This window comes from Alicyclobacillus hesperidum (assembly GCF_900107035.1).
GTDB lineage: Bacteria > Bacillota > Bacilli > Alicyclobacillales > Alicyclobacillaceae > Alicyclobacillus > Alicyclobacillus hesperidum.
Window position 1 is genome coordinate 115,343 of the sequence record NZ_FNOJ01000006.1, and the last position, 54,657, is coordinate 169,999.

General features: G+C 52.3%; 42 protein-coding genes and 3 pseudogenes (1 of these 45 running past the window's edge). 22 read left to right on the forward strand and 23 right to left on the reverse strand.

The features are described 5' to 3' along the window. The 4 genes from BLU70_RS06540 to mctP form a co-directional block, all read left to right on the forward strand. A protein-coding gene (locus BLU70_RS06540) for a DUF5317 family protein (protein ID WP_074692785.1) crosses the window boundary here: on the forward strand, window positions 1-66 show its end. Its footprint begins 453 nt before the window's first position; the window shows 66 of its 519 coding nt (coding positions 454-519); its start codon lies off the left edge, out of view; it ends in the stop codon at window positions 64-66. After that, a complete protein-coding gene (locus BLU70_RS06545) occupies window positions 47-1,732 on the forward strand; it encodes an ATP-binding protein (protein WP_074692788.1) in 1,686 nt (561 codons plus the stop codon). Before BLU70_RS06540 ends, BLU70_RS06545 begins: the two co-directional genes overlap by 20 nt. A 225-nt stretch (window positions 1,733-1,957) precedes the next feature. Next, window positions 1,958-2,170, forward strand: coding sequence for a DUF3311 domain-containing protein (locus tag BLU70_RS06550; RefSeq protein ID WP_006445457.1), 213 nt, complete (start codon window positions 1,958-1,960; stop codon window positions 2,168-2,170). Between the two features lie 30 nt (window positions 2,171-2,200). After that, entirely contained in the window at window positions 2,201-3,712 is a 1,512-nt protein-coding gene (mctP, locus tag BLU70_RS06555) for a monocarboxylate uptake permease MctP (protein WP_074692791.1), read from the forward strand. Window positions 3,713-3,855: 143 nt separating this feature from the next. On the opposite strand, the gene BLU70_RS06560 is transcribed toward mctP, so the two are convergent. The 15 genes from BLU70_RS06560 to BLU70_RS06630 all read right to left on the reverse strand — a co-directional run bounded on the left by BLU70_RS06560 (window position 3,856) and on the right by BLU70_RS06630 (window position 26,304). Beyond that, window positions 3,856-4,497 carry a DUF2306 domain-containing protein gene (locus BLU70_RS06560; RefSeq protein WP_074692793.1) on the reverse strand — a complete coding sequence of 214 codons (642 nt, stop codon included), beginning with the start codon at window positions 4,495-4,497 and terminating at the stop codon, window positions 3,856-3,858. 304 nt (window positions 4,498-4,801) lie between these two features. Beyond that, complete coding sequence (locus BLU70_RS06565; RefSeq protein ID WP_074692794.1) at window positions 4,802-8,323, reverse strand: AAA family ATPase; 3,522 nt, start codon at window positions 8,321-8,323, stop codon at window positions 4,802-4,804. Then, window positions 8,320-9,618 (reverse strand): metallophosphoesterase family protein, encoded by a 1,299-nt coding sequence (locus BLU70_RS06570; RefSeq protein WP_074692796.1) that lies wholly within the window; start codon window positions 9,616-9,618, stop codon window positions 8,320-8,322. The genes BLU70_RS06565 and BLU70_RS06570 overlap by 4 nt, the downstream gene beginning before the upstream one ends. A 28-nt stretch (window positions 9,619-9,646) precedes the next feature. Then, on the reverse strand, window positions 9,647-11,728 hold the full coding sequence (locus tag BLU70_RS06575; protein WP_074692799.1) for an alpha-glucuronidase family glycosyl hydrolase: 2,082 nt from the start codon (window positions 11,726-11,728) through the stop codon (window positions 9,647-9,649). A gap of 47 nt (window positions 11,729-11,775) precedes the next feature. After that, entirely contained in the window at window positions 11,776-13,872 is a 2,097-nt protein-coding gene (locus BLU70_RS06580) for a glycoside hydrolase family 52 protein (protein WP_074692869.1), read from the reverse strand. 40 nt (window positions 13,873-13,912) lie between these two features. After that, entirely contained in the window at window positions 13,913-14,680 is a 768-nt protein-coding gene (locus BLU70_RS06585) for an SDR family NAD(P)-dependent oxidoreductase (protein ID WP_040288239.1), read from the reverse strand. 24 nt (window positions 14,681-14,704) lie between these two features. Then, window positions 14,705-15,949 (reverse strand): enolase C-terminal domain-like protein, encoded by a 1,245-nt coding sequence (locus BLU70_RS06590; protein ID WP_218129481.1) that lies wholly within the window; start codon window positions 15,947-15,949, stop codon window positions 14,705-14,707. A gap of 32 nt (window positions 15,950-15,981) precedes the next feature. Further along, on the reverse strand, window positions 15,982-16,701 hold the full coding sequence (locus BLU70_RS06595) for a GntR family transcriptional regulator (protein WP_074692802.1): 720 nt from the start codon (window positions 16,699-16,701) through the stop codon (window positions 15,982-15,984). Between the two features lie 246 nt (window positions 16,702-16,947). After that, on the reverse strand, window positions 16,948-18,831 hold the full coding sequence (locus BLU70_RS06600) for a S53 family peptidase (RefSeq protein WP_074692803.1): 1,884 nt from the start codon (window positions 18,829-18,831) through the stop codon (window positions 16,948-16,950). Between the two features lie 139 nt (window positions 18,832-18,970). Then, window positions 18,971-19,993 carry a DMT family transporter gene (locus BLU70_RS06605; RefSeq protein WP_074692806.1) on the reverse strand — a complete coding sequence of 341 codons (1,023 nt, stop codon included), beginning with the start codon at window positions 19,991-19,993 and terminating at the stop codon, window positions 18,971-18,973. Between the two features lie 136 nt (window positions 19,994-20,129). Then, entirely contained in the window at window positions 20,130-21,842 is a 1,713-nt protein-coding gene (locus tag BLU70_RS06610; RefSeq protein ID WP_074692872.1) for a glycerol-3-phosphate dehydrogenase/oxidase, read from the reverse strand. A gap of 164 nt (window positions 21,843-22,006) precedes the next feature. Further along, window positions 22,007-23,551, reverse strand: coding sequence for a glycerol kinase GlpK (gene glpK / locus BLU70_RS06615; protein ID WP_074692809.1), 1,545 nt, complete (start codon window positions 23,549-23,551; stop codon window positions 22,007-22,009). A 41-nt stretch (window positions 23,552-23,592) separates the two neighbouring features. Then, entirely contained in the window at window positions 23,593-24,426 is an 834-nt protein-coding gene (locus BLU70_RS06620) for an MIP/aquaporin family protein (RefSeq protein ID WP_074692811.1), read from the reverse strand. A gap of 318 nt (window positions 24,427-24,744) precedes the next feature. Further along, window positions 24,745-25,296, reverse strand: coding sequence for a glycerol-3-phosphate responsive antiterminator (locus BLU70_RS06625; RefSeq protein ID WP_074692814.1), 552 nt, complete (start codon window positions 25,294-25,296; stop codon window positions 24,745-24,747). A 3-nt stretch (window positions 25,297-25,299) separates the two neighbouring features. Then, window positions 25,300-26,304, reverse strand: a complete 1,005-nt coding sequence (locus BLU70_RS06630) for a LacI family DNA-binding transcriptional regulator (protein WP_244885137.1) — start codon at window positions 26,302-26,304, stop codon at window positions 25,300-25,302. A 301-nt stretch (window positions 26,305-26,605) separates the two neighbouring features. On the opposite strand from BLU70_RS06630, the gene BLU70_RS06635 reads away from it, so the two are divergent. Next, window positions 26,606-29,983, forward strand: a complete 3,378-nt coding sequence (locus tag BLU70_RS06635; RefSeq protein WP_074692817.1) for an alpha-L-arabinofuranosidase — start codon at window positions 26,606-26,608, stop codon at window positions 29,981-29,983. Window positions 29,984-30,039: 56 nt separating this feature from the next. Here the strand turns inward: BLU70_RS06635 and BLU70_RS06640 are convergent, their stop codons facing one another. Continuing rightward, on the reverse strand, window positions 30,040-30,663 hold the full coding sequence (locus BLU70_RS06640) for a LysE/ArgO family amino acid transporter (RefSeq protein ID WP_074692818.1): 624 nt from the start codon (window positions 30,661-30,663) through the stop codon (window positions 30,040-30,042). A 185-nt stretch (window positions 30,664-30,848) separates the two neighbouring features. Here BLU70_RS06640 and BLU70_RS06645 point away from each other — a divergent pair, with 185 nt between their 5' ends. Continuing rightward, window positions 30,849-31,271 carry an acyl-CoA thioesterase gene (locus BLU70_RS06645; protein ID WP_074692819.1) on the forward strand — a complete coding sequence of 141 codons (423 nt, stop codon included), beginning with the start codon at window positions 30,849-30,851 and terminating at the stop codon, window positions 31,269-31,271. Window positions 31,272-31,317: 46 nt separating this feature from the next. Here BLU70_RS06645 and BLU70_RS06650 read toward each other — a convergent pair whose 3' ends face one another. After that, entirely contained in the window at window positions 31,318-31,950 is a 633-nt protein-coding gene (locus tag BLU70_RS06650; protein WP_074692820.1) for an MBL fold metallo-hydrolase, read from the reverse strand. A gap of 30 nt (window positions 31,951-31,980) precedes the next feature. Then, entirely contained in the window at window positions 31,981-32,547 is a 567-nt protein-coding gene (locus tag BLU70_RS06655) for a cysteine hydrolase family protein (protein WP_040288266.1), read from the reverse strand. A 225-nt stretch (window positions 32,548-32,772) separates the two neighbouring features. Between BLU70_RS06655 and BLU70_RS06660 the strand changes: the two genes are divergently transcribed. The 4 genes from BLU70_RS06660 (at window position 32,773) to BLU70_RS06675 (ending at window position 37,589) form a co-directional block, all read left to right on the forward strand. Then, entirely contained in the window at window positions 32,773-33,861 is a 1,089-nt protein-coding gene (locus BLU70_RS06660) for a BMP family lipoprotein (protein ID WP_040288248.1), read from the forward strand. A gap of 139 nt (window positions 33,862-34,000) precedes the next feature. Next, entirely contained in the window at window positions 34,001-35,527 is a 1,527-nt protein-coding gene (locus tag BLU70_RS06665; protein ID WP_006445481.1) for an ABC transporter ATP-binding protein, read from the forward strand. Further along, on the forward strand, window positions 35,524-36,597 hold the full coding sequence (locus BLU70_RS06670; RefSeq protein WP_074692821.1) for an ABC transporter permease: 1,074 nt from the start codon (window positions 35,524-35,526) through the stop codon (window positions 36,595-36,597). Before BLU70_RS06665 ends, BLU70_RS06670 begins: the two co-directional genes overlap by 4 nt. Window positions 36,598-36,668: 71 nt before the next feature. Further along, a complete protein-coding gene (locus BLU70_RS06675; RefSeq protein ID WP_040288249.1) occupies window positions 36,669-37,589 on the forward strand; it encodes an ABC transporter permease in 921 nt (306 codons plus the stop codon). Between the two features lie 97 nt (window positions 37,590-37,686). Here BLU70_RS06675 and gndA read toward each other — a convergent pair whose 3' ends face one another. Continuing rightward, the gene (gene gndA / locus BLU70_RS06680) at window positions 37,687-39,120 is read right to left on the reverse strand and encodes an NADP-dependent phosphogluconate dehydrogenase (protein ID WP_074692823.1); all 1,434 of its coding nucleotides are present in this window, start codon (window positions 39,118-39,120) and stop codon (window positions 37,687-37,689) included. Window positions 39,121-39,361: 241 nt separating this feature from the next. On the opposite strand from gndA, the gene BLU70_RS06685 reads away from it, so the two are divergent. The 3 genes from BLU70_RS06685 to BLU70_RS06695 all read left to right on the forward strand — a co-directional run bounded on the left by BLU70_RS06685 (window position 39,362) and on the right by BLU70_RS06695 (window position 45,590). After that, a complete protein-coding gene (locus BLU70_RS06685; protein WP_074692825.1) occupies window positions 39,362-40,204 on the forward strand; it encodes a methyl-accepting chemotaxis protein in 843 nt (280 codons plus the stop codon). A gap of 272 nt (window positions 40,205-40,476) precedes the next feature. Then, window positions 40,477-42,222 carry a peptide ABC transporter substrate-binding protein gene (locus tag BLU70_RS06690; RefSeq protein ID WP_074692875.1) on the forward strand — a complete coding sequence of 582 codons (1,746 nt, stop codon included), beginning with the start codon at window positions 40,477-40,479 and terminating at the stop codon, window positions 42,220-42,222. A gap of 194 nt (window positions 42,223-42,416) precedes the next feature. Beyond that, a complete protein-coding gene (locus tag BLU70_RS06695; protein WP_074692878.1) occupies window positions 42,417-45,590 on the forward strand; it encodes a DUF3427 domain-containing protein in 3,174 nt (1,057 codons plus the stop codon). On the opposite strand, the gene BLU70_RS06700 is transcribed toward BLU70_RS06695, so the two are convergent. After that, the gene (locus tag BLU70_RS06700) at window positions 45,580-46,014 is read right to left on the reverse strand and encodes a (deoxy)nucleoside triphosphate pyrophosphohydrolase (protein WP_244885132.1); all 435 of its coding nucleotides are present in this window, start codon (window positions 46,012-46,014) and stop codon (window positions 45,580-45,582) included. The two genes, BLU70_RS06695 and BLU70_RS06700, sit on opposite strands and share 11 nt — an antisense overlap. Here BLU70_RS06700 and istA (BLU70_RS06705) point away from each other — a divergent pair. The 6 genes and pseudogenes from istA (BLU70_RS06705) to BLU70_RS14720 all read left to right on the forward strand — a co-directional run bounded on the left by istA (BLU70_RS06705) (window position 46,013) and on the right by BLU70_RS14720 (window position 49,820). After that, on the forward strand, window positions 46,013-46,750 hold the full coding sequence (istA, locus tag BLU70_RS06705; RefSeq protein ID WP_083341178.1) for an IS21 family transposase: 738 nt from the start codon (window positions 46,013-46,015) through the stop codon (window positions 46,748-46,750). The genes BLU70_RS06700 and istA (BLU70_RS06705) overlap by 2 nt on opposite strands. A 98-nt stretch (window positions 46,751-46,848) precedes the next feature. Next, entirely contained in the window at window positions 46,849-47,688 is an 840-nt protein-coding gene (istA, locus tag BLU70_RS06710; RefSeq protein WP_218129482.1) for an IS21 family transposase, read from the forward strand. Between the two features lie 53 nt (window positions 47,689-47,741). Further along, a pseudogene (locus tag BLU70_RS06715) lies at window positions 47,742-48,086 on the forward strand (IS66 family transposase); the annotation flags it as partial. A 146-nt stretch (window positions 48,087-48,232) separates the two neighbouring features. Next, a complete protein-coding gene (locus BLU70_RS06720) occupies window positions 48,233-49,108 on the forward strand; it encodes a DMT family transporter (RefSeq protein ID WP_074692828.1) in 876 nt (291 codons plus the stop codon). Between the two features lie 112 nt (window positions 49,109-49,220). After that, a pseudogene (locus BLU70_RS14945) lies at window positions 49,221-49,325 on the forward strand (transposase); the annotation flags it as partial. 345 nt (window positions 49,326-49,670) lie between these two features. Then, a complete protein-coding gene (locus BLU70_RS14720) occupies window positions 49,671-49,820 on the forward strand; it encodes a hypothetical protein (RefSeq protein WP_244885133.1) in 150 nt (49 codons plus the stop codon). A gap of 23 nt (window positions 49,821-49,843) precedes the next feature. On the opposite strand, the gene BLU70_RS14725 is transcribed toward BLU70_RS14720, so the two are convergent. Both BLU70_RS14725 and BLU70_RS14730 read right to left on the reverse strand, forming a co-directional pair. After that, window positions 49,844-50,179, reverse strand: coding sequence for a tyrosine-type recombinase/integrase (locus BLU70_RS14725; RefSeq protein ID WP_244885134.1), 336 nt, complete (start codon window positions 50,177-50,179; stop codon window positions 49,844-49,846). 23 nt (window positions 50,180-50,202) lie between these two features. Then, window positions 50,203-50,406 carry a site-specific integrase gene (locus BLU70_RS14730; RefSeq protein ID WP_244885135.1) on the reverse strand — a complete coding sequence of 68 codons (204 nt, stop codon included), beginning with the start codon at window positions 50,404-50,406 and terminating at the stop codon, window positions 50,203-50,205. Between the two features lie 419 nt (window positions 50,407-50,825). Here BLU70_RS14730 and BLU70_RS14355 point away from each other — a divergent pair, with 419 nt between their 5' ends. Then, window positions 50,826-51,065, forward strand: coding sequence for a hypothetical protein (locus BLU70_RS14355; protein WP_143027492.1), 240 nt, complete (start codon window positions 50,826-50,828; stop codon window positions 51,063-51,065). 428 nt (window positions 51,066-51,493) lie between these two features. Here the strand turns inward: BLU70_RS14355 and BLU70_RS06745 are convergent, their stop codons facing one another. Beyond that, window positions 51,494-52,582: a citrate synthase/methylcitrate synthase gene (locus BLU70_RS06745; protein ID WP_074692836.1), complete on the reverse strand. Its 1,089-nt coding sequence runs from the start codon at window positions 52,580-52,582 to the stop codon at window positions 51,494-51,496. Between the two features lie 149 nt (window positions 52,583-52,731). Between BLU70_RS06745 and BLU70_RS06750 the strand changes: the two genes are divergently transcribed. Next, complete coding sequence (locus BLU70_RS06750; protein ID WP_074692839.1) at window positions 52,732-53,676, forward strand: LysR family transcriptional regulator; 945 nt, start codon at window positions 52,732-52,734, stop codon at window positions 53,674-53,676. Window positions 53,677-54,130: 454 nt separating this feature from the next. Then, window positions 54,131-54,316 (forward strand): annotated as a pseudogene (locus tag BLU70_RS14735) (hypothetical protein); the annotation flags it as partial. Window positions 54,317-54,657: the final 341 nt, after the last annotated feature.

Below are 54,657 nucleotides of genomic sequence, written 5' to 3' on the forward strand. Positions count from 1 at the left end.
AGTAGGTTTGTGCTGACAGAATCGCAAACGAGAGCGAGCTATCAAAATGAGTCAAATTCGCAATAGCTACCGTACTTTGTTGTTCATAATTGGCATCACGGTTCCAGTTTGCGCAGTGCTCGCAAGCGCCCTTTACAAGATGCCTAGTGTTGGATTTGTTGCAATCTTGGCTTGTATATTAGATTATTATCCCTTATATCTACCTGGCGGGGTGCAGTGGAGCACCTCAATTTTATGCTATATATGGGCAGGTACCGAGTATGGCACGATGGCGGCGGATATAGTCATGACGATGAGTTGCCTTGTTACATTCCTCCGTGCATATCATTGGAACTTGCGCGACATCCGGTGGTTTCGCTATTTCGTGACCCTTGGCATGTTTCAGGTATCCCTGTTCACAAGCGTGGCCGCCTTTCGCATTGCAAAGGGACTTCCTGACGTGCTCCAATCTGCTTTAGTTTTCAGCACTTTTGAGGGAGTGAATATACTCCTTTTCCTAGGTGTCCACTGGTCACTCGGTAGAACCTCATCCGGGTGGTCGACAATCCGTGGCTTTAACTTCCTTTCTGTCGCCATCAGTTCCCTTTTGTTTGTCCTCATCGGACGCTATGACCACGTAGTAGTTTCCTTACTTCCCATAGGTTTACTACTCATCTGCTTCATTCTCATGTGGCAGCAGTATTCCAGGGCCGTCAAATCCTCATCAGAGGTCTCGAAGAAATACCAATTAATAGCTAATCATACAGATGATCTCATCCTGCTTGTCAATACGAGTGGGGACATCACCTTTGCATCACCGTCACATGCCCGCCTATTTAACAAACCACTTGATGAAATCGTTGGCCAATCATTGTATACATTTATTCAAGATCCGACATCGGTGCGTGCAGCGTTGCACGCACCCCATGCCTGTACGTCGCAACACTTGATACGCCTACAATTTGGCGACAAGGTGATCCCGACGGAAACCAAGATCTCCCCAGTTTATTCGATAAATGACGAGATCGAGTGTTTTATCGTTGTCTCACGTGACATATCGGAGCGCCTACGCCAACAGGAATATCTGTTGCAAACCGAAAAATTGGCTGTAGCTGGGCAATTGGCTGCAGGGATTGCTCATGAAATTCGCAATCCGTTGACTTCGGTGATGGGGTTTCTACAACTGTTGCGGGAACACTTTGATCAGGTAGCCCCTGAATCGTACCGCATCGTCTGGTCTGAGCTTGTTCGAATATCGGACATTGCAAGCTCGTTACTCGTTCTCGCAAAACCGGAACCAGCCAACTTCCGCGACTGCACCCTGGACAACTTGATCCGCGACACGATCACGCTGCTCGAAGGACAGGCGCACAAAGCCAATGTCTACTTTGAAGCGATGGAGACACCAGATGTCACGTTGCACTGCAACCCTGGTCAACTCAAACAGGTCTTTCTAAATCTTTTCAAAAACAGCATAGAGGCCATGGAAGAACAAGGTGGACTGATACAAATCTCATATGATGTTCAACCTGAATCTGTGAGAATAGAGATCACCGATAATGGACCTGGCATACCCAAGCACCTTCTCGCCACCCTAGGTCAACCTTTCTATACAACAAAGGAAAAAGGTACTGGCCTCGGGTTAATGGTCGTATACAACATCATTCAAGAGCACCATGGAAGTATACAGTTCGATAGCGACGGAATCCGTGGAACGCGAGTAACAATTAAACTTCCAATCATACAATCATAACTCGAACGCTACCCAGATTCCCTGATCGGTAATCATTGCTTCAACGAACACTGGGGTCGTGAAGTCACAAACCTATCCCCTCATGTGCGCACGATAGGTTGGGGCTTTGACACGAGCATTCCTTTTAGATATAAATATTTTGACAGCGGTGTAAGCGGTACCATGTTAACTTCCAAACAACGTTCTTCAACGGCGAAAGCTGTCTGGTAAAAGGAGGTGTCTAGTATGAACGAGCCAAAACAAGTTGTATCGCATCGTCGTCGCTGGTGGTATTTGCTCGTCCTTGTCCCACTTATCGGCACGCTTTTTCCACAGTTCTATGCGACCGCGTCACCTGCCATCTGGGGAATTCCTCTCTTTTATTGGTACCAGATGATGTGGGTCATCATTAGTGCCATTGTTACAGGCTTTCTATATTTCATACTTAAAGATGACTGATGAGTTTGAAAGAAAGGGGGCGATCCCGTCATGAACTGGACCGCGTTTGCTGTTTTCATTATCTTCTTTATATTTGTTACAGTTCTAGGTTTTATCGCCGCGAGATGGCGACGAGCAGATTTAAATCACTTGGAAGAATGGGGATTAGCAGGACGGCGTTTCGGAACCCTGATCACATGGTTTTTGGTCGGCGGTGATCTTTACACCGCCTATACGTTCATCGCCGTTCCCGCACTTATGTATGGCGCGGGCGCGCTCGGTTTTTATGCCGTACCTTACACCATCGTCGTGTACCCTATGTTTCTATTGATCCTGCCGCGCTTTTGGTCTGTGGCCAAACAGCACGGCTATGTGACTGCTTCTGACTTTATTGAGGGACGCTTCGGCGATAAACTTCTCTCGCTTGCCATCGCTCTCACGGGTATTGTCGCAACGATGCCATACATTGCACTACAGTTGACCGGTATGCAAGCCGTGATTAGCGCCATTGGCATCGGCGGCGACTGGCCGCTCATCATCGCCTTCATTATCCTCGCCCTGTACACGTACACCAGCGGCTTGCGGGCTCCTGCGATGATTGCGGTGGTAAAAGATTTGATGATTTATATCACCGTGATCGTATCGGTCATTGTCATTCCCATGAAACTCGGCGGTTTCGGCCACATCTTCCATGCAGCTGCAGTGGCATTGCCGACACACAATCCGCCAGGCACCGCCATCCTGTCACCAAAACAATATGCAACCTACGGTACACTGGCTTTTGGCTCTGCACTTGCGCTGTTTCTCTACCCGCACGCCCTGACTGGCGTTTTCAGCGCTTCCAGCCGTCGTGTGGTGAAGCGCAATATGGCGCTCCTCCCAGCCTATTCGTTCGCGCTCGGCATCGTCGCACTGTTGGGCTTCATGGCGCTAGCCGCGGGCGTGCATGCCAAATCCACAAGCCAAGCGGTTCCATTGCTTTTTCTTAAGGAATTCCCAAGTTGGTTCGCCGGCTTCGGGTTTGCAGCAATCGCAATCGGCGCCCTTGTACCAGCGGCCATCATGTCCATCGCTGCGTCCAACCTATTTACACGCAATATCTACAAAACCTACTTTGCCAAAGGCGCTTCATCAGAACACGAAGCACGCGTGGCAAAAATTGTATCACTGCTCGTTAAGGTCGGTGCCCTTGTCTTTATTCTGGGCTTCCCGCAGCAATACGCCATCAGTATGCAACAGGTAGGTGGCATCCTTATCCTGCAGACAGTCCCCGCACTTGTGCTGGGATTGTATACGCGCTGGTTCCACAGACGCGCATTACTGATTGGTTGGCTGGTCGGTATCGTCTACGGCATCTATATGTGGGGAACCACCGGTTATAAGTCAACCACGTACACACTGCACTTGTTCGGTGATAGCGTCGCTGGCTATGCGGGTATTTGGGCCCTAGTCCTGAATGTTGTCGTTGTTGTCGTCCTTACACTGCTGTTCCGCGCGGCAAACCTGAGCAACGGCTCAGATCAGACAAGCCACAGCGATTACCACGTAGAGGCTTCACTTTGATGCAAAAGTAACGCAAAAACGGGCGAGCAAACGTGACTACCGTCTGCCGCCCGTTTTGTCGAAACGTCCCTATTTCATGCGAAAAGCCCCGGTCACCACCGAGAACAGTCCATTATCCAGATAGCACATGCCCTCCACATCCATTAAGCGACTTGCCGATGTGCCCTTCTTTGCGCAAACAGCCAACATTCTACAGCGGCGACATTGACCACGATACTCAAGCATACTGCGATGGTGTAGGCAGTCGCATAAGGCAAATGTCCTACATGTCCACCGAGGTAGGTAAACGCCCGATTAAGGACGTTTGTATCACAAAACACATAGCTACGTAACATCCATGCACGATGTCGCGCTACATCGCCCTGCCGTATCCGGATGTAAGCAAGTACAGTAACGATCAGCCAGTACACGTTCAACGTATTGAACGCCACGGTCGGGAGTTCACCGCCTGTGGCAAAGGGCGCTAAATAACCCGATGTTCCGTCCACGCCAAGTACAGATGCGATATATAGATAGCCGACCATGCGATGCACACTCGGTTGACGGCGTTCTCCGGTCAGCGTCCAATTGAGCATGCCGCTGACAATGGCAATAACAGCAGCCACAATGTGAATATGCAACATCATGATCCATATAGGATGATTCACGTGGCGCGCAATTCCGACCTTATGGGAAAGGAACGATACATCCTGCGGATCAGCAATCAAACTGCTAAATAGCATGTACAGGGCATATGCGAGCGCGATGCCAATTGCAGCATCTCCCAGGTAACGTCGTCGCAACATACCAACGCCTCCAATGGAAATCATGATACCGCAGGTTGCCAAATTGTGCACGAACAAGCGTAACCATCTGTTCGACGACACCTTGATGACGAGGCCCGTCGTTTGTGCATACCCATGGCCAGCCGAGCGGACTTATCACGCTGGGCTTATAAAGAAAAGGCCCTGCCATTTTGGGCAGAGCCTTTTCTTTATGGGTCTCTCGGGCGCACCACAGAAGCAGATGTGGCAACGTCCGTGTCAAGGTATGCGCTATTTGACGCCTACAAACATGCAGTATCACAAACACCTACAAAACGAATCTCGCTCACACCGTAGACTCCTCGGGTACCTCCACCAGATGGTGAACCACAACGCGATGGCCGAACATCCTTTTGGCGGCATCGACTAAAAACTGATGATGCGTAAAGTAAAACACCTGCGTATGAGCAGACAACTCGCTCAACACTTCAAGCGTTGCCAACGTCCGCTCATCATCAAAATGGACGAGGATATCATCCATCATAAGCGGCAGTCCAGGTGCAAATTGGAGGTGATTCTCGATAAAGCCCAGGCGCAGTGCCAGATAAAGCTGGTCTCGTGTACCATCGCTCAGTTGCGCAACAGATCTCGCTTTGCCTGACGCATCCTCAACGACAAGTCGCGATCCGCCTACTTCATACGCAATATCGATCTTTTCGTAGCGACCGCACGTCAGACGCCGAAAGAACATAGAAGACCGATCCAGAACCGTGGACGGATTTTGCTCATGGAACCATTCGATGGCTCTTTGCAACAAGCGCCGAGCCAACTCTACGCGCAGATATTCGCGCCAGTAGCGATCCGCCTCGGCCAACTTGGCCTCTGCTTCTTGGCGTTTTGTTGCGGCATCCGCACGCTCCCGATTCATCTCTTCGAATTGGATTTCACACTCGCGCAGTGCATCGCTGGTATGTTCCAGTTGCTCTCGCAAATCGCGCAAGCTGTCGACATGTTCTTGAAGTGCACGCTCAAGTTCGTCCGGATCCGGATACTCAGCCAGTTCGGCCTGTAACTTTTCAAGTGGCACACCATCCGCTACGGCAACGACACTCGTCTGCAAAGTGCGCATCTTTTCCTCCAAATGTCGATACCGCCGCGATTTAGCAATCACGTGCCGACACGCCTCAGGGGTCACATCGCCGGTGATCCGGCTGTAACGTTCCATCTCCTGTAAACCAAACTGCAAACTTGACTCCGTATTTCGCAATTGCTCATGGGTCTTCGTCAATTCCTGCTCCACGCTGTCTAACCGATTCAGCGCTTCTATTGCCTGGCTGACTCGCGCCTGTAGCCGACGAACAACCGTGCCGTACGATGTCCCGGGAGCCACCGGCTCACTCAGTTCCTCAAGAATGCTGTGTACGTCCTTTTCAAAGCGATGGCGCGAAGCCTTTGCTTCCTGCAATTCTCTTGCGAGCCGCTCAACCTGTGCGGCCTGTGTTTGCCATTCAGAGAGCAGACGAACAAATGTCACATCTGGTGTTTCCGGAAGAAGTCGCAACTCTGCGCGCAAGGCCTGCCACCGCTCAGCATATTGAGCGGCCTTTTGCTCCTGCACCGCAAGTTCCTGCACCCTGTGCTGCTGCCGATCCCGCTCCTCGTCCAACGCCTGTTTTGCGGCTTGTTTCTGCTGTGCTAACGCGGCAAAGTCGTGACACTTGCGCAGGATCTCTTGCATCCACTCAGCAATCGTCCATTCCGGGCGAATCGCCACCTGCAAGTCGGCCGCTGCAAGTTCTAGGCGGGATCGCAATTGCTGGCGAAGCTCCTCGTAGTGTTCAAGCTTAGCCATCTGCTCCAGCAATGTCGCATATCGATCGCGCACAGGTTGCTGAAACTCAATCAACCACTGTTTCATTTCCCTTGGCGAACCAGGAACCAGTCCACAATCCGCCCAGGCGGCCACCCAATCCTTCGTAAGCTGATCCCTTGTTTCCAACAGACTTTGCATGCACTGGTGCCGCTGCTCGATCCGCCGAAGTGTCTGTTCCTTCTCCAGCGTCTTGGCCGCGCGATCCGCAAACCGAGCAGCGTCTTGCAGCATCTCATCCACAAGCTCGTCGGCATTCGCGATTGCCCGTTCAAACGCCGACGACAACGACGTTTCACCCATTTCGTCAAGATAACGAGCGACATCTGCTTCGGTCGAAACGCCACCGGTGATCATCGCCTTGATCAATGCCCAGCCCGTGTCCCGCTGGGCACGAGCTGCCTGCAAGTCCTCCGCGGTCGGCACGGACGCGAAGCCCTCCAGGCGTTCCAATTCATCTTCCAAGTCGGACACACGCCGCCGTTCCTTCTCCAACTCGCGACGGCATTCCCGCAATTCCTCGTCGATTCGCGAAAAGTCCTTCTCGTATTGGTTTATGGTCTCCTCAAGGGGGATCGGCAACTTGGCCACATGCTCGATGTCTGTCTGAACGAGTCGTTGCCGACTGAGGAGCTGTTCCAGTTTTCTGCGCTCAAAGCACATCGCTTGCTGCAACTCTTGAATGTCTGTGTCGATCCGATTGTGACCAGCCTGTAAAGCGTCCTCCAGCCATGTTTGCCAGCGTGCAATGTCTGGGACATCGCCAAATGCCAACCAAGCATCTTCCCGACGTTTGACCTCGTCCGTGGACACATGCAAATCGCCGCGAACGCGCTCGGCATCCTGCATGGCCCTTTGCCATAGCTCGGCGACTTCATATAGCTCGTCAAGCATCAGCGTTTCGTGCAACAGCTCCGTCGCCCCATCCTCAAGGCGAATGGTCATCCTTTCCAACATTGCATCGCAACGGCGAACGGCTTCTGTATATTCTTTCTCCAAACGCGGTAGATCGCTCTCGAGGAGGTTTTCATACTGGCCCACCCGTTCAAGAAGTGCGTTTACCTCATCTGCGTAGCGCAATGCCAGCTTGTCGATGACAATCGCTTTGCGTTGCTCCTCCAGTTGTTCAATACGCGTTCGTAACCCATGAAGGGACTGAGCGGATTGTACGCGAAGCTCAAGAATTTGCTCGAGTGCCCGTTCGTCCTCTTCGGTCAGCGGCGACATGTCCGCAAATGAACGCAATTCTTCTTGCAGTGCAGCCAATTCGAGCAAGGAACCCCGAACTCGTTTCAGCCGCTCGAGCCGTGCCCGCTCGCGTTCGATCACGCGTTCCTGTTCCCGACCGTCAACGCGCATCTGACGCAATTTCTCTATCTCTTGTTGAAGCCGTGTAAAGTCCTGGCCCCGCAAGGCTTTTTCGTCAATTTCACGCATGAGCTGGCGATAGAGATTCATTGCTCCCGTGAATTTTCTCGTGATCGCATTGTTCCTTGGACCAACCAATTCCCCCGCCCGCTGGCTCAATGTGTCGATGTGCCGCTGCAACATGGCGACCCCGCCACCAGCCGCAAACAGAGAGGTGGCGGCATCGCCTTGAGTGGACAACAATCCTTCGCCACCTTCCCGCAGGCGCTCGTGATTCAGTCCATAAAGCAGCTCGTACCGGCTGCGGTCATGCCCTTGCAAGCATGCTTGCAAATCTTGCTCCAGGGTGGCATCGGCCATGGCGGCGACCAGCTTGTTGCGTTGTATCGTCCGTGTGAAGGCAAGCTCACGGCCATGGGCATTCACCACCGTACCCATGATTCTCGAGGACTTGGTGTAGCCAAGCGATGGTGTGCCGCCAAACAACCAATCGAGAACAATCTGCAACAGTGTGGTCTTTCCCGCCTCGTTCGGTCCATACAACACGTGAAAATTGACATCGCCGCGAAAATCGAAAGCGAGATCATGAAAATGTTGTACGTGTTGAACGGTAAGTGTCTGTAGTTTCATCGCTGGTCACTCCCCCTCGCCAACTGTGCGTACAACATCGCCTCAGCCTCGTCCAGCAAGCGTAGAACGTCGTCGCGAGAGCGAATATACGAAGTGTCAGCTCCGTGATCGAAATAGCCATGGCGATCCTGTGTGGACTGCATATCCCTGACAAATTGGTCCAGGAGATGCACATCGCCACGCGCGGCCTGTAATGCGCTGACGAGCCAATCCGAGGTCGCTTGATCCAGACGCTGCTCTGCCGTAGCAACTGGCCTGGTGTCGATACGGACCTGCTCAATCCATATGTGTGACCCGATATCTTGTGCGATGCCTATCACTTCGGCATAGACGCGGTCTTCATCGCCAAGCAAGGCACCGTGTATCTCGGTTTCACCAGTCAGCACTGCGCGCACGGCCAAGGGATACCCCTGATGTGCATGCGTCAGCTTCGCCAATGAGCTTGCAGTCCGATCCACCACTTCATGGAGATCCGTCACGCCGTCGATCGCGATTTCGCACACTTCCCAACGCAACACGTCCAAAGGTTGTTGCCGCAAATCGACGACGCGCCCGCCATCGACCCGCACAACGGTACAACCCTTGGCTCCTGTTTCGCGAATATGTCTTCCTTGCAGATTTCCGGGATACACAATATGAGGGTATTCATGGAGGATTTGGCGCATGTGAATGTGGCCCAAAGCCCAGTAGTCGTAGCCCTTGTGCCGGAGATCGTCGATGCGGCAAGGGGCGTATGTGTCGTGCCCGGCTTGTCCCTGCACTGCCGTATGCAAGAGACCGATGTTGAAATAACCTGGAACAGGATCCGGATATGAAATGGCAAGATTTTCGCGAACGTCGCGCTTCGCAAAACCTTGGCCATGGATGGCCACGCCAATGTCCTCAAGATAGTGGGTCTCTGGCTCCAATACGGAAAACTCGAACACGTTATCCGGCAAGCGCAGTTCGCGCGTGATGATGCTCGCTGCGTCGTGGTTACCGCGAATGAAAAACACGGGGATCCCGGCTTCGCCGAGGCGCGCCATGCATTTGCGGAAAAACAGGCCTGTATGATAGTCCTTCCAATCGCCATCGTAAACGTCCCCGGCGATCACGACAAAGTGCACCGATTCGCGAACACAAAAATCAACCAGGTTCTCAAGGGCGCGCCTCGTCGCTGACCGCAACTGGTCAATCGGGGCGTCCGCGCGCCCCGACAACCCATGCAAAGGACTATCCAAGTGCAAGTCTGCACAGTGTACGAACGTAAACAGATGAACCCCTCCTGTCCCGATCAAGCTGATGAGTTGATCCATTCGCGAGATCGGACAAGTGTTCCTTTTGTTAGAAGATGGTTCTTCCCTGCTCGTCTGGAATGCCTGACTTTCGATAAAAGTACGTGTTGATCACGTCTCGCCACTCGATGGCGTCTTGCAACTGCGTGTCTAAGCGAGCACACACGGCGTGATGGCGCTCCGGATCGACCTTATCGGCAAGTTCCGCCCAGACCCTGCGCATCCGCTCCACGGCCTCAACGCCGCTGAAGTGAGTGTCGTAGATGTGTTGAATCACCGTTTTCCCCGACTGCAGACGATGTGTATAGGGCACGTGGTGGAAGAACAGCAACAACTCGTCTGGGCAGGTTTCGAGGTTCTCGTATAGGCTCCGATTCGGTTCGTGATATTGCCCTGTGTAACCGGTTCCCGTCGCCATCGTACGATCGACGCCAATGCCGTAGCAGTCTGCAAAGTGGTACGTCCCCCATTTGGAATACTCGTACCCGTCGACGTTTGGACCATAGTGATGGCCAGGGTTGACCATCCACCCGACGCCAAGCGGGGCGGTATAGTCTTCATAAGTGCGCCATGACGTCAGGAGAATGTCCGTAAGCGCCTTGACGACGTCACAATCATCGCCATACGTCAACCGAACCCACTCGGCCGTGATGGTTTCCACAGACAGGGACGGATCCCAAGCGAGGCGCCCAAATCCGTACAGATTTGCCTGCGCGAAGGAGTGCCCCGTCCAATTCGGATCGTCGCCGACATTCACGACGCCGGCGATGCCACCATGGGCACGCCCGAACAGTTCGCCTGACGCACAACGAGCGACGGTTGATCCCTGCCCGCAAGCGTGAGTATCAAAGTCCAAAATCTCTTTCCACTGTGGGATGAGATAGCACACATGTTTCTGTTGCCCGGTATATTCTTGTGTGATTTGCAACTCGAGCATCTGATTCGTTCTGGACAACCCACCAAACAACGGCGAGACTGGCTCCCGGACTTGAAAGTCCATGGGACCATTCTTGATCTGCAAGAGGACGTTGTCGGCAAAGCGCCCATCGAGCGGTGTAAAGTGATCAAATGCCGCTCGTGCGCGGTCCGTTTTTCGATCTCGCCAGTCCTGCAGGCAGTTGTACACAAAGCAGCGCCAAATGACGAGACCGCCGTGCGGTTTAAGCGATTGCGCCAACATGTTCGCGCCGTCGGCGTGATCGCGCCCATAGGTGAAAGGCCCGGGCCGGAACTCGGAATCAGCCTTGACCAGAAATCCACCGAAGTCCGGAATATACCGATAAATTCGATCCGCCGCCGCATTCCACCAAGCCTGCACCTCAGGATCAAGCGGATCGGCTGTCGCGAGGTGACCCAGTTCGACTGGGCTGGCAAAGTTGACGCTCAAGAAGATACGGACGCCGTAATCGCGAAACAAATCTGCCAATCTTGCCAAGGACGGAAGGTATGCGTCTGTGACAAACTGGGTTTCCACCCGATGCACGTTCACGTTGTTGACCGCGATGGAATTGATGCCCACAGACGCGAGTAGGCGGGCGTAGTCGCGCACGCGCACCGGATCGAATTGCACCGTGTTGGAACGATAGAACAGCGACTTGCCTGCATACCCGCGCTCAATACTGCCATCGGCGTTGTCCCAGTGGTTGATCATGCGCAGTTCATTCTGCGGCGACTGCACGATGGGCTCTGCCAGTGGCTGCCCCATGCGGATGATCCGCATTAGGTGAAAGGCGCCATACAAGCAGCCTGCCTCGGTATGACCGGCGATGGCAAGGGAACCATTCTCGACCGGCACGATGGCATAGCCGTCACCGTGAACTTGCTGAATATACGCGGATACTTGGTGGGCAACAGAGTCTGGAAGGTCACGTACGAGACCCAGGTAGAGGCGGCAAGGAGCCGTCCGCGCGGCCTCACCCACTTTCGGCTCGATGGCAAACGCCTCCTCGATACCTTGGCACAACTCCGCCGCTGCCGTGTCCAGCACACGGGTGCCTGCTCGCCAAACGATGGCTTGCGTAAATGGATACGTCTCTGCATCCACTGCGACAGGTGTCGCCTGTAACCACGCGGCGTAGTCGCGGTTGACCGCCGTCGTTGACGCACGATGGTCTTGCGTTGTCTTCACCAAGAATGCCCTCCTTTCGACACAGGCGGTTGTCACGTGCCATCCGCCAATTACTCGTCGAGCCAGAGAATACTCGTCACGCCACGCGGGTAGTACTTACTGCCGTGAAATTCGCCACGGACAATCTGGTCGCTCCAGCTCCAAACCGACCATGTCGGGTGTGTCAACCACTGAACATGCGCTGCATCAGCCCGGCGCCCCGCCTCTTCCCAAGGCAACCCGAAGACCTTGCGGGCAATAAACTGGCACAGATAAATTTTGCTTAACCACGAGTTGTCGCTGGTCGATGAAATTTTCCAGCCGCCGTCCGGGAAGAGACAAACACCTTCGACCAAAACGGTCTCCAAATGGCGGCGCAAAGCTTGGATAAGTTCTGCGTATGCGCCATTTTCGTCGAGAACCTCCGGGCACCCCATGTAGAGCGGGAAGACCAGACCCTCGATGGCAGGTATGATGCGTGAATCGTTTCCTTCGCCCATCACGGCCGGGATATACCCGTCTTTCGTCTGGTGGCTGACAATCGTCTGCGCTGTGCGCTCTGCCTGTGCTTGCGCCGTCTGTGCCAAATCAGTGCGGCCTGCTCGCGCAAACGATCGCGAAAGGGCTAGGTACGCTGCCCAAGTCTTGCTGGCCAAGTACAAGTTGTTACGGGCCTGCCCCAAAGACACATCCAGGCTGTCATACGTCGTGATTTCGCTACCACCCATGGTTCGGTCGCTGTCTAAGCCCATCACACCATTGCGTTTTTCCGGATCTGGATGATCGCGATGGAGCAAGCTCGTCAAGCACTGTTCATAGATAGGCAAACGGCGTGTGAACCACGCTTGGTCCCCCGTTTGCTCGACGTACACTGCGGCGCACAAAATCCAGTTGACCAACTGCTCGTGCGTCATATGCGAAAAGCATCCGGTCAATCCATATTCCTCATAGGATGAATAATGGGGACGCGAAAACGCATTGGCCACACCCATGTCGTGTGTGAAACTGATCCCACCCGGATGCAGCGCTTCTTCACCCGGGAAACGGACGTGATCCTCGTAGCTGTAACGATCGACGAATAAATCGAGTTCATTGCGCACGGTCCACGGGTTCATCTTCAACTCGAAGAACAGTTGATCGACGGTGAGATCGAACGTATTCATCATTCGATACTCGCCCTCGTTGACAATCCAAACTGGCTTTCCATCGACATCCAGCAATTCGGTCGATCCGTAGTAGCTCCGAATGGCATGTGCCATCATGAATTTCTGATCGTCATTCAGATCGGCTTTGGCCAGACGCTCGTTCGCCTGCAGTGCGCAAGCACGTATCTCGCTAAAGGAAGCTATGGCTGCCTCTGCTACCTCTTCAATGTTCCGATAGTATCGCGTGTACCAATACGAACCGTCCAAGCCGGTGGTCACGATGCCACCGCGATAAAAACAGATGACGAACGTATACGTCCGCACTTCACCAGGTGGCACATCCATGATCAGCGCACCCGTGCGGCCGAGGCCAAACGTCCAGTTTTCCTCAAGCTCAGTCGTCAGGATATCCTCCATACTGAAATGCGTCGCAGGTCTGACATCGGTATGTGCCGTCGCAATCGCGGTGATCCGCCCTTGTCCGACGCCCACCAATCCATGGCCCGTTATGTGGCGCATGGCCGAGTATGGATCGCCACCTTCGTAGCCGAAGAAAGCGCGACGCGCTTTCGTTCCTGTGCGATTATCGACCGTCATTTCTGCGATCACGGCCGGAAGGAGCACTCGGCGAAGTTCCTGGGTATCGCCTTGTTCCGGATCCGGTACACCTGCCACTTGGTTGTACAGGGTAAACGTCAAATCCCCTGCTTGCCAAGTATCACTACCAATTTGAAAGTTGCGCGTCACGTCGGATCGCCCAAATGGACGCAACCGCCGAAGCGCATTTGGGTTTACTTCTTTTTCCACATCATAGCGCAAACTCTCGTCTTCTCCGACTTCGAAGAACGGCAAAGCTTCAAACTGACCACCTGCACGCGTCTCCAGACCGATGTATACGCTGGTCTGCGGTGGTCGTCCAAGTTCCAGATCAAAACCGGCATTTGCTCCCGGAAAGCCGAGTGTAAAACTAGAAAACGCGCCAATCGGACTGTGATGTGCATTAAAATACATATTCTTCGGCATCTTCGTCGATTCACTCCATTGTTTGTTGTACTCGCTGTCGTTACACGTATCCGTTCGCCAAGAATCCGCCGTCCACAAGGAGGGTCGTCCCCGTGATGTAATCGCTATCGGGTGACGCAAGAAAGACCGCTGGGCCTGCGATGTCGTCAACTTCCCCCATTCTGCCAGCCGGGATGCGCGCAACCATTTTCTCCGGCTTGTGAATGCCACGAGCAATGTAATCGCGCACAATTTCGGTCATGATGAATCCTGGACTAATGGAATTGACCTGTATGTTGTACTTCGCCCACTCCAAGGCCAAGTTTTGCGTCAACTGCTTGACGCCACCCTTACTCGCGGCGTATGCTGCACGTTCAGGAATCGCCGCATGGGCGACCAGTGAGGTAATGTTGATGATTTTGCCACCCTGCCCGCGCTCAATCATCCGCCTGCCGACCGCCTGACAATATAAAAATGTGCCGTCGAGATTGACGTTGAGGCACTGCTTCCACCGTTCGAAGGGCAGGTCTACCGAAGCGTGCGCCACCGAAATACCAGCGCAGTTGACGAGGATATCAACGTGCCCAAAATGTGCAATGGCCTCAGCGACCGTGCGCTCCACATCCTGTGGGTTGCTGACATCACCAACCGCGACAGCAACAGCTGCGGCTGTGTGTTCGCGGATCCACGCCGCCTGTGCCTGTAGCTCCGAGTCCGTCCGACTCACGACACATACATTCGCGCCTTCTGACGCCATCCTCCGCGCAATAGCCGCGCCGATACCACGGCCTCCGCCAGTGACCAGAGCCACTTTACCTTGCAATCGCATAACGTTCCCTCCTGCCCCTATCGATCACGCCCGATGGTCTGCCCAACGCGTATTCGGAATCAATGGGAACCAGTCCGCGCGCGCTGGGTCGCGATCGTACGGATATCCACCTAGCCGTTTGTAAAGTTCCGCATATTCGCTTACTTTATCGCGATCAAGCACTACACCAAGGCCCGGGCCATCTGGCACACGGATGCACCCGTTTTCATAGTGAAGCTTGCCTCCCTTAATGACGTCGTCAAGCAGATGATGATAATGTGCGTCGGCGGCATAGGTCAGGTTGGGCAAGACGGCGCCCAGATGAAGCATGGTTGCCAACTGAATGCCAAGCTCCCCGGACGAGTGAACCGCAATCGGCAGTTGGAACGTCTCGCACACCGCGGCGGCCTTGACACACGGGCGGATGCCACCCCAAAACGTCGTATCGAGCAAAATCACGTCGATAGCCGGCTGCAAAATATTTGCCGCGAGCTGCTCGAAGTTGATGACAAACGTATTCGTGGCAATTGGAATCCGGACAAATTCGCGAAGTCGACGGTTGCCATGGAGTCCAAACGTCGGATCTTCAAAGTAATCGTTATGAACATGTTCGATGGCCTTCCCAAAACGAATGGCATCCTCCAGACTTAACGCCGCATTCGGATCGTAACGAAGCCGGTCCTCTGGGAAAGCGTTTGCGAGCGCTAGATAACATTCTAACTCATAATCCGGGTGAAAGACTCCACCTTTCAACTTGTGTACGCGAAATCCATGCATGTCCCGCAATCGCTCCGTGTACTGGATGAGCTGTTGCACTGTGCGAATTTCGCCTTCACCCGTCTGTTCGTTCGGCAAACGAAAGAACAGGTAGCTTGCAAATTCAACTTCGTCTCGCAATTTACCTCCTAAAAGATCATAGACCGGACGCCCGAGGTGTTTGCCGATAATATCAAGACACGCAAACTCAATCGCGGCCAGCAATTGCGTTCGATTGTTATACAAGCTGGCGGTCGGATTGGCAATTTTGAACCGAAGTTCCTCCAGCCGATACGGATCATGCCCGACCAAATAAGTTTTCAGCGCGGCGAAGGCTTGTTCCGCACTCTCGCCGCCGCCGCCCATTTCACCAATACCCACGATGCCCTCATCCGTGTGAACTTCAACAATGGTGCGCACAAACCGCCCCCAATGCGCGCCGTTACTATGCCGCAACGGAGCTTCCAGCGGCACGGTAACGGTTGTCGCGATGATATCCGTGATGCGCATCGCTTCATCCTCCCCGGTCTTCATGTCATTTGCCTCATGGTATGAGGCGGCAAATCTTAACGAGCTGTTCCATTCGATGCATCGAAATAATCTGGATAGCGCGCCTTCACAATCGGAAGATCTTCCATCAAGCGGCCAAGATGTGCCCGCATCGCGCGTGCTGCTTGGTCTGTATCTGCGGAGAGCACAGCCTCGACAATTTGTTCATGCTCGCGCACCAATTCAATCATGGCCTCAGGCTCAAAAAGGGACAACATCCGAACACGATTCAAGTGTCCCCGCATTTGTGTCACAATGGACGCCAATGTGATATTGCCTAGGACCTGCAAAAAGACTTGATGAAATTGGTCATCTGCGTGTAGGAAACGAACGGCATCCTCTTGCTGTACACAACGTCGTTGTTCCTCAAGAGAGCGGCGCAAAGCCTCTTCAAGATTTGCCCTTACTTCAGGACAACCACTCTTGTCCGCAAGACAAGCGACCGCACTGACCTCGAGACTCTCCCGCACAAAGCGCGTTTCCTCAACTTGGCGCTCCGAGATGAGGGCAATCTTCATGCCGCGCTGTGGAAGCACCTCGATAAGGCGTTCCATGGACAATGCCCGAACAGCCTCGCGAACGGGTGTCCTGCTCATGTTGAGCATGCGTGTAAAATCCGACTCATAGACCGTTTGACCTGGATAAAGCCGGAGAGATAAAATTTCTTCACGAATCGATTCATAGGCTTGTTCGCCCAGTGTCTTTTTTGCTTCCCCATACGAGATTCCAGCAATCACACCTACACCCCCTCGGCCTAACGCAAGGATGATCTTAGCGTATACTTGTATACAAGTCAATACAAACGGTAAGAAACAACCCCCTAAACGCGGTTGCAAATTCGCCACATTCCTGATTTTCCGAAACTCTTGACTCTCTTGTAGTCCTCGCTGCAAAAGACACAGCGGGCTGCCCATGCCACACGTGAAGTAGCTTGGGACAGCCCGCAGTGCTTCATCACCCATGAGCCATGATGACCATTGAGCTCAGTGCAAGAGTGCAAGCGCCGTAGCTAGGTTCGCCACATTGGGCGTACCGATACCCGTTGCCGGATCATACCCAGGTACCGCTTGGTAGTACCAATTCGTGCTTCCGTCCTTCAAATCGTTAAACGGCTTGTTCGGTCCATATCCCACTGTTCTTTGCAAGTCATAGAGCATCGGGTTCATAAATCCCACGCGTGAGCCTGTGAATTGGTCAACCAACGCTGCAATCCCGTTCAATTGTGGTGCGACGAAGCTCGTTCCGCCGTATCCGGCAATCCACCCGCCATCCGCGCTGTCATAGACAAGGTACCCTGTCTCCGGATCCGCATCCATCGACAAATCAGACACATTGCGTCCAGCAAAGTTGGCCGGTAACTGATATGTGAATGGCGTTCCAAACAATAAACCTTGCGAATCTGTAAACGCCTGTCCAGGTGCGCTATTTTGCATGCCTGAGATACCCATTTGGTACCACGGGCGAGGCCAGATAACACTCACACCGCCACCCGTGCCAATCGGGAACAAACCTGTGTAGCCGAGATTCTGCAGATAATCCCATGCCCATGGCCGTTCCTTTTGGATCTTGACGCTGCCCAAAGAAAAATTCGCCGAGAATGGAACGGTTGTCCCACCCGCCGCCGTGATATACGGATCAGAAGCCGGGAAGTCGACGGTCAAAGGCGTCGTGAACCCATCAGAAGGCGGGAAATCACGAGCGGTGTCGTAAGCACCGGAATCGCCAGCCGCGGCGAACATGGAAATACCCTGCGCCGCAGCCTCCATAAATGCTTGATTGAACGCCGCAAGCTCATCGGTGTAATCGACACCGTTGTTCATAGCCGCCAAATAGTCGATTTCAGGCTGTCCCCAGCTGACGGACAGCGAATCTGCCACGTTATCGGAGACGGCTTGATAAAACGCATCAATAAAACCAGCATCCGTGTTCGGGGCGTCGTAAACGACAATGTTTGCATCTGGTGCGATGCCACCTGCCTGTTCGACATCCAGCGTCGTTTCGTCCGATCCACTATCGATTTGGCCACCGCCATCGACCTGCACTTCGCGAATCCGATTGGCTGGTGTCTTCAACCCAATGGTACTCCAGTACGTATACGCATCGGAGGGATTGAAGTCGGAGAGCGTAACGATGCCCACGGTTTCTCCCTTACCTGTAATCCCTTTCTGATAGAGAGGATTGATGTCGTACATATTGGCCGTGTCACCTACAGTATAGCTCCCTGGCGTATTAGTCGCCGTACTTCCGCTCTGAGGCAACACCACCTTCGGACTTGGTGCCCCCTGTACATTCGGCGTCTTTACCGTCAACGACTGTGCCGCCTGTTCAGTATCCAAACCAACGACCGCCAAAACGCTGTTCAGCAAGACGTTTGGAATGTGTGGAATGTGCTTGGGTGCTCGGAATTCTCGACCTCCCGCCCGGAAGTTGTCGATGGTTGTGTTGAGCGCGTTATCAAATTGGGCGACAGTACCACTGATTTGCATATCAAGTCCATCCGCATCCACCTGATCTACATGCAGACCCAATTGCTCGACATAACCTGTAATCTGTTCAATCACTTGCGGGGATGGCGCATATTCATCCGCAAATTGGCTCGTGGTTAGGAATTTGTGATAGTTTGGATTCCCTGGTGTCTCTGTCTGTTGAATATAGTTCTCAAGCCCTTGTTCATTTTGCACCTTAAGGATAAGCGACGCTGTGATAGTCTCACCGGGACTAGCCGGACCCAAATCCTGAGCGTTCTGTGTATCGGGATTCTGCACCGTGTCGGCCGGCACGGTTGCCGCATCAACCCCTGTCACTTGCCAAGCCAACAGTCCGATGGTTGCCGGCAAGCCAACTGCTATACGTTTCCAGAAACCCACGATTTATTCCCCCACTCTGGCTGTACACATCGTTTTCATCATGACTCGTACTCTAGTTTCTGCATCGCCTGTTACTTTCCTCTCGCGAATCCTCATAACTTTTTCTGAATAGCGGAGTTTTCTGGCGAAGGTGCCTAGGTTACGAATTCAGCGACTCTTGACCATCATCCAACTCAACCGAAGGCGCGCTCGCCCCCATATGATACTTGGCTCGCCCTATCTGCCAACTGTGCACACATAGTCCTGCGATCACGACTGCGACCCCGACATATCCAACTGGGGTCGGCGCCGCCCCAGGCAAAAACAACATCTGCCCTACGAGCGCAAATACCACCTCACCGGACTGGGTCGCCTCCACGATAGCCAACCACCTCGGGGACCCCATCGCCATATCCGTGGCGGCGAAAAACAACGTCGTCGCGATCACGCCAGACGACACAGCCACCACCAAGGATCCAAGAATCTGACTTGTCGACGGCCAACCTGCAAACGGGACACCTGTCACACAAAGGATAAGCCAAAACGGCACGCTGCCAATCGTCATGCCTAGCAAGCGCTGGTACGTATCGAGCGAAGACGAAAAGAGGAGCATCGTCTTACGATTGCCTAGTGGATACGCAATCGCCGCCAGAACCACGGGCAAAAAACCAGCGAAGAATCCCCCCACACGCACGTGTGTGGACTGTGCTGCTTCCATGAGCACGACACCCAGCAAGAGGATTACAGAAGTCACCAATTCTCGACGCGGTACACGGGTGCGCATACCTGCTGTGTCCCTCGGCGAAAGCCAAGGCGTAAGCAATACTCCACAAACAATGGTAATTTGCCAGGATCCCGCCACGAGCCAAGCTGGTCCGTAATCAGCGCTGAAACAAAGCGGTGCATAAAACAAACCAAAGCCGATAGTCCCCCAGACCAACCACTGTAGCCAGTTTTGACGGATGGATTTTGACAATTCAGGCAAGCCGCCGCGTAACCATACGATGACTACGAGAAATGGAAGCATAAAAAAGTAACGTAACGCCGCGCTCCAAAACCAAGGGCCTCCACGTAAACTCATCGCCTCATTAAACACAAACGTTACGGCAAAAAAGAGGGAAGCGAGGATGCCAAGCCACATGGGCTTGAAACCTCGCACGTATGTTGCCTGTTCGGACTGCATGGGGCAAACAACCTTTCCTGCGAAGCGGGGAGAGTGGCACGCCAGCCCCGCTATGGTTTCAGCGACCGAAGGAATCCGGACCCCATTTTACGTGATTCATCCCACAGGTATGTTACACCCAAACGCGCCTTCTTGGTCACGCCCCGACATATGCTCCCTGATCCATCTCCGGTGAGGCCCCGGAATCTCCTTCAACCGTCGTCGCTTCATGTATATAACGAGCCAGATCAGCCGCATGCCGTTCCACTTCCCGTTCCGTCCAATCAAGGGCCCGAGCCATATAGCGAACGACAGGATCCTGCCAGCGGCGCACCCAATCGATGTCGAAATATAACGCCCCAGTGCGCCGGATCATGAAATCGGACGGTGTCATTGCCATCTCGTACGCCAAAGCATATTGCAATGCCCCATACACTTCAAGCGATAAGCCCGCCGACGCCGCCTCGTCGCGGCCAGCCTCAATCAAAGCGTACACCACATCGACATTCGTGCCATAACGCGACGCGAGTCTGCGCGCCTCTCCTTCCGTCAAACCTAATGCCATGCCTCGCTCGACGCGCGCCTCGATAAAAGTAGGCATCTTCTCCGATCCGCCGAAGTCACCGCCGGAATACGGGATGTGATCCGTTGCACACGGAGCGAACGAACCGCCGCGACGGGCAGCTAAATCCGCCGTGATCATGGAAACGACTTTCTCCGCCATTTTTCGGTAACCCGTCAGCTTACCACCGGCAATCGTGATGAGCCCGCTATCCGAGACAAACACCTCGTCTTTGCGGGAAATCTCAGATGGATCCTTACCTTCCTCATGAATCAGCGGGCGCACACCTGCCCAACTGCTCTCGATGTCAGCAGGCGTCAGTTGCACAGATGGAAACATCGTGTTCACGCAGGCAATCAGATAATCCCTATCTTCTTGTGTCATTCGTGGGTTCTTTAAGTCACCATGGTAGTTGGTGTCCGTCGTTCCGATATACGTTTTTCCTTCGCGTGGGATGGCGAAAATCATGCGGCCATCTGGGACATCAAAATAAACCGAATTCCGAAGTGGAAAACGCTTGCCATCGACGACGATATGCACACCCTTCGTATGATGCAGGGTCTTTCCTTGTTTGGAACCGTCCATCTCCCGCAACTCATCCACCCATGGACCCGTCGCATTGACTACCTTTTCCGCGTAGATATCGAACGTATCTCCCGTGAGCACGTCTTCAACGGACGCGCCAACGACACGACCATCGCGATACAAAAGCTTCGTCGCCTTTGCGTAATTGAGCGCTTTGGCACCGCGTTCGACCGCCGCCTTCAGAATTTCAAGCGTCAACCGCGCGTCATCTGTCCGATATTCAACATAATAGCCCGCACCTTTTAACCCTTCGCGCCGCAACAAAGGCTCCTTGGCGAGAGCCTCTTGCACGCTCAACATCTGCCGCCGTTCCGAACGTTTCACACCCGCGAGCTTGTCATATACATAGATGCCAAAACTCGTGGCCAAGCGGCCGTATGTGCCGCCCTCAATAATCGGGAGCAACATCCAAACAGGTGTCGTGATGTGTGGGCCGTTCTCATAGACAATGGCCCGTTCCTTGCCGACTTCGGCGACCAAACCCACTTCAAATTGCTTCAGATAACGTAACCCGCCATGTACCAGTTTCGTCGAACGATTCGAAGTACCAGCGGCAAAATCCTGCATTTCGATAACCGCGGTACGGAGTCCGCGAGCCCTGGCATCGAGCAGAATGCCTGCCCCAGTGATGCCGCCACCGATGATCAACACATCGAGCTTTTCCATAGCCAAAGAGCGTTTGATGTCCTGCCGATTCCGAAACGAAAAGGCACTCTCTCTCACTGCCGCTTCCTCCCCCAAAAGAAAAAACCACAAACCAAGCGCACCCGCGTGCACCTGACTTGTGGTTTTCTCATGATCTCAACCATTCACCTATGAACTTGGCAAGTGACAATCTGTACCGATTGTCTGTCTACTGGTATCATACGCCGAATCCGCGTACTTTGCTATACCTGTGCAACAGGATTTCCTGCTATGGCAAACACTTCGTTTTCGTCCTCACGAGCCCAGCCCATCGTCCGTTTGACTGCCTTTTGCCAACCACGATAGAGTTCATGCCGAGTCTGTTCATCCATTTCAGGCTCAAACTTGCGTTCGATCTCGCCATTTTGAGCAATCTCATCCATAGTCCAAAAACCAACGGCCAGCCCCGCCAAATAGGCTGCACCCAGGGCCGTCGACTCCGTGACAAGTGGCCGTTCGACCGGTACGCCGAGGATATCCGCCTGGAACTGCATCAAGAGATTGTTTGCCACCGCACCGCCATCGACGCGTAACGATTTCAAGTGAATGCCGGAATCCGCCTGCATCGCGTCGAGGATATCCTTCGTCTGGTACGCAAGAGACTCCAATGTTGCCCGGGTAATATGTTCCTTACGTGTTCCGCGCGTGAGACCGAAAATCGCGCCACGCGCGTACATGTCCCAGTACGGCGCTCCAAGTCCGGCAAAGGCAGGAACGACATAGACTCCTTCGGTATCTTCAACTTTTCCTGCGAAATACTCGGAGTCTGGCGCTGCATCAAAGAAACGCAATCCATCGCGCAACCACTGAATGGCCGCTCCGGCAATGAAGACGCTACCCTCTAGCGCATAGGTCACTTTGCCGTGCAACCCCCACGCAATGGTCGTCAACAGTCCACTGGGCGATGCCACAGGCTTTTCGCCAGTGTTCATTAACATGAAACATCCCGTGCCATACGTGTTTTTAACCATGCCTGGTTCGAAACACGTCTGGCCAAACAAGGCGGCTTGTTGATCGCCTGCGATCCCGGCGATAGGAATCTGCGCCCCGCCAAATGTCCGTTCGTCCGTGTGCCCATATACCTCACTCGATGGCCTTACCTCCGGCAACATCGCGCGCGGAATATCCAATATCTCGAGCATCTTGTCATCCCAGTCAAGGGTATGGATATTAAACATCATCGTGCGTGAAGCGTTGGTATAATCCGTAACATGGACCTTGCCGCGCGTCAAATTCCAGACGAGCCAGGTGTCTACCGTGCCAAACAGAAGCTCGCCGCGCTGTGCCCGCTCGCGCGCGCCCTCGACGTGATCGAGAATCCACTTTAACTTGGTACCCGAGAAATAGGCGTCAATCACAAGTCCTGTCGTATCGCGAATATAATCTGTCAAACCCTGTGCCTTTAGATCGTCGCAAATCGCAGCTGTACGCCGATCTTGCCAAACGATAGCGTTATAGATTGGCTTGCCAGTCTCTTTATCCCAAACCAGTGTCGTCTCCCGCTGATTGGTGATGCCGATAGCTGCCACTTCGTCCGGCGAGACGCCTGCACGTTCGAGGACTTCGCGAGACACGCCACTCTGACTGCCCCAGATCTCCATCGGATCGTGCTCAACGAAGCCTGGTTTTGGATAAAATTGTTGAAATTCTTTTTGCGCCACACTGTGAATACGCCCCGCGCGATCGAACAAAATGGCCCGCGAGCTAGTTGTGCCTTGGTCAAACGCCAGAACATAAGATTTTTCCATCCCGGTTCCTCCTCACATGCTCTTCCCAGGTTTTCTTTCGATCACGCCTGCACAGTCGTCTGCACGGGACCTGCCACTTTTGCGCGTTTCGGATTACCCGGCATAAATGGGCGCAAAAGGAAGTTATAAATGGCCCCCGCCACAATTCCGCCGAGAATCGGTGCGACAATCGGCACCCACCAATAACCATTGGGGCCTGGAAACGCATTTTGACCCCAGCCAGCGAACCAAGCGAAAATGCGAGGCCCGAGGTCACGCGCAGGATTGAGCGCCCATGCTTCCAACTCACCGCCAAAACCGCCGACCATCGCGACGAGCAATCCAACAATCAACGGCTGAATCTTGCCCAGTTGTCCGTTTGAGTTGTACGCATCGCTCAGGGCAAGAATGCCTATCACCAATGCACCGGTTAAAATCACTTCATCCATGAATGCGTGGCCTGTCGTAATGCCAACATTCGGATGTGTAAAGAAGATACCGGATGTCGTAAGGCCGGACGCGGCGTTGCGAACGGCATGATGCGTTGCGTTGTACGCGTTGATGGCGGGGCTAAACAACGCGTATGTCAACGCACCGCCAAGAAAGCCGCCAATGACTTGCGATACAATAAAACCTGGTACCTTCCTCCACGGAAAACCCCCGTAGACTGCAAACGCCACGGTGACGGCCGGATTGAGATGCGCGCCCGAAATGGCCCCCACCAAGTAGCAGGCCATCGTCACCCCTAAGCCCCACAAAATGCAAATTCCCCAGTAGTCCCCCGAAAACGCGTTATACACGATAGCCATTGCAGCGACGCTGTCGCCGACCATCAACAGAAATGCCGTACCAATCATTTCGGCCAAATACTCGCCCCAGACGTTTTCTCTCACCATGTACCCCCCTATGCTCGGCCGTGTTGGTCCAACGTCCGGATCGATGAACCAACGGACTGGTCTGTCGCTTCGCGCAGCCAGTTGAACGCCGATGCTTCTCCGAGACACAAATAGACGGCAAACAACGCGAAGCGGTAGTCGATACCACTCTCTCATTGCTGCCGTCTCCATATCTCAGAGGCATGATATGAACTTGAGCACATCATACCTGGTTTCATTCAATTTGTAAAGGCTTTCATAAAAACTTTTCTATTGCATTTCCATCCGGCTGCCGGATGTACAGCCCCTATCTCCAGCCCTACTTCATTTGCACTGCCTTCATCGCGCCTCCCACAGCTCTTTGACGGACGATGTGACAGCCGTGGCACCCGCGTCCAAGGCCGCCTCCACTTCGGCCCTCGTGCGAATAAAACCACCAGCAAGAATAGGGATTTTCGTCTTCTCGCGAATCTCGGCAATTAAATGCGGCAGCAATCCCGGCAACACCTCCAAATAATCCGGATTTGCCTGTTCGAGAATGCGGTAACTCGTGCGCAGGCTGTGCGAGTCAATGAGAAAAACGCGTTGCACCGCTAGCACGCCTTGCCGCTTCGCCGTGGCGATGACCGAAGCGTGCGTCGAGATTACACCAAATGGGCGGATCATTTGGCACAGAAATTGCGTGGCAGCCTCGTCATGCTTTAACCCTTGGATTAAATCAGCGTGCAGAATCACCTTTTTCTGATGCTTGTTGGCCATACGCACTAAACTTGGCAAGGCTGACAGATTGCTCTCAAGCAATACGACGTACGCTGAATTCCCAGCCATCAAAGACTCATAGTCTTTTATACTACGCACAGCTGGCAATACCGTTTGCCCGTCAAAATGCATAGTTTACGATCCCACCCTTTCGACCGACGCACGTTCCACGACCATGGGTGAAATCCACTCCACCTGAGCGGTCACTTCTTCTTGCTTAATCATGCGCATCAACAGGTTGGCTGCCCTCTGCCCCTGATCGAATACCGGCTGTTGAATCGTCGTCAAGGCTGGACTACTGGCCTCTGCAACATCGGTATCGTCAAAACCCAAGATGGAAATGTCATGCGGTACGCGTAGACCAACATGCGACGCGGCTCGCAGTGCGCCAATCGCCATGTAATCGTTAAAGCAAAATACGGCACTCGGCTTTTTCGCAGCTGCTAGAATGTGTTTCATACCAATATATCCGCTCTCGATGTCAAACTGCCCTTGCTGCACCCACGCGCGTTCCCAAACCAAATGGAGATCTTGCATCGTTTGATAGGCGGATCGCATCCGCAGAACGTTGTCGACGTGTTCTACCGGCCCCGTGATCATGCCGATGTCGCGATGCCCCTGCGCATACAGATAGCGGATTGCCAAATCGGCGCCTTTCATTTGATCGATCGCGACGCAATGAGGTGGCTTTGCGGCCGGATCAGACTGCATGAACACAACCGGAAAGTCCTTTGGGAGATCCTCCATCAGCTGTTCGGTAACGCCCGAGAACTGCGGGAGTACAAGCATGCCGTCGACGGAATGCTCCAATGCCTTTTTGGTTAATGCGTCGACAGTGGACGGGGTGATGATATCAAATTGCATAGAGTAGCCATCATGGGCCAAGACCTTTGAGATACCTGCCAACATAGGGAATAGGTATCCATTGAGTCGCGGATCAAGGCTTGGATTCACAATATAAAAACCGATTGAAAATACTTTTCCGGCCCGCAAGCTGCGCGCGCTGAGCTTCGGATGGTAGTTAAGAGCCTGCGCCGCCTCCAAGACGCGCCGCAGTGATTCTTCACTGACGCGCTTGCCGTTTAGTGCCCACGATACCGTTGTCGGAGACACGCCCGCCAAACGCGCGATGTCCTTCACCGTCGCCAACTGCCAACCCTCCTTGCTTGATTGTTCGTTTCAAGACTGACCCGTTGTCCATCCTGCAGGGTTATAGCCTTGACGATGGCGATGGTGAACCCATACAGGTTTACTAATTGACATTATAGACAACTGAGGCTATAACGAAAGTAAATCGATTTGACCAAATCGATTTTGACATCGATGAATCCGCTTACAATTCCCCTATTCTCTCTTCTAAGGGGTGATTCAATCTTCCCTATAGCCTTGCATGAAGTCAACTCCATTTTGACAAATCCATACCCATCCAGGGGGGGTACATTTGAAACGACAAATCGCAACGGCCGCAGCCGCTTGGTTGGCCATCGGGACAATGCTGATTCCAACCGCATTTGCGTCTGAAGCGGCAACCAAAGGATCTTTACATGCTGCAAACCAGGCACGGACAGGGCGGGCATCTTCACATATCGCCAACAAGAGGGCCCTCGACAACCAACCGAATTCATCCACAGGAAACGCGCTGGTCAGCTCTTTTACGACGGACATCTCTGCCATTCACGATGCTCTGATGTTGACAGAACTACAAGCAGTCCGAAATGCTGCATCAAACACGCAAAACCTGACCAGTTCTGACTGGGCGGCCATCGTCTACCCAGGCAACGCTTCCCTTTCGGCTTCGCAGCAAGCGACGGTGCAAGCACTCAACGCTATCATCAATCTCTTTACGTTCAGCTCTGTCGCCGCTGACGGCCAAAACGTGCAACAATGGCTGACGTCAATCCAAACTGTCGTGCCACAACTCAATCCACAAACGGTTTATCGCCTGTACATCAGCTTTCTTGCAAGTATCGGCAGCCAATCAAAGGCGATTCTCTCTGGCCAAGCCAACTCACAAGTGATGGATCAAGCTTGGAAGACCGCGGTCACGGTGAACCCGGACATCCTCGTACTCCTTCAGAAAGCCGGTATCACGCCGGATGGACTTGGGCAAATTTGGACTGCCTATGAGAGCAAGGTCGATCCGAATGGCACTGCCCAAGCGGGCTTCCTGACCCGGGTGGTTACAAACTATCTCAAAATCGGTGCACCAACTGCAAATGCCACGGTGACGGTGAATGCAGCGTCCAACACCGGCACCATACCGTCCACGGCATTTGGCATCAACGCCGCCGTCTGGGACAGCGGTTTTGAAAGTCCAACCCTGATCTCCCTCACCAAAGCGTTGGCGCCCGACTTGCTGCGCTATCCAGGCGGATCGATCTCTGATAATTACGACTGGCAAACCAACACGCGCAACGACGGTGGTTATGTCAATCCAGACGACACATTCGACCACTTTATGACGTTCGCCCACAATACAGGCGCACAGCCTATCATCACCGTCAACTATGGCACCGGCACACCCGCAGAGGCGGCGGCATGGGTGAAGTATGCAAACGTCACCAATCACTATGACGTTAAGTACTGGGAAATTGGTAACGAGACTTACGGCAACGGATACTACAACGGAAGCGGTTGGGAAGCGGATGATCACGCCGTACAAGGCCAACCTGAAAAGGGCAATCCGGGATTAAGCCCACAGACCTATGCAAACAACGCGGAACAGTATATCCAGCAGATGAAGGCGCAGGATCCATCCATTAAGATTGGCGCCGTACTCACGATGCCGTATAACTGGCCCTGGGGTGCGACAGTGAATGGCAATGATGATTGGAACACAACCGTGCTCAAGGCCATCGGCAAAGACATCGATTTTGTCGATGTCCATTGGTACCCGGAATCGCCTGGTCAAGAGACCGATGCGGGGCTGCTTGCCGACACCGATCAAATCCCAGCTATGATCACAGAGTTGCACAGGGAAATTGACGAATACGCAGGATCAAACGCGAAAAACGTGCAAATCTTTGTGACGGAGACAAACAACACCTCGTCGACACCTGGACAGCAGTCGAACAACCTGGTCAACGCTCTCTATTTGGCGGACGATCTCACTGGATTCGTGCAAGCTGGCGTAGCGAACGTCGACTGGTGGGATTTGCTCAACAGCGCTGGCGATGGCTACAACAGCCCCACGTTGTATGGCCAAAATTTATTTGGCGACGAAGGATTGCTGTCATCCGGCCAGACCTCTCCGAAGGGAGCCGTCGAACCTCCAGCCGACACGCCATTGCCCACATACTACGGCTACCAAATGGTTGCAGACTTCGCAAAGCCCGGTGACACCATGTTGGGAACCCTGTCGTCGGCAAGCGCGATCGACACGCATGCCGTAAAGCTCCCGAATGGCGATCTCTCGCTCATGCTGGTCAACCGAGACCCTAACAACGTTTACAACGTGACGCTTGATCTGGAGGGTTACTCGCCAGCTCTCGTCGAAAAATCAGAGATTTATGGAGAGGGTAGCCCGGCGGTGACCAATACGGCCCAGATTCCGTTCACGAACACGGTTAAGCTTCCGCCCTACTCGGTCACAGACCTGCTACTCAAACCTGCTTTGCCCGGAGTTGCAAAGCAGCAAGTATCGGATCAAACAACAGTCGGTGCAAGTAGCATCGCAGCTGGGCAAACCGAGACCATCACGTCCACCTTTACCAACCATGGTGGCTATTTGCCTGATGCCACGCTCGATCTCGAAGTTTATGATGCGACGGGCGATCTCGTTGCACAGCAAACTGTGCCCCATGTCTCACTGCCCGCCGGCGGCTCGAAGCAAGTGACGTGGAACTGGGTTGCGCCAAACAACCAACAGACGTTTACCGTGGAGGCATACGCATTTAGCGGGATCGGCGGTTTTGTGTATGACGCAGACAGAAACGCCGCGACGTTCACCGTCACACCGCCACCTCTAGCCAAGTACGGAGACATCGTCGCCACCGGCACACAAGTGACCGTATCCGGGGCAGATCAGGGCACATACAGCATCTCAGACAACAACGGCCAGTACCAAAACGGCCCAACCATCAAAGTTTCACCTGGCGATACGGTAACGATCACGACGACGTTTAAAAACGTCTCAGCGTCTGATTTTCTTCAGAATGCCATTCTCGACATGGAAATTGACCCGGGCGCGTTCCAATACTTTACGCAAAGTAATAACTTGGCCCCCGGACAGTCGATCACGCTGACGAAAACATGGACAGTGCCATCAACGTTGGCATCAGGAACCTATCAGCTTGGGTTCCAGGCGGATAACAACAACACTTGGGGCGGATCGAACAACTGCTATTATCAGCCGAATGTTGCAACGTTTGCGATGACCAACACAAGTGAAGCCAAGCCTGCCGCGAAGTATGGCGACATTGTCACGGGTAATACGACCGTTAGCGTCAATGGAACCACCTACAATGTTCCGGCACCTGATGGTAGCGGGCATTATCCAAGTGGAACCAACATCTCGGTTCAGCCTGGCGATACGGTGACCATCACCACGACGTTCCAGAATGTTTCGTCCTCCGATTACCTTCAAAATGGATTATTGGATATTGAGGTCGATGGTTCATCCGGGAGCGTGTTCCAACAAACTGCACAAGATGTCACACTGAATCCAGGCGACACGAAAACGGTATCCGTAACTTGGAACGTGCCATCGTCACAGGCGAGCGGTACCTACACTCTGATGTTCCAAGCGTTTGACAACAGCGATTGGACAGGGAACTGCTACTATACAAACGGTGGCGTAGCAGATATAGACGTAGGATAAGCGCGAGGGATAACCTTAGTATGGGGCTGGCCACCATGTGGTCAGCCCCTTTCTGACTACTGAAAGGAATACAGGATGTACCCGAGGTAGACCGCTGAAGCCCACATCATCAACGCTGACAGACGATTGATGATGCGTTTTGCACCCATGCGTGCAGCTGTACGGCTGGTCACATGTCCTATGGTCATGAGGACGAAAAACCAAATCCACGAAACAGCCGCACACGCCGCACCAAACGCGATTTTAACCGGCCATGTTGTGTATACGGATGCGCTGCCGCCGATGACAGCCAAGGTATCAAGCAACGCATGCGGGTTGAGCAATGAAACTGACGCAGCAAACGTCACTTGGCGCTTGATGGTCCAAACACCTTGGTTCGTTGACTGTGTTTCACTTGGCTCATCCCGCCATGTCGTCCAGCCCATGTAGATTAAAAAGCAGATGCCGATGATCCCGAATATCCAGCGTAACCAGACGATGTGAAAGGCGGCGGCTGACACCCCTATCACCGCCAACGTGATGAGCAACGTGTCACAAAGTGCAGCTGTGATCACGGCTGGTACCGCACCTAGCCAGTGCTTATGCAGGGCACCCTGACTAAGCAAAAAACCATTTTGCATGCCGATGGGCATAATGAGCGCAATCGAAAGAAGAAAACCGTGTAGGACGGCTGCGAGCATTGGATACATCCTCCACAGGCCTAAGTCCAACAGACCCTCATATCGAACCAGCATTGAATATATCATACAAAAGTGTGATGCTAAGTAGGGATGAAAGTCGAATGCCAAGTCCGTTACAATATCCCTGATAACGGAATGTCGTGAACGAGAGTTCGAAGCTTATCATTCAAAAGGAGGGCAACGTCTTGAAACATGAAACTCGCATTCGCGTCCGCTTTAGTGACACAGATCTAAATGGTCATGTCAATAACGCCGTCTACGCGACGTACATGGAAGAGTCCCGCATCGCCTTCGTGCGCGAGGTATTTCCTAATGACCGACTTTCATTAGTCCTGGCATCGCTCCACATCGACTATCGAGCCCAAACTCATTATCCAGAACACCAATGGGTCGTTGCGACGACGTGGCTTACTCGTATAGGACGTTCTAGTTTTGAGTTTTACTGTGAAATCCGAAGCGAAGAGGGTATCCTGCTCTGCGAAGGCACGGCTGTAGTCGTGAACTTTGACTTTGTGACGCAAACAAGTCAACCGCTATCTGATGAAGTCAAGGCGCGTTTATCCCAGTACCTCGTCCAAAAAGAGGATTGCGATTCGACTCGCGTATAAGATTAGAAACCACGACAGGCTGCGTCGTGGTTTTTCCTCTCACCAACTATTCAATTAAGGTCTCCCATAACGAACCCCGCCGAACCGGTTCTCCGTGTGCGGGACAAACCCAATCAAAAGGTAATCTACCCACTGCAGCCAACGATCGTTTAAGTGCTGACTTATCCCAAGTCAGGATCCCTGGAGACTTCTTCAGCTTGCCCCCACGGGACGTGACAAGATCGCCCGCCAAAAGAACGTCGCCAGTTCGCAGGCAGATATGACCCGGCGTATGACCCGGCGCCGGAATCACCTCGAGATCGCCGACGAGCCGACCGGGATCTAAAGCTTGATCGATCCGCGGCCTATCCACTCTCATCACACGACTGATCAAACGGCGCAGGCCGGGAGCACGCTCAGCACCGTGTATATACGGAATATCATCAGCAGGTGCCCACAACGTTGCGCCGGATATCTCCTTTAGATGTTTGGCATTGCCAATGTGATCGACATCCTGATGGGTCAAGACGATGTGCGCGAGATCGCTCGGCTTTATACCTAGCCCCGCCAATGCGGATACGATGTCACTGCCTTTGCCTGGCATGCCCGTGTCGACGAGGACTGGCTCCTGGCCAAGTACCAGATAACAATAACTCCCCTTCGTGCACTCGAGCAGATGCACATTTGGTGCGATCTCCATCCTCCGCCCCTCCTCAGAGACCGAACTCACTCAAACCAACGTATGTGCCCACTCGTCGACCGTCATCACGTCGGCTTGACGCGGGAACACCTTTTCCACGAGCACCTGGTGCACCTCAGGATCCCCATCCAAACAAGCGTCTTTCAGAACCGTGAGCGCATAGTCCTTGTCGGCCGCTTCACGCACGGTCGAGAGCACGACACCACTCGTGGCAATGCCACACAAGACCAAGTTTGTCACGCCTTTTGCGCGCAAGATGACTTCCAAATTGCTTCCGGCAAAAGCACTCACGCGATATTTCGTGACGACAGGCTCACCCGGCTGTGGTTTCACCAAGTCGTGAATCTGTGTGCTGTTATCGTTGACCGTCATGCCTCCCGCCTGTGACAAGCGCGAAAACATTTTATTGCGCGGACCAGCCTCGGGATATCCTTCGCTAAAGGCTACACGGACAAAGATGACCTGCATCCCAGCTTTGCGCGCCGCATCGACTGCAAGGCGAAAAGGCTGTAACGTCGTCTCATCCTTCATATAGCGGCCTGCGATGCCATTTTGCACATCCATGACAAGGAGTGCTGTTTGCGCGTGTTGAGTCATCACGTCACGACCTTTCACATCTCGTTCTTTGTACTGAGATCTCAACACCTCATAGTGTACGCCTTTGCCGACAAGGGTTCAAAATCATTGAAGTTTACGAGTCTGCTCCGAGCTTGTAGGAGTTTTGTCTTCTAATGTCGAAATTAAGGGCGCAATTTGCGCGAATTGAATGCGAGCGAGAAACAAATTCTTCTTGTATGTACACATTCAGAGGGGGCTTTTGTGATGAAACAGAAATTTTTGGCCGTAGCAGCATCAGTTTTGGCTCTGACTGCGATGGTTACGGGCTGTGGCACAGGCGCGGCCAGCAACACTGCTGCAACAAACGGATCCAATGCGACAAATAGCGCTGGAACGTCAAACGGTACAGGAACCACGAATGGTAAGACCATCAAGATTGGCTTGGTCACAGACACTGGGGGATTGAATGACAACGGCTTTAACCACCTCGCCTACGTTGGCATGACCAACGCACAACATCAATTGAATGGTGTGTCCACAAGTGTGGTACAGTCGCAATCAGAGTCCGATTATGTGCCGAACTTGAGTCACTTCGCGCAAAACGGCTACAACTTGGTCATTGCCGTCGGTTATCTGATGGAAGATGCGGTCAAACAGGTCGCAAAAGAATATCCGAAGACAGATTTTCTGATTATCGATGACAACATCACAGGCATTCCGAACGTCGCGAGCGCCATTTTCCAATCTGAGCAGGCTGGCTATCTTGCCGGTGTAGTGGCCGGACTCGTGCAAAAGAACCATCAACTCAAGGGGTTGAATACGAAAAACGTGGTGGGTGTGATTGGCGGTCAAGATATTCCACCCGTGGACACCTATATTGCAGGTTTCCAACAAGGCTTCAAAAAGGAGGACCCCAACGGGAAAGTCCTCTTGCAATACACCAACAGTTTTTCGGATGAGGCACTCGGCAGCCAATACGCACAAAATGAAATCTCGCAGGGCGCCGACATCATCTTTCCGGTTGCTGGCGGTTGCGGCATTGGTGCCATCAACGCGGCCCAAAGCGCAAAAGTGTACGCCATCGGCGTCGATACCAATCAGGCTTACTTAGCACCTGGAACCGTCATTACAAGCGCCACAAAGGGCGTCGATACGGCGGTATTCGATACCATCAAGGCTGTCCAAAACGGTACATTTAAGGGTGGTGTATCGACGTTTAATCTGGCGAACAACGGCGTCGGGATCGCCCCGCTCATGAAGGGTGTACCACAGTCGGTGCAGACGACCGTAAATCAGATTAAACAACAAATTATCAGCGGCCAAATCAAGGTTTCGACGACGGTTCAACGATAATCGCATCTCTTCGTCAACATCGCAGACGGGATGGCGGCCTTTTGCTACAAAGCGCCGCCATCCGCTATGCATATATACAGCTTGAACAAGTGGATGACAATCATTGTTTGGTCACAGGAAAGAGAGGTCGGCACCGCGATTGGAGAACTTTTTGGAGATTGTCGACTTGAAAAAGTGGTTTCCTGGCGTCAAAGCCAATGATGGCGTGAACTTGACGCTACGCGCTGGAGAGGTACATGCGATTCTTGGCGAAAATGGTGCGGGCAAGTCGACGCTGATGAAAATGATTTATGGACTCCTTGAACCCACATCCGGGGAGATTCGGTTTATGGGGAAGGCCGTACATTTTCGCAGCCCTCGTGAAGCCATTCACGCAGGAATTGGCATGGTTCACCAACACTTCATGCTGATACCCGCATTGACCGTCGCCGAAAACGTCGTGCTTGGTGATGAACCAGGGCGTATCAAGTTCAACCGAAAAGAAGCGGAAAGGCGCGTTCGCGATCTATCTGAAAAATATCGACTGGCTATTGATCCAACCGCGAAAGTCGCCGATCTTTCGGTTGGGCTGCAACAACGCGTGGAAATTTTGAAAGCATTTTACCGCAAAGCGAAGCTCATCATTCTTGATGAACCGACGGCGCTTTTGACGCCGCAAGAGACGCGAGAATTGTTTGCCATTATTCACGGCTTAAAAGCAGACGGCGTACCTGTCCTGTTCATCAGTCACAAATTAGATGAGGTCCTTGAGATCAGTGACCGAGTCACCGTCATGCGGGCGGGCAAGACAGTCGAAACGGTGGAAACAGCTGGGGCAACACCGCAAAGCCTGGCCAACCTGATGGTCGGCCGCGAAGTCGTCCTGCGCGTCGAAAAAAACGCTGCACATCCAGGCGAGCCCATTTTAAAAATTCATGATCTGCACGTTCGGGATTCTGGACGCATCGAACGCGTCAAGGGTGTCAACCTGGAACTACGCCGTGGAGAGATTCTCGGTCTTGCCGGCATCGACGGCAACGGGCAATTCGAATTGGCAGATGCCATCGCCGGCTTAATCAAGGCGGAACAAGGGCACATCATCTTCGATGGCCACGACATCACGCGCTTGACCCCCGCCGAGCGAACGGAACGCGGCATTGCATATGTGCCCCAGGATCGCCAAGCAGACGGTCTTGTCCTGTCGTTCGATCTCGTGGAAAACACCATTCTGCGCGACTTTCGCAAACGTCCTTTTGCTAAGAATGGCGTGATCGACCGAGCTGCCGCAGCCAGCTATACGGAACGGCTGATTCGTGAATTCGATGTGCGTCCCCCTGACGCATCGCGCAAGGCTTCCGAACTGTCTGGGGGAAATCAGCAAAAAGTCATCTTGGCTCGCGAGGTCTCGCGCGATCCGCTGATGTTGATTGCAGCTCAACCAACGCGCGGATTGGACGTTGGCGCCATCGAAGGCATCCACCGTCAGCTTGTACGTTTGCGAGACGAAGGCAAAGGCGTGTTATTGGTATCTCTCGAATTGGAAGAAATCCTTAGTTTATCGGATCGCATTGCTGTCATTCACGACGGTCGCATCGTCGCGATTGTGCCAGGAGCCCACGCCACGCGAGAACAAATCGGTCTGCTCATGGCCGGATCGCACGGGCATTCGGAGGTGTCCATGTCTTGAAATCATTGCGCTCCATTCTTCTTCCAATGGGTGCTTCCCTGTTGGCCATGATCATCGGGGGCATTCTCGTCGCTGCACTCGGCTATAATCCCGTGACCGTCTATGGTTCCCTTATATCGGGTGCCTTTGGAAACGGTATCAATATTGGCAACACCATCACAGCAAGCCTGCCGCTGATCATTGTTGGCCTTGGTATTGCCATCTCGTTTCAATCCGGGTTGTTCAACATCGGCGCCGATGGCCAGTACTGGATTGGTGCTACCGCCGCAGTCTGGTTCGGCTATCACTTCAATAGCCTCCCGGGTTGGCTGCACATGATTGTATGTATTGTCGTGGGGATGGTCGCCGGCGCGTTGTGGGCAGGCATCATTCCAGGCCTCACCAAGGCATACGTCGGATCGCACGAAGTCATTACAACAATGATGATGAGTTATATTGGCATTCTGTTGGCACGCTACCTCATTGAAGGGGGACCGATGCAACAGAAAGGATTTAATCCGCAATCGCCGGAAATTGTCCAAAATACGCAGTTCCCATACTTTACACAAGGTCTCATGCAATCGCAGTTATCGCTGGTGGCTGTCGCCATTGCCGTTGTCGCCGTCATTGCCGTGTGGTTTCTACTGTACAAAACCACACTCGGCTATCAATTGCGCACGGTCGGGCTCAATCAGCGTGCCGCCAGGTATGCAGGCATCAACGTGAAGCTGTTTACCGTCGTCGCACTGTGCCTCTCCGGACTATTTGCTGGCCTTGCGGGTGCAGTTCAGATGTTGGGTGTCGATCACCGACTTCTCGACGGCTTTTCATCAAACTATGGCTACACAGCCATCGTCGTCTCGTTGCTGGCTCGCAATAACCCAATTGGCGTGATCATTGCTGGCTTGTTCTTTGGAGCCCTAACCACCGGTGGACAAAACATGCAAATGGTCTCCAACGTCCCGGCTGCTCTGACCGACGTTCTAACAGGCCTGATCATCTTTTTCGTCGCCTGCGAGCGCATCATCCCACAAATCATCGGCTGGTATCGCCGGCGCCGGACACTCAAATCGACAACCGTGGCTTCCTGAGCGCCATCCATCGCCACCGCCACAAGAGATGTCAAAACAACAGGACTTACTGAAAAGGAGTGAAATCAGTCGTGATCTTCTCCGATCCGGAAATTTGGGCAGCCACTTTGTCGATGGCCGTGCCACTTGCCTTGCCAGCCATCGGGGGGACATTCTCCGAACGCACTGGCGTCGTCAATATCGCCATGGAAGGTATTATGCTGATTGGAGCCTTTTTTGCAGTCACCTTTTCCTACTGGACAGGAAGTGCATGGCTCGGATTGCTAGCCGCCCTCATTTGCGGTGGACTCACAGCTGCTGCGCTTGCCTGGGGTGCGATACGCGTCTCTGCCGATCAAACTGTCCTCGGTATGGGCATCAACATCTTTGCCGCGGGCTTGACGACGTTTCTCTTGAATACGCTGTTTGGATTTAACGGCACACCCATCAATACACCCAAGCTGCCCGACATCAGCATACCGGGCTTAGATAAGATCCCGTACATCGGCGTCATCTTCCAAAACCAGAGCATTCTGGTTTACATCATGGTTGTGTTGGTGATTATCTCGCACTGGTTCCTGTTCCACACGCGCTTAGGTCTGCGCATGCGCTCCGTCGGCGAACACCCATTGGCCGCCGATACGCTTGGTATCAACGTCTGGCGCATTCGTTACTTTGGGGTCATTCTGAGCGGCCTGTTCTCCGCGCTCGGTGGCGCATATCTCTCCATCGGCGTCCTGAACGGCTTCACCCCGAACATGACAAACGGACGCGGGTACATCGCCCTCGCCGCCATGATCTTTGGAAAGTGGACGCCACTCGGATCATTTGGTGCAGCGCTGATCTTTGGCTTCTCCACAGCGCTCGGCATCGTCCTGCAAGGGCAAGGGATTTCATCAAACCTGTTGCAGATGATCCCTTATGCACTAACCATTCTCGCACTGGCTGGCCTTGTCGGGCGAGCCGTCGCTCCAGCCGCAGATGGCATTCCATACGACCCTCGCCGCTCATGAAAATCACCCCGCCCCGCCCTTTCCGGAGCGGGGTCTTTTGGATCAAACACCCTCGCAACAGTAGGTCAACGTGATGCAATCTTCGCTTCACCTGTGACTAATCGCGTCCCGCCGTCGCCTCCGCCTGCATCCACTGGAAGTGGAATACGCCATCGCGATCGACCCGCTTGAATGTATGCGCACCGAAGTAGTCTCGCTGCGCCTGCAACAAGTTTGCAGGTAACGTCGCAGAACGGTAGCTGTCGTAATAAGCCAAGGCACTCGCAAACGCTGGAACAGGGACACCGTATGTCACGGCCGTGGCAACCACCCGCCGCCATGCCATTTGATATTGTTCGATCACGCTGCGGAAATACGGATCAAGCAGCAGATTGGGTAGATTGGCGTCGCGATCGTAAGCGTCCTTGATGTTCTGCAAAAATTGTGCACGAATAATGCAACCACCGCGGAAAATCATGGCGATATTGCCCAATTCGAGATTCCAGCCATACTCCTCCGATGCCTGACGCATCTGCGCGAAACCCTGTGCATATGAGCAAATCTTGCTTGCATACAAAGCCTGCCGGACGTCTTCGATAAAGGCCTCCTTATCGAGCGCGACAGACGGTTGCTCAGGGCCACGCAAGATCTTGCTCGCGTGCACACGCTCTTCCTTCATCGCGGAAAGAAAACGTGCAAACACACTCTCTGTAATCATCGACAGAGGCACGCCGAGATCAAGCGCACTTTGACTCGTCCATTTGCCTGTTCCCTTTTGCCCTGCCGTATCGAGGATCACATCGACCATCGGCTTGCCCGTGTCGGGATCGTATTTACTGAAGATGTCAGCCGTGATTTCAATGAGGTAACTATCGAGTTCTCCCTGGTTCCACTCATCAAAAACCTCGTGCAACTCCTCTGCCGTGAGGCTAAGCACGTCCTTCAAAAGGTGATACGCTTCACAAATGAGCTGCATATCGCCGTATTCGATCCCATTGTGCACCATCTTGACATAGTGCCCAGCACCATCCGGTCCTATATAGGTGCAGCAGGGGTCATTGCCCACCTTCGCGGAAATCGCCGTTAAAATCGGCTCCACCAGCGCATACGCATCGCGCTGACCCCCCGGCATAATGGCTGGGCCACGAAGAGCGCCCTCCTCACCGCCAGAGACACCCGTACCGATATAACGAATACCTTTTGCTTCTAAGGCGTGATTGCGCCGCCGCGTGTCCTCGAAAAACGAGTTGCCACCGTCGATCAACACGTCGCCTTCGACGAGATAAGGTAACAACTGCTCGATGGTCTCATCCGTCGGTGCCCCCGCCTGAACCATCAAAAGAATCTTCCGGGGCGACGTCAGTGACTCCATGAATTCTTCGATAGAATAAGTAGGCTGAATTCGCTTACCCACCGCTTCTTCGACCAGTTCGTCTGTACGCGTGCGCGATCGATTGTACACGGAGACAGAAAATCCTCGACTTTCGATGTTCAATGCTAGATTCTTGCCCATCACAGCTAGCCCGATCACGCCAATATCCGACTTCGCCATCCACACGTTGCCCCTTTATCATTGAAAATAAAAGTCTGGTGTAGGATATGATATAATATTCAGAAATATAGGGCAACGCACACATCGACTCTGCCCCGCAATTTTGTTACCATATCACTGATCAGCCCTGACTTCAGTGAACTTTATGCTGACTGTCACGAACCTATTCTAGTTCGCAACACCAAAGCGAACTGTTCTCGACAAGGGCTTATCGACATCATCTACTCGAGAAGGGTGCAGTATGCACAAAAAACTCCAAGAGATTTTACAAGTCGCGGAAGTATGGAAATCTTGTTTCGCTGAACCGACATCCATATTGGTAACCGATAGAGAGAAAGTATTGATACACCTCCCTGCCGATTTTGATCACGCCGATATTGCCCCGAATTCACCTCTCAAAAGTTTGGCCAGCAGTGACAGAGAGAATCAGAAATTTCTCACAGCCTTCCAAACAGGCGTTCCACAGCGACTTGAAGTCGGTCCTGAGAAATTTGGGTTTCCATTTGTCGTTACATACAATCCAATCCGAGATGGCGACCAAACTGTCGGCATGATCATGACGACGACGTCTCTTGAGAAATTCGATCAGTTACGTGCCATGTCGGACAATCTTGCGACAACCGTCGAAGAAATGAATGCCATCACAGATGAAGTTGCACAAATGGCGATGGCCATTTCTCATCGGCTCCAAAATTTATCGGAATCCTCCCAGCGCATTACGGAACTTGCCCAACAGGCATTTCAGGTGATTCGCGTCATTGAGGATTTGGCGCGGGATTCTCATTTATTAGGACTCAATGCGGCTATTGAAGCGGCTCGAGCCGGAGATTACGGAAAGGGCTTCGGAGTCGTCGCAGATGAAATTCGCAAACTTGCAGCCGACAGCCAAATGGGTTCCAAGCAAATTGTATCGTTTCTAAAGGACATCAATGAAAGCACACTCAAAAGCACCAGCTCCATTCATGAGATTGCGGCAACCACCCAAGAGCACTCGGCCAGCCTACAAGAACTGAAACGTGCATTCGAAGCCATTTTTATGGTTGTCGAAGAACTGACGGAGGCCGCCACCATCACTGTTGATTAGTATCTAGGAACTAAAAAATGCAAACTCCTACCGAATCTGGGGAGGAGTTTTTTATATTCCTCGACAGCAGATGATCCACTTCCTTCACAAGCTACACTTTAGGGCAGTTCCTCAGTTCTAACCGTATTTTCCAATTACATCTCTTGTTTTCACGTAACGATTCATGTACAGTTTAGTTGTATATTTATACACTATACTGTTTATATATAGACAAGGTTGGTCTGAGGGGGATAAATGTGTTGAATAAGTCCAAAAACATAGCACTCGCTGGAATGACAATGACAGTCCTAGCACTTGGACTCGTTGGTTGCGGGACCAATACCCAAAATGGCTCCAGATCCACAATAGAGAATGCTGTGACTGAAAAGGTTGGTGCGGCTTCAACAACCACACCGCAACAAGGAGGCGTGTTGATCTACGCTCTCCCACCAGCGACCAACATCACATGGTACTTTCCAATCGAAAACGGATCGAATGACACGGTCGTCAATGCCATGTTGTCGCAACAATTGTATCCGGGGCTCTTTACCATCAACAATCAGGATGCTATTGATTTTCGCAATGGCTTTGCCAATAAGATTACCTACAATTCATCTGGCACGGTCTATACCATATCCTTGAAGAAGAATTGGAAGTGGTCAGATGGCGTGCCCGTCACCGCACAGGATGTAGTTTGGGACTATCGACTAATACAGGCGACCGACGCGCCGAACGCGCCAGCGCCATGGCCTAACTACAACAACGGCAACGGCGGTATTCCGAAAGACGTGAAAAGCGTGATCGCAATCGGTAAATATACCGTGCAGGTAACGCTAAACAAGCCAGTCAACCAGCAATGGTTCATTTACAATGGCATCGGACAGTTACAACCCCTCCCTGAGCATGCGTGGAATAAATATCCAAACAACATGACGAAAGAGATCACGTATCTGGGGAAGGTCGCTACCGATCCGACTTTCTTTACAGTGGTGGATGGTCCATTCAAACTACAAAGCGCCGTTTCGAGCCGAGCTTGGACGCTTGTACCCAATCCTTTGTACGGCGGGCACAAAAGTCCCTTATCGAAGCTGGTGTTCGAATATGAGGCATCCAATGATGCAGAGTTTGCAGCACTGAAGACAGGAGCCGTCAACCTTGGATACTTGGATTTATCCCAATATGGTTCAGAACGAGCATTGACATCGATGGGCGATACCATTGAGCCGGGCTATTCGCTTGGTTATAACTTTGTGAATGTGAACTTTTTGAAAGGATCGCCGCTGTATTCTGCGATGCGTGACTTGAAGGTGCGGCAAGCGCTTGAAATGGGAATTGACCAAACCACGATTGATAACGATATCTATCATGGCTTCGCTCCGCCGCAATATGGTCCTATTCCCAACGTACCAAAGACGGTATTCTCGGATCCGAAGCTGGCGAAACCCATCTATCCTTACGATCCGGCAAAGGCTGTGAAATTGCTCGAATCCGATGGATGGAAACTGGTAAACGGAGTGATGACGAAGGGTAATCAGCAACTCAAATTTGATATGCTATACCCATCCGGAAGCGAATCGTATACCCAAACGGCCGAACTTATGGCTCAGGATTGGCGGAAAATGGGCGTGATCGCCAATCTCAAGCCCGAACCGTTTGCGACTGAAATTAGCATTATGACGAATACGAGTGACCCGGGCGGTTGGGTTGCAGCGGCAGAAACGGGGATTTTTTATGGCGGCATGTACCCATCTGGTGAATCGCAATTTGAGCCTGGGGCCATGGACGATTACGGGTATAACGATCCGACGGAGAACAAGCTGATTGCGAAGACAATCGAGCCTTCTTCCTCAGCGGCTGAGACAAAGAAAAACTTCTTTGCCTATGAGGAATACACAGCTAAGATGTTACCGGTTCTGTGGACGAACGAAGTTGCGAACTTAACGGTTGTGACACCGCAAGTACACAACGCCACCCCAGAGTACTTGGTGCCGACAACGGGTTATCCTATGTTTAATTACCTCTGGGTAGCAAAGAATTAAGATGGCTGCCCTGTAGTATGTACCGAAGCGAAACCAACCAACTATCCTCCCACTGTTTGGACGTGTACTTGTCAAGCGGTGGGAGGATGTTTGTGTAGTTTGGGATTGCGAGTGTGTACTTTAGAATGCAAGGCTCGACACTTCGCCTTATAATAAACATATTAGAAAACGTCTTAGATTACGGGAGAAAAAAGATGAATCGGCCACGAGGGATCTATGAGGAACTACAACAAGCAAATAAACAGTATCCTCAATTAAACCAGCGCTCAACCGTAGTTCCCCCAAATCTATATGCCCAATTTTTAACACAACAAATCACCCGAGATATTGGATTGAAACTACAGAAACTAGCCAATGAGCAACGATATGATGAAATGATGAAACTCACTCAAGGTATTGAGTCTATCATCAATGAAAATCAAGACTCGTCTTTCCATAAACCACTGTCCACAATTACGTACCGCTACGACGATGAATATATTCCAATTTATCCCGACATGTATTTGGCGCATCCTGCGTTTATCTCGAATCATGCTACCGGAACATATGCTCCTAATTTTTTTAAGTTCCTTAAGTATGAACTTCAAACAGCAGATCAAATTTATTTCATGGTTAGCTTCATACGCTGGTCGGGAATACAACTATTACTACGCACGATCGATGAACGCCTAAGGCAAGGAAAACCGATGAATATTTTGACCACCGACTACATGTACATAACGGAACCGAAAGCGCTTCGAAGGCTCCTAGACTACGAAAACGTCCAAATCCGCCTATACCACGTTTCACAAGAGTCGTTCCACACAAAAGCGTATATGTTCGCACGCGAATCCGGGTTGCATTCAGTAATTATCGGTTCGTCCAACTTATCTCACGCAGCACTTAAAACGGGCCATGAGTGGAATCTAAAACTCCCACACACTCCACATTTTCCTGTATTCACACATGTAAGCAAACAATTTGATGAGATCTGGAACATGCCCCAGAGCACTCCTGTAGATATAGATGTTTTACAAGAATATGAACATATGTATAACCAATACAATCGAGTATCGAGTAGATCGGTACAACAAGTCGCAGAACAAAAAGTGAGCTACGAGGGGAAGAAAACTCTCCTCCAACCCAATAAAATGCAATGCGAAGCTCTTAGGGCACTAGCTCAAACTCGTCAAAACGGCTTCCGAAAGGGTGTCGTTATTGCTGCGACTGGAACCGGAAAGACGTACCTCGCTGCGTTCGATGTTAAACAACAAGGAGCAAAAAGCGTGTTATTTTTGGCCCATCGAGAAGAACTCCTTGAAAACGCCACGGAAACATTCATTGATGTAATTGGCGACCCCACTGTCTGTGGAAAACTTACTGGGAACGAAAAAGTCTGGGATAAACCATACCTATTTTCTACCGTACAAACAATGCACCGAGACGATGTATTGTCACGATTCCATCCCAATCACTTTGATTACATTATTGTAGACGAATTCCACCATGCCCAGGCTGAGACGTACCGAAAAATCATATATTACTTTCAACCTAAGTTTTTACTTGGTCTTACAGCCACGCCGGAACGCATGGATGGACGAGATGTGTTAGAGCTCTGCGAGAATAACGTAGTGTATGAAATCCGTCTTCGCGATGCATTATCAAACGATCTTCTCGTCCCGTTCCATTATTTTGGGCTAGCGGATCGAACGGTCGACTACGACAAAATTGCAACGCAAAATGGCCAATTCGACGTCGCACAGCTGGCTCGGGCGCTCGCAACTCACGAACGCGCGGATTACATAATTGAAATGATGGAGAAGTACGGCCATGATGGCAATAAGCGAGTTGCCCTCGGTTTTTGCGCAAATATTGAACATGCAGAGTTTATGGCTCAAGAATTTCGACAACGCGGCTATGAAGCAGCTGTGCTGACTGGAAATGACTCTATTGAAGTGCGCAAACAAACGCTTCAGAGGCTACAAAACGTACATGACCCTCTGGAAATTATTTTTACCGTTGATATTTTTAACGAGGGGATCGACATTCCCAATGTTAACCTCCTGTTGTTCCTCCGCCCAACCGAATCTTCGACTATTTTTCTTCAGCAGTTGGGGCGCGGTCTTCGCAAAGCGATCGGAAAACAGTATGTTACAGTTCTTGATTTTATAGGGAATTATCAAAAGTCATTTGTAGTCCCCTTAGCACTGTCTGGACAGTTCCATCATAAAGCTTTCGATCGCGATTCGCTGCGAATTGCAGTCGAAACGGAATTTGCAGACCTTCCGGACGGTTGCTTTGTCGATTTGGAGCCGATTACACGCGAGCATATTCTGAAGAAAATTGAATCTGTACGGATGGACCGAACTGAGATGCTTAAGGATCTCTACCGTTCTTTCCGTCAGTTGCTTGGGCGAGCGCCTGAAATCCAAGACTTCCTATACTCCGACGATGCCCCAGCGATACATTTCTTCATTTCTAAGTTCGGTTCCTGGGTGGAAACCAAGAAGAAAATGGGCGATACCAATGAGTTTGATGAAGCTGTTTTGCGTAATACTTTTGCCCTTGAAGTCGTTAGGACGTTGGAGAAAATGTTGCCTGTTAAGTGGCCCTACGATTTTGCGATTTTGGAAAGTTCATTAACGTCAGGGAATACAACTATGTCATCAGTGATTACCCATATACAAGGATTCTTTGGTGTTGATTTGGATGAAGAGAATTGCGCCTCGTACATCGCACGCTCAATGCGAAAATTATCAACCACTCAGGATAAGAAAACATGGTCGTTTGGCACAATGCGTGACGAATCCTTCATACTCAATAGTAGATTTTTGGAATTATGTAACATGAATAGAATGAGGGAGTATCTCAACAAGCGACTTCATTATGGACTTGTAGAATTTAGAAGGACATATCGCCCCAGCGTATTTTTTAATCAGCAACAAGGGGTTATACTCTATCAAAACTATACCCGAAACGATTTAATCTATCTGTTCGGAGCAGACGCCAAAGAAGGATCGTGGCGTGAAGGTGTAAGTCGAGTCAGAAACCATTATTTACTGTTCGTGAACCTAAATAAAGACGTTTCCGTGGCTGAACATTTACAGTACCATGATTTTTTCATGGATAACCACCACTTCCATTGGCAAAGTCAGAATGCCACAGCACACCACTCAGACCGTGGTCAGGACTATATCCTCCACAAGGAGCGAGGTATACACATCCATTTGTTTGTTCGCAAATTTGAGAAGATGCACGGTGACACTCTACCATTTATGTACCTAGGGGAAGTCGATTATGTATCCAGTCACGGAGATCAGCCCATGAATATCACGTGGCGGCTTCAGCAACCTGTTCCTGATGAAATCTATTTCGACTTCATTCGATAAAACCACCTGTTAGAAGTGTCACGGTGGGGATATCTGCCGGGGCCCAAGCTAAAGATTTGAGTTTATGCAAAGGCATCCAAACTATTTGCTCATGCTCTTTAGCTACGGGCTCCCCTTTCATGATGCTCGCATAATAAGTCGACAAGATTATTAATGCATTTGGATATTCATGCGATGCCTGTGTGATAAACCCCCCAACTTCTATGTCGCAACCCAACTCCTCTCGAATTTCGCGAACTAGAGCCTCCTGCGGTGTTTCCTCACACCTGATTTTTCCTCCAGGAAACTCCCAGAAACCAGGAAGACTCATGGATTCAGATCGCAACGCGCAAAGAATCTCATGTTCTTCATTTTTTATGACCGCAGCAACAACGCTTACACTATTCATCCTTGCTCCCACACTTTCCTGAATTCGTGAATTCATGCACCCACTTCGTCCCGTTGTCTCTGCCAAGGCAACGGTACGTTTCGAAACCGCTCCCGGTGAGCAGGCCCAGATTGATCTAGGTGCATTCCCGTATATCGACACTACCGAGAATCGCCGCACGTTATGGTGCTTTGCCATGGTTCTATCCTACTCCCGGATGCTCTACCTGGAGTTTATCAAAGCGTCCGACCAGTTGCACATCCTGCAAGCACTGCGCAACGCGGTTGAGTTCTTTGGCGGGGTTCCAAAGTGTGTTCTCAGTGACAACTGTGCGCCGCTCGTTCTGTCTAACGACGGGCGTGGACACGTGGATTGGCAACCAGCTTACCTGGATTTCGCGAAGTACTATGGATTTGTACCCAAGGCCTGCAGGCCCTATCGCAGCCGCACGAAGGGCAAGGTTGAGCGTCCCATTCGCTACATCCGCGACAGCTTTTGGCCGACTACGTTTGTCGACCTGGCAGATGTCAATCAGCAAGCCTTCATATGGCGCGACACGGTGGCCAATGTCCGCATCCATGGTACGACGCATGAGCGCCCACAGACTCGGTTTACGGAGGAAAGATTGCAGCGGCTGCCGGATCATCGGTATCCACTAGCATATACCGCGTTACGTAAAGTGCTCAATGACTGTCGAATATCGTGGAATGCCAGCTTGTATTCCGTGCCGTGGCAGTACGTGGGCAAAAGTGTGCTGGTTCGTGCGTATGAAACAGGCCTTCTGCAGTGTTAGCGGCGGGATAAATTTGACCCAGGATCGACGGAATGAAATTGACCCACCTTCGCCGAAGTTCCCTTCGAGAATCGCAACATTTTCGGAGGGACACCTATATGCTGAAGGGTGGGTCTGTATTGAAATTACACACTTTGCATGCTCAAGGGAAGTCGATCCGGGAAATTGTTCGTGAAACCGGACATGCCCGCAACACCGTACGCAAATACCTGCGTGACGGTGCACTGCCCGAACCAACCCCCCGTTCAAAACGTGGTTCGAAGTTGGACCCCTATAAAGATTTGCTTCGGCAGTGGATGCAGGAAGAGGGGCTGTTCAACTGCGAGGTGATGTATCGACGTTTGCAAGAGTTGGGATACACTGGACACGTTACTGTCATTAAGGACTTTGTCCGCCCGTTTCGCTCGCCACAGTTGCCAAAGGCCAAGGTGCGATATGAAACAAAGCCTGGTGTTCAGGCTCAGGTGGATTGGGGCTTGTGCGACTACACAGATAAGTATGGACAAGCACGGAAACTGGCCGTCTTCGTCATGGTGCTGGGATACTCGCGCGTCATGTACGTGGAGTTCGCCCGTCGCTGTGACATCCACAGCTTTCTGCACTGCTTTGTGCACGCCATAGAGTTTTTCGGCGGTATCCCAAACGTCGCCCTGACGGACCACATGAAAACGGTGGTACTCGGCATGAACGACGATCATACGCCACAATGGCACCGGTTGTTTGAGGATTTTGCGCTCGCCATCGGATTGACGCCAAAACTTTGTAAGGTAAGCCGCCCCCAAACCAAGGGGAAGGTGGAGCGGATGGTTGTATTTTGTCAAGCAAAAATCCCCGAAAAAATCGTGTGTTTTTCCCCATCCATACGTCGGGGATTTTTAACGCTGTTTCATCAGTGCGTGCTTCATGCGATAGTCTTCTCACTTCTTGAAAATTTCTAATCAAGCAATGGTAAGGTGAACGCACGCTCTGTGGGATTGTTTTGACGGTTACGTTGGGACAGGCAGTGAGTTACTGCCTGAAGCAGTGGCCTAAGCTGATTCGGTATGTCGAAGACGGGCATTTGGAGATCGACAACAACCGGTGCGAACGGTCATTGAAGCCGTTTGTGATCGGACGGAAGAACTGGCTTTTTGCCAATACGCCGCGTGGAGCACGGGCCAGTGCTGTGACATACAGCATCGTGGAGACAGCGAAGGAGAATGGACTGAATCCGACCGCGTATCTGACATATCTCTTTGAACGGATGCCGAACATGGACCTCAAAGATGAAACGGCGTTCGAGGCATGGTTGCCTTGGTCAGAAGGGCTCCCTGAAGGGATTCGAGCGAGAAAATGAAAATACGAAGGCCCTGCCCGATTGACGGCAGGGCATCTTCGTGAATGTGATGCGCAAGGTGTAGTTCGGTTGATGATTACCAGAAATGGAATCATACTACTGGAAATGTGTGCGCCACGTTTTTCTGTAATGTGGGAGGAATGTTAATGAAACTGAAAGACGTCATCATGCTCCTGCTGTTGGCCGCATTGTGGGGCGGGTCATTCTTGTTCATGCGAATTGGAGCACCTGTGTTGGGGTCACTTGTTCTCATCGAACTTCGTGTTCTGTTGGCGAGTATCACGCTTATCCTCTTTGCACTGGCAAGCCGACACCAGATTCACGTGTTACACAGGTGGTGGCAGTACCTCCTGCTCGGCGCGACCAACGCCGCCATCCCGTTTACGCTCATATCCTTCGCCGAATTGCGGCTCGATGCCGGATTGGCTGCCATCCTGAACGCCACAACCCCCATGTTCACCGCCGTGGTTGCGTGGTTGTGGACTAAAGATCCGTTCACCCTAAAAAAACTGTCCGGCGTCCTTCTCGGCATCGTCGGGGTAGGCGTGTTGGTAGGCTGGAGTTCCGGCGGTAACGGTTCGCACCGTTGGCTCTCCGCATCGTTCTCATTGCTTGCTGCACTATTCTACGGCATTGCGGGCGTGTTTTCGTCACGGAACTTCAAAGGTGAAAAGCCGATGGACATGGCCATCGGCCAGCAACTGGCAGCAAGTCTAATTTTGTTGCCGTTTAGCTTGGCAACGCTTCCTCGTGAAATACCGTCTTGTGTTGTCATCTTCTCCGTACTCGGACTGGCGGTACTTTGCACAGCCGTTGCATACTTACTCTATTTTGCTCTCATCCACAGCGTCGGGGCATTGAAAACATTGACCGTCACGTTCTTGGTCCCTGTGTTTGGCGTGATCTGGGGCGGGCTGTTCCTCAATGAGCCGATTACGTTCCGGCTCATTCTCGGATTGCTCATCATTTTGTCCAGTGTCGCTCTGGTGGCCAATGTACGCTTTAAGAGAACGCGAAATTAAGTATATGGTAGTCATAATGAACGAGGCGACTCCGTTTCGTACACCGTAGATTACACTGAAACCAAAGTCCAATGCAGAGCCACGTACGAAAGGAGCCGCATGTATGAAGCATATGGTACCCCGAGAATATTCCAGCGGACAGGGGCGTCGGCAAGGCCGTATCACTAAAACTGGAAACGCCCATCTTCGGCGAATTCTCACAGAGGCTGCTTGGAGCTACCGCTATAAGCCTGCGCTCAAAGGCGACCTTCGCAGATGCCAGAAAGGACAGAGTCCGCGTGTCCAAGATATTGCTTGGCGAGCACAGGATCGATTGCATCGGAAGTACTTCAGGATGGTTTCGCGAGGCAAGGATCACAATGTTGCAATTACTGCTGGAGCACGAGAGTTGCTTGGTTTCATATGGGCGATCGCGTGTGAGGCAGAAAGTTATTTTCGTCCGTCGACTTCAGTGTCGTGATACACGGACAGCCGACAAAGGTAACCGTCAAATCACCCCCACATGGTATCTGCCCTCCCGCTGTTTGAAAATGGGCTCATCAAGCCGCGGGAGGGTTCTTGCATGCGAGAGCACATGTCTCACCAGGAGCGTCGTGAACTTTGGCGTGAACGTATCGCTGCCTTCTACGACAGCGGCTTGTCTGTCGCCCAATTATATGCCACGTCGCTTCTAACATACGTACACTATGTACGTGTACCAAAACTACAGTAATGTACTTATGCTGAGGACAATCATCACAGCCCAATTCTTGCCGCTGCGTTGGCATGAAACAAGTTGCTATCTCGTATATACCTCCGCACCATCATAGGACTTTTATGACCTGTCTGTGCCATGATGTCTCGTTCCGACACACCCGCCATCGCGGCGGATGTCGCAAGGCCTGCGCGCAGGCTGTGGCCAGCATAATGGCGCTGTTCGAGGCCAATGAGTCGTACATATCGCTTCACGACGCGGGCCACGGTCTTGTCAGAAAGACGGGCGTTGCGCACATCATGAGTCTTGCTCAATGGTCTAAAGAGGGGACCGGATTCAATCCCTGCCGCCGCTAGCCACGCTTGGAGCGCGCGCACCGGGCAGGTCTCGATAAAGGAGCCTAGGGGATGGCCACTTTACGACCTTCGCCCTCCTGGTCAGTCTTACTCTGGCGCAACATGATCACTAGCCCCTCACGTACGAACTCGACGTCTTCGACGTTCAGAGCCACGATTTCCGAGCGTCGGAATGCACCGGCGAACCCGATCAGCAGAAGTGCACTGTCGCGCAGACCCATGAGGTCGTTCGGCGTGTATTGAAGCATTCGGTGCAAATCATCTACTAAAATTTGTGTGTTCAGGATAATTAAAATCTTGATTTAACACATTGATGCCTGCACAATAGACACAGAACAAACGTTCGTATGTGTGGGGTGATGAGCTGACGGCAGGATCCAAGCAAATGGACATGCAACACATCCTTGCAATCACAGAGTTGGCGCAGGAGTCCGCGATGTATTTGATCGAAAGTGGTAATCGAAGCGTCGAAATGGCATGCCCTGAGTGTGGTGGGCAAGCAGTCCTAGAACTTGACTTCTGTTGCGGCGTCCAAGCGCATTGCCCATCCTGCGAGTTTTGGATGCACATGAGGCTAGATCTCCGTTTTGACGAGCACGGAGTTGACCCTCGGTGGCCGTGCAAGCCACGAGAGCTTAGGGACCATGCGAAGCTGGATGTACTTCCTGTGACGACCGTTGTTCGTGGCGACAGCAACATGGACATTGGAGGCTATATGCTGATTCTGCACGCAAATGGTCGTATGTACAATGTGTGCGAGTGCAAGACGATTCGCAAGTTGTTGGAAACACGGGAGTATGTAATAAGCCGATACACGGATCTCATCGACCAGGGCTACGTGTTTCGGGACGGCCAGTTCGTTGGGCCAGACAGAATTTCGCTGCCGCTAGAATCGCTAACGCGCTAGTAGAGGACAAGCGGGCAAACCCAGCCGTGCATTTACGGCCGGGCTTTTTCTCTATAACGACAATTTGCAACACCGGAGAAGTCCTTTGCGACTTCAATGCAGCCAAGTGGTTCGGTTAACTGTTGCTTCGTCACGGTCATTCCTCGCGAAAGCTTATGGGAGTATCATCGGGCAAGTCGGGAGTGAAAACTAGGTGTGTTTGGCTTGACGCTTCTGCGGAGGAATGAAGGACAATAATAGCATGCGAATGTATATGCCGAAGGAATTCTCGAGTCCGTATACAGCGATGGTGACATGATTGATATCCTTGTACCCTTTGGAGTATCAAACCGAACCAGCACACTCGCTCAAAGGCGGCTCCTGTGGGCCACCCGCCGCGCCATACCGTCGCGCGGCGGTTCACCCCGTCTGCATCCGGCGTGAAGCGGTCAAGAGGGCATCGGTCCGATGTACACAGATTGAGGTCGGATCAAGCGATTGTTCTCCGCCTGTTCCAGGATGTGCGCCGTCCACCCTACGCACCGGCTCGCCGAAAACGTTGCGGTGTACAGCATCTTGGGGATTCCTACCGTACCCAGAATCGCCGCAGCCCAATACTCCACGTTTGTGTAGAGGTGACGACCCGGCTTGAACTCTTCTAGTAAGCGAATGGCCAGGTCTTCTACCTGCACCGCGAGGTCGAACCAGGGATCTCCGGTCCGAAGCGACTCTACCACCGACCGTAATGCCACCGCACGCGGATCTCGTGTCTTGTAGACACGATGCCCGAATCCCATCAATCTCCGGCCCGCCTCAAGCTCCCGCCGAAGCCACGGTTCTGCATGCTCGGTGGCCCCGATCTGCTCCAACATAACCATGACCTCCAAAGGCGCCCCGCCGTGCAGGGGACCCTTCATTGCACCTAGTGCAGCGCACAATGCCGACGCCATGTCAGATTGAGTAGAGGTAACGACGCGTGCTGCAAAGGTTGAAGCATTTAAACCGTGCTCCATGGTGATAACCATGTACGCTTCGAGAGCACGGGCAATCGCTGGATCAGGCCGCTTCCCGGTTAGCATGTAGAGATAGTTGGCCACATGCGACAACTCGGGATCCGGTTCGATGGGCGCTCGCCCAGACTGTAGTGCCCATCGGTATGCGATAACAGTGGGCAACATTGCAGTGAACATCATGGCATCTTCCACCGTCGGCGGCCATTCCTGACTCGGCCTGCAGGCTGAGACGGCGGTCCGGAGCACGCTCATCATATCATGCTCTGCATCAAGCCCCTCGAGTACACGCCGCACCGTCACGGGCAAGGAACGGTGCTCAGCCAAATATAATCTGGTCTTCTCGAGTTGCTGGTGTGATGGAAGAGCGCCGTGCCAGAGCAGATGCGCCACTTCCTCAAACGTCCGTGACCGTACCAGTTCGCCTGCTAAGTAGCCGCGGTAGACGAGCAACCCGCGCTCACCGTCCACCAAACTGAGATGAGTCCGAGCTGCCACGACTCCTTCCAGTCCCGCTTTATCCGTCATCTGAATGCCCCCTTTGAACGAGTTCACCAATACGCTGTGACCCTGTGTCCTCACCTCGATGTTACCTGATACATCTGATTATGTATAATAGATTTATGAATTCATTTCAATTTCAAAATGTAATCATTTAAAGGAACTGGGGGATGGACATGTTCCTCGAATGGGTACAAACATTCACTGTCGCTGCAAAGACGGGGAATTTTCGAGAAACAGCGGATCGCCTTCATCTTGCTCAGCCCACAGTAAGCCAACATATCAGCAAGTTGGAGAAACACCTTGGAGTCACGCTATTCGAACGACGAGGACGCAACGTTCACCTAAACGCGGCAGGTAGGCGATTTTTACCGTACGCCGAGCAACTCATCGAGACTAGTTTACAGGGCAAGGAAGATCTAGCGCGTTGGCAGCAAGGCTACCAGCACACGCTGACCGTAGCCGTCTCGCCTCTCATCGCTACGACATTTCTACCGGACTGCGTACACCGATTCACCAAAGAGCATCCAGATGTCGAATTTTCGTTTCAGATTATTGAATCTCGAGACATCCTGAACCATGTTCTGCAGGGGGACTGCGACTTTGGGCTCAGTCGCATGTACGTGCAGCATCCACGGGTCGCATGTGATCCACTCGCATCCGATCCGGTAGTTCTGGTGGCACCCGCAGAACCAGATGACTTGGAGAGTCCTCCCCCAGACCCGGCGGAACTCTTGAGCCGATATCCTGTACTCACACACAATCATCCTGAGTATTGGGACGAGCTACTATGGTACCTCCGTACGAAGTACCGTTTCAGAACTATGCGTGTCAGTCAGGTTCATGTGACACTGCATTGGATTGCGAGGCGATTGGGCGTATCATTCCTCCCCTTTAGCACTATCCGGCTAGAACTTTTACGCGGCACGATACAGGAAGTTCCGGTCGCCGATGTGCCTCTGCCCATGACTCACACCTACCTTGTGGCTGATAGATCCACCCTGCGAGATCTCGCTCGGCTGTTCGCGGACTTTGTCTGTACGTATGTACGCCAACGTGCCCCAAGCCCCGGCTCGCCATCCACCGTCAAACCGCAAAGCGGCCGTGCGAACACACCCTAGCAGGGCCGTGAGCGGAAGGTATGGGCCACCTGATGTGCCAACCCTTTTACATGGAGCTTTCGAAAACTCCCAACCTAAACTGTCGTAGAAGAGTGAGCGTCAAATCCATCGCACCTTGCGCTTGCCCATCCCTTTATGCGAAAGTCATGCATAAACAACAATCAGCCCCGCCAGGGAACCCTGCGGGGCGTTTTCTCGTGCTACGCTTGCTTCCCGCGTCTGCGGATTTGCTCCGGCAGTCGCTCCGCCATGTGCCGACAATTTGACACTCACCGCGGATATGTGGGTTTCGACTCCTCGCTGTGCGTGTGTCCGTCTCTTTAAGTGGGGCTGCTGAATGAAAAATCCTTATGTGACAAGGGTTCCGAACCTCTGATGTCGAAATCATGTGCATGGATTTTGGGTGACACTCGCTAAAAACCGTGCACATGATGTGGAGGATGATGAGGGCTAGCGCCTGTGTGGGCTTGGTCTGATTCGAGCAGCCCTACACTTGACAAGTGAAACGGTCATCACGATGCAACTACTGGTGATGAATCTGGAGAGAAGGCTCCGCTTTCTTTTTGTACGCTTTTTTGGTGTGGCTGTGGCGATCCGATTGGGCTGCTATCGTCGACATGGGTTGTGCATGAACCGTTAAGCAGACCCCAAGTACGTCCTGCGGGAACTGGTGCGGTCTCCGTTCACGGTTGCATAGATGCTTGACGGTGAGGTTTCACCTACCGGAACTTGACACGGACGATCCTCCTGCCTGGGTTGACTCTGGGGCAAGTATACTTGTACGCTCATTAGTGATCCACCTTTCAGCATGGATACTCTCCCTTCTGAACCCGGCTAGGTCTGAAGAGAGATATTCAACTGAGGTGGGTCATTTTCATTCCGGCGAACCTGAGTCAATTATAGTCCGGCGTTAACACTTTCAGGATGAAGCGGCGTTCGAGGCATTGTTGCCTTGGTCCGAAGCGCTTCCTGAGGGGATTC

What these genes read in the sequence shown, in the direction of transcription:
- BLU70_RS06545 (WP_074692788.1), top strand. Translation starts at nt 47, where the DNA reads ATGAGTCAAATTCGCAATAGCTACCGTACTTTGTTGTTCATAATTGGC.
- BLU70_RS06550 (WP_006445457.1), top strand. Translation starts at nt 1,958, where the DNA reads ATGAACGAGCCAAAACAAGTTGTATCGCATCGTCGTCGCTGGTGGTAT.
- mctP (WP_074692791.1), top strand. Translation starts at nt 2,201, where the DNA reads ATGAACTGGACCGCGTTTGCTGTTTTCATTATCTTCTTTATATTTGTT.
- BLU70_RS06560 (WP_074692793.1), bottom strand. Translation starts at nt 4,497, where the DNA reads ATGTTGCGACGACGTTACCTGGGAGATGCTGCAATTGGCATCGCGCTC.
- BLU70_RS06565 (WP_074692794.1), bottom strand. Translation starts at nt 8,323, where the DNA reads ATGAAACTACAGACACTTACCGTTCAACACGTACAACATTTTCATGAT.
- BLU70_RS06570 (WP_074692796.1), bottom strand. Translation starts at nt 9,618, where the DNA reads ATGGATCAACTCATCAGCTTGATCGGGACAGGAGGGGTTCATCTGTTT.
- BLU70_RS06580 (WP_074692869.1), bottom strand. Translation starts at nt 13,872, where the DNA reads ATGCCGAAGAATATGTATTTTAATGCACATCACAGTCCGATTGGCGCG.
- BLU70_RS06585 (WP_040288239.1), bottom strand. Translation starts at nt 14,680, where the DNA reads ATGCGATTGCAAGGTAAAGTGGCTCTGGTCACTGGCGGAGGCCGTGGT.
- BLU70_RS06590 (WP_218129481.1), bottom strand. Translation starts at nt 15,949, where the DNA reads ATGAAGACCGGGGAGGATGAAGCGATGCGCATCACGGATATCATCGCG.
- BLU70_RS06605 (WP_074692806.1), bottom strand. Translation starts at nt 19,993, where the DNA reads ATGCAGTCCGAACAGGCAACATACGTGCGAGGTTTCAAGCCCATGTGG.
- glpK (WP_074692809.1), bottom strand. Translation starts at nt 23,551, where the DNA reads ATGGAAAAATCTTATGTTCTGGCGTTTGACCAAGGCACAACTAGCTCG.
- BLU70_RS06620 (WP_074692811.1), bottom strand. Translation starts at nt 24,426, where the DNA reads ATGGTGAGAGAAAACGTCTGGGGCGAGTATTTGGCCGAAATGATTGGT.
- BLU70_RS06625 (WP_074692814.1), bottom strand. Translation starts at nt 25,296, where the DNA reads ATGCATTTTGACGGGCAAACGGTATTGCCAGCTGTGCGTAGTATAAAA.
- BLU70_RS06640 (WP_074692818.1), bottom strand. Translation starts at nt 30,663, where the DNA reads ATGCTCGCAGCCGTCCTACACGGTTTTCTTCTTTCGATTGCGCTCATT.
- BLU70_RS06650 (WP_074692820.1), bottom strand. Translation starts at nt 31,950, where the DNA reads ATGGAGATCGCACCAAATGTGCATCTGCTCGAGTGCACGAAGGGGAGT.
- BLU70_RS06655 (WP_040288266.1), bottom strand. Translation starts at nt 32,547, where the DNA reads ATGACTCAACACGCGCAAACAGCACTCCTTGTCATGGATGTGCAAAAT.
- BLU70_RS06660 (WP_040288248.1), top strand. Translation starts at nt 32,773, where the DNA reads ATGAAACAGAAATTTTTGGCCGTAGCAGCATCAGTTTTGGCTCTGACT.
- gndA (WP_074692823.1), bottom strand. Translation starts at nt 39,120, where the DNA reads ATGGCGAAGTCGGATATTGGCGTGATCGGGCTAGCTGTGATGGGCAAG.
- BLU70_RS06685 (WP_074692825.1), top strand. Translation starts at nt 39,362, where the DNA reads ATGCACAAAAAACTCCAAGAGATTTTACAAGTCGCGGAAGTATGGAAA.
- BLU70_RS06690 (WP_074692875.1), top strand. Translation starts at nt 40,477, where the DNA reads ATGACAATGACAGTCCTAGCACTTGGACTCGTTGGTTGCGGGACCAAT.
- BLU70_RS06695 (WP_074692878.1), top strand. Translation starts at nt 42,417, where the DNA reads ATGAATCGGCCACGAGGGATCTATGAGGAACTACAACAAGCAAATAAA.
- istA (WP_083341178.1), top strand. Translation starts at nt 46,013, where the DNA reads ATGCACCCACTTCGTCCCGTTGTCTCTGCCAAGGCAACGGTACGTTTC.
- BLU70_RS06700 (WP_244885132.1), bottom strand. Translation starts at nt 46,014, where the DNA reads ATGAATTCACGAATTCAGGAAAGTGTGGGAGCAAGGATGAATAGTGTA.
- istA (WP_218129482.1), top strand. Translation starts at nt 46,849, where the DNA reads ATGCTGAAGGGTGGGTCTGTATTGAAATTACACACTTTGCATGCTCAA.
- BLU70_RS06720 (WP_074692828.1), top strand. Translation starts at nt 48,233, where the DNA reads ATGAAACTGAAAGACGTCATCATGCTCCTGCTGTTGGCCGCATTGTGG.
- BLU70_RS14720 (WP_244885133.1), top strand. Translation starts at nt 49,671, where the DNA reads ATGCGAGAGCACATGTCTCACCAGGAGCGTCGTGAACTTTGGCGTGAA.
- BLU70_RS14730 (WP_244885135.1), bottom strand. Translation starts at nt 50,406, where the DNA reads ATGCTTCAATACACGCCGAACGACCTCATGGGTCTGCGCGACAGTGCA.
- BLU70_RS06745 (WP_074692836.1), bottom strand. Translation starts at nt 52,582, where the DNA reads ATGACGGATAAAGCGGGACTGGAAGGAGTCGTGGCAGCTCGGACTCAT.
- BLU70_RS06750 (WP_074692839.1), top strand. Translation starts at nt 52,732, where the DNA reads ATGTTCCTCGAATGGGTACAAACATTCACTGTCGCTGCAAAGACGGGG.